This window comes from Scardovia wiggsiae, assembly GCF_051045985.1.
Lineage (GTDB): Bacteria > Actinomycetota > Actinomycetes > Actinomycetales > Bifidobacteriaceae > Scardovia > Scardovia wiggsiae.
Genome location: NZ_CP157350.1, coordinates 575613 through 633283, shown reverse-complemented (window position 1 = coordinate 633283; position 57671 = coordinate 575613). Strand labels below are relative to the sequence as shown.

Annotated in this window: 43 protein-coding genes and 3 tRNA genes (1 of these 46 only partly in view); 18 read left to right on the top strand and 28 right to left on the bottom strand. The window is 53.9% G+C overall.

The annotated features are described in order from the left end of the window. Positions 1 to 377: 377 nt before the first annotated feature. Positions 378 to 2627: a glycogen debranching protein GlgX gene (gene glgX, locus ABKA16_RS02660; RefSeq protein WP_380999064.1), complete on the top strand. Its 2250-nt coding sequence runs from the start codon at positions 378 to 380 to the stop codon at positions 2625 to 2627. Positions 2628 to 2641: 14 nt separating this feature from the next. Here glgX and ABKA16_RS02655 read toward each other — a convergent pair whose 3' ends face one another. Then, positions 2642 to 3904, bottom strand: a complete 1263-nt coding sequence (locus ABKA16_RS02655; RefSeq protein ID WP_380999066.1) for an ABC transporter permease — start codon at positions 3902 to 3904, stop codon at positions 2642 to 2644. Positions 3905 to 4053: 149 nt separating this feature from the next. On the opposite strand from ABKA16_RS02655, the gene ABKA16_RS02650 reads away from it, so the two are divergent. Then, positions 4054 to 4127: transfer RNA gene (locus ABKA16_RS02650), tRNA-Pro, on the top strand. An 85-nt stretch (positions 4128 to 4212) separates the two neighbouring features. Here ABKA16_RS02650 and ABKA16_RS02645 read toward each other — a convergent pair. The 4 genes from ABKA16_RS02645 to ABKA16_RS02630 all read right to left on the bottom strand — a co-directional run bounded on the left by ABKA16_RS02645 (position 4213) and on the right by ABKA16_RS02630 (position 9343). Beyond that, the gene (locus ABKA16_RS02645) at positions 4213 to 5136 is read right to left on the bottom strand and encodes a Nif3-like dinuclear metal center hexameric protein (protein WP_380999068.1); all 924 of its coding nucleotides are present in this window, start codon (positions 5134 to 5136) and stop codon (positions 4213 to 4215) included. A 66-nt stretch (positions 5137 to 5202) separates the two neighbouring features. Further along, positions 5203 to 8319 carry a DNA polymerase I gene (gene polA / locus ABKA16_RS02640; protein ID WP_380999069.1) on the bottom strand — a complete coding sequence of 1039 codons (3117 nt, stop codon included), beginning with the start codon at positions 8317 to 8319 and terminating at the stop codon, positions 5203 to 5205. 141 nt (positions 8320 to 8460) lie between these two features. Continuing rightward, complete coding sequence (locus ABKA16_RS02635) at positions 8461 to 9165, bottom strand: ANTAR domain-containing response regulator (RefSeq protein WP_380999072.1); 705 nt, start codon at positions 9163 to 9165, stop codon at positions 8461 to 8463. Between the two features lie 104 nt (positions 9166 to 9269). Then, positions 9270 to 9343 (bottom strand) — tRNA-Leu (locus tag ABKA16_RS02630). A 178-nt stretch (positions 9344 to 9521) separates the two neighbouring features. On the opposite strand from ABKA16_RS02630, the gene ABKA16_RS02625 reads away from it, so the two are divergent. Then, positions 9522 to 10118 carry an NUDIX domain-containing protein gene (locus tag ABKA16_RS02625; protein WP_380999074.1) on the top strand — a complete coding sequence of 199 codons (597 nt, stop codon included), beginning with the start codon at positions 9522 to 9524 and terminating at the stop codon, positions 10116 to 10118. Between the two features lie 176 nt (positions 10119 to 10294). After that, positions 10295 to 11764 (top strand): L,D-transpeptidase, encoded by a 1470-nt coding sequence (locus ABKA16_RS02620; RefSeq protein ID WP_380999076.1) that lies wholly within the window; start codon positions 10295 to 10297, stop codon positions 11762 to 11764. Between the two features lie 83 nt (positions 11765 to 11847). On the opposite strand, the gene pyk is transcribed toward ABKA16_RS02620, so the two are convergent. The 6 genes from pyk to ABKA16_RS02590 all read right to left on the bottom strand — a co-directional run bounded on the left by pyk (position 11848) and on the right by ABKA16_RS02590 (position 20066). Further along, on the bottom strand, positions 11848 to 13290 hold the full coding sequence (gene pyk / locus ABKA16_RS02615) for a pyruvate kinase (RefSeq protein WP_380999078.1): 1443 nt from the start codon (positions 13288 to 13290) through the stop codon (positions 11848 to 11850). Between the two features lie 168 nt (positions 13291 to 13458). Further along, positions 13459 to 14445 carry a TerC family protein gene (locus ABKA16_RS02610; protein ID WP_380999081.1) on the bottom strand — a complete coding sequence of 329 codons (987 nt, stop codon included), beginning with the start codon at positions 14443 to 14445 and terminating at the stop codon, positions 13459 to 13461. Positions 14446 to 14485: 40 nt separating this feature from the next. Next, the gene (gene uvrB / locus ABKA16_RS02605; RefSeq protein ID WP_380999083.1) at positions 14486 to 16618 is read right to left on the bottom strand and encodes an excinuclease ABC subunit UvrB; all 2133 of its coding nucleotides are present in this window, start codon (positions 16616 to 16618) and stop codon (positions 14486 to 14488) included. Between the two features lie 78 nt (positions 16619 to 16696). Continuing rightward, positions 16697 to 17329, bottom strand: coding sequence for a dephospho-CoA kinase (coaE, locus tag ABKA16_RS02600; RefSeq protein WP_380999086.1), 633 nt, complete (start codon positions 17327 to 17329; stop codon positions 16697 to 16699). Positions 17330 to 17465: 136 nt separating this feature from the next. After that, the gene (gene rpsA, locus ABKA16_RS02595; RefSeq protein WP_007147381.1) at positions 17466 to 18947 is read right to left on the bottom strand and encodes a 30S ribosomal protein S1; all 1482 of its coding nucleotides are present in this window, start codon (positions 18945 to 18947) and stop codon (positions 17466 to 17468) included. A 234-nt stretch (positions 18948 to 19181) separates the two neighbouring features. Next, positions 19182 to 20066 (bottom strand): bifunctional methylenetetrahydrofolate dehydrogenase/methenyltetrahydrofolate cyclohydrolase, encoded by an 885-nt coding sequence (locus ABKA16_RS02590; protein WP_380999089.1) that lies wholly within the window; start codon positions 20064 to 20066, stop codon positions 19182 to 19184. 184 nt (positions 20067 to 20250) lie between these two features. Here ABKA16_RS02590 and ABKA16_RS02585 point away from each other — a divergent pair, with 184 nt between their 5' ends. The 3 genes from ABKA16_RS02585 to ABKA16_RS02575 all read left to right on the top strand — a co-directional run bounded on the left by ABKA16_RS02585 (position 20251) and on the right by ABKA16_RS02575 (position 23098). Then, a complete protein-coding gene (locus ABKA16_RS02585) occupies positions 20251 to 21261 on the top strand; it encodes a metal ABC transporter solute-binding protein, Zn/Mn family (RefSeq protein ID WP_380999091.1) in 1011 nt (336 codons plus the stop codon). A gap of 72 nt (positions 21262 to 21333) precedes the next feature. Further along, complete coding sequence (locus tag ABKA16_RS02580) at positions 21334 to 22263, top strand: metal ABC transporter ATP-binding protein (RefSeq protein WP_380999093.1); 930 nt, start codon at positions 21334 to 21336, stop codon at positions 22261 to 22263. Next, complete coding sequence (locus ABKA16_RS02575) at positions 22256 to 23098, top strand: metal ABC transporter permease (RefSeq protein WP_380999095.1); 843 nt, start codon at positions 22256 to 22258, stop codon at positions 23096 to 23098. Before ABKA16_RS02580 ends, ABKA16_RS02575 begins: the two co-directional genes overlap by 8 nt. 18 nt (positions 23099 to 23116) lie before the next feature. On the opposite strand, the gene ABKA16_RS02570 is transcribed toward ABKA16_RS02575, so the two are convergent. Next, positions 23117 to 23833: a CarD family transcriptional regulator gene (locus ABKA16_RS02570; RefSeq protein WP_380999097.1), complete on the bottom strand. Its 717-nt coding sequence runs from the start codon at positions 23831 to 23833 to the stop codon at positions 23117 to 23119. 204 nt (positions 23834 to 24037) lie between these two features. On the opposite strand from ABKA16_RS02570, the gene glgB reads away from it, so the two are divergent. The 5 genes from glgB (at position 24038) to ABKA16_RS02545 (ending at position 30260) form a co-directional block, all read left to right on the top strand. Continuing rightward, a complete protein-coding gene (gene glgB, locus ABKA16_RS02565; protein ID WP_380999099.1) occupies positions 24038 to 26284 on the top strand; it encodes a 1,4-alpha-glucan branching protein GlgB in 2247 nt (748 codons plus the stop codon). A gap of 118 nt (positions 26285 to 26402) precedes the next feature. Next, on the top strand, positions 26403 to 27137 hold the full coding sequence (locus tag ABKA16_RS02560) for a response regulator transcription factor (RefSeq protein ID WP_380999102.1): 735 nt from the start codon (positions 26403 to 26405) through the stop codon (positions 27135 to 27137). A 2-nt stretch (positions 27138 to 27139) separates the two neighbouring features. Beyond that, entirely contained in the window at positions 27140 to 28378 is a 1239-nt protein-coding gene (locus ABKA16_RS02555) for a sensor histidine kinase (protein WP_380999104.1), read from the top strand. Positions 28379 to 28480: 102 nt separating this feature from the next. Beyond that, positions 28481 to 28954, top strand: a complete 474-nt coding sequence (locus tag ABKA16_RS02550; protein WP_380999107.1) for a LexA family protein — start codon at positions 28481 to 28483, stop codon at positions 28952 to 28954. Next, positions 28935 to 30260: a Y-family DNA polymerase gene (locus ABKA16_RS02545; RefSeq protein WP_380999110.1), complete on the top strand. Its 1326-nt coding sequence runs from the start codon at positions 28935 to 28937 to the stop codon at positions 30258 to 30260. The genes ABKA16_RS02550 and ABKA16_RS02545 overlap by 20 nt, the downstream gene beginning before the upstream one ends. Here the strand turns inward: ABKA16_RS02545 and ABKA16_RS02540 are convergent. Together ABKA16_RS02540 and ABKA16_RS02535 are read right to left on the bottom strand one after the other, a co-directional pair. After that, positions 30257 to 31102, bottom strand: a complete 846-nt coding sequence (locus ABKA16_RS02540) for a ComF family protein (protein ID WP_380999112.1) — start codon at positions 31100 to 31102, stop codon at positions 30257 to 30259. The genes ABKA16_RS02545 and ABKA16_RS02540 overlap by 4 nt on opposite strands. 227 nt (positions 31103 to 31329) lie before the next feature. Beyond that, on the bottom strand, positions 31330 to 32166 hold the full coding sequence (locus tag ABKA16_RS02535) for an HAD-IIB family hydrolase (RefSeq protein ID WP_380999114.1): 837 nt from the start codon (positions 32164 to 32166) through the stop codon (positions 31330 to 31332). 109 nt (positions 32167 to 32275) lie between these two features. Here ABKA16_RS02535 and ABKA16_RS02530 point away from each other — a divergent pair, with 109 nt between their 5' ends. Beyond that, complete coding sequence (locus ABKA16_RS02530) at positions 32276 to 32761, top strand: metallopeptidase family protein (RefSeq protein WP_380999116.1); 486 nt, start codon at positions 32276 to 32278, stop codon at positions 32759 to 32761. Positions 32762 to 32815: 54 nt separating this feature from the next. Here the strand turns inward: ABKA16_RS02530 and ABKA16_RS02525 are convergent, their stop codons facing one another. Next, positions 32816 to 34516 carry a DUF5719 family protein gene (locus ABKA16_RS02525; RefSeq protein ID WP_380999118.1) on the bottom strand — a complete coding sequence of 567 codons (1701 nt, stop codon included), beginning with the start codon at positions 34514 to 34516 and terminating at the stop codon, positions 32816 to 32818. Beyond that, complete coding sequence (locus ABKA16_RS02520; RefSeq protein WP_380999121.1) at positions 34516 to 37713, bottom strand: beta-carotene 15,15'-monooxygenase; 3198 nt, start codon at positions 37711 to 37713, stop codon at positions 34516 to 34518. Before ABKA16_RS02520 ends, ABKA16_RS02525 begins: the two co-directional genes overlap by 1 nt. 237 nt (positions 37714 to 37950) lie before the next feature. Here ABKA16_RS02520 and ABKA16_RS02515 point away from each other — a divergent pair, with 237 nt between their 5' ends. From ABKA16_RS02515 to ABKA16_RS02500, 4 genes are all read left to right on the top strand, one after another. After that, the gene (locus ABKA16_RS02515) at positions 37951 to 39384 is read left to right on the top strand and encodes an LCP family protein (protein WP_380999123.1); all 1434 of its coding nucleotides are present in this window, start codon (positions 37951 to 37953) and stop codon (positions 39382 to 39384) included. 26 nt (positions 39385 to 39410) lie between these two features. Next, positions 39411 to 40832, top strand: coding sequence for an LCP family protein (locus ABKA16_RS02510; RefSeq protein WP_380999126.1), 1422 nt, complete (start codon positions 39411 to 39413; stop codon positions 40830 to 40832). A 106-nt stretch (positions 40833 to 40938) separates the two neighbouring features. Then, entirely contained in the window at positions 40939 to 43095 is a 2157-nt protein-coding gene (locus ABKA16_RS02505; RefSeq protein ID WP_380999129.1) for an FtsK/SpoIIIE domain-containing protein, read from the top strand. A gap of 89 nt (positions 43096 to 43184) precedes the next feature. Continuing rightward, positions 43185 to 43454 (top strand): WhiB family transcriptional regulator, encoded by a 270-nt coding sequence (locus ABKA16_RS02500; RefSeq protein WP_380999131.1) that lies wholly within the window; start codon positions 43185 to 43187, stop codon positions 43452 to 43454. Between the two features lie 42 nt (positions 43455 to 43496). Here ABKA16_RS02500 and ABKA16_RS02495 read toward each other — a convergent pair whose 3' ends face one another. Continuing rightward, positions 43497 to 44996: a sensor histidine kinase gene (locus ABKA16_RS02495; protein WP_380999134.1), complete on the bottom strand. Its 1500-nt coding sequence runs from the start codon at positions 44994 to 44996 to the stop codon at positions 43497 to 43499. Positions 44997 to 45107: 111 nt separating this feature from the next. Here ABKA16_RS02495 and trhA point away from each other — a divergent pair, with 111 nt between their 5' ends. After that, a complete protein-coding gene (trhA, locus tag ABKA16_RS02490) occupies positions 45108 to 46046 on the top strand; it encodes a PAQR family membrane homeostasis protein TrhA (protein ID WP_380999137.1) in 939 nt (312 codons plus the stop codon). Between the two features lie 54 nt (positions 46047 to 46100). Here the strand turns inward: trhA and ABKA16_RS02485 are convergent, their stop codons facing one another. The 11 genes from ABKA16_RS02485 to ABKA16_RS02435 form a co-directional block, all read right to left on the bottom strand. Beyond that, positions 46101 to 46586, bottom strand: a complete 486-nt coding sequence (locus tag ABKA16_RS02485; RefSeq protein WP_380999140.1) for a GreA/GreB family elongation factor — start codon at positions 46584 to 46586, stop codon at positions 46101 to 46103. A gap of 134 nt (positions 46587 to 46720) precedes the next feature. Next, a complete protein-coding gene (locus ABKA16_RS02480) occupies positions 46721 to 47134 on the bottom strand; it encodes an FKBP-type peptidyl-prolyl cis-trans isomerase (protein ID WP_380999142.1) in 414 nt (137 codons plus the stop codon). Positions 47135 to 47280: 146 nt separating this feature from the next. Then, positions 47281 to 47367, bottom strand: a tRNA-Leu gene (locus tag ABKA16_RS02475). 54 nt (positions 47368 to 47421) lie between these two features. Next, positions 47422 to 48417 carry a Ppx/GppA phosphatase family protein gene (locus ABKA16_RS02470; RefSeq protein ID WP_380999145.1) on the bottom strand — a complete coding sequence of 332 codons (996 nt, stop codon included), beginning with the start codon at positions 48415 to 48417 and terminating at the stop codon, positions 47422 to 47424. 94 nt (positions 48418 to 48511) lie between these two features. After that, positions 48512 to 49258 (bottom strand): DUF501 domain-containing protein, encoded by a 747-nt coding sequence (locus tag ABKA16_RS02465; protein WP_380999148.1) that lies wholly within the window; start codon positions 49256 to 49258, stop codon positions 48512 to 48514. A gap of 87 nt (positions 49259 to 49345) precedes the next feature. Next, the gene (locus ABKA16_RS02460; RefSeq protein ID WP_380999151.1) at positions 49346 to 50128 is read right to left on the bottom strand and encodes an FtsB family cell division protein; all 783 of its coding nucleotides are present in this window, start codon (positions 50126 to 50128) and stop codon (positions 49346 to 49348) included. A 111-nt stretch (positions 50129 to 50239) separates the two neighbouring features. After that, positions 50240 to 51535 (bottom strand): phosphopyruvate hydratase, encoded by a 1296-nt coding sequence (gene eno / locus ABKA16_RS02455; protein WP_007147408.1) that lies wholly within the window; start codon positions 51533 to 51535, stop codon positions 50240 to 50242. Positions 51536 to 51606: 71 nt separating this feature from the next. Next, positions 51607 to 55296 carry a transcription-repair coupling factor gene (mfd, locus tag ABKA16_RS02450; RefSeq protein WP_380999154.1) on the bottom strand — a complete coding sequence of 1230 codons (3690 nt, stop codon included), beginning with the start codon at positions 55294 to 55296 and terminating at the stop codon, positions 51607 to 51609. Next, positions 55283 to 55885, bottom strand: coding sequence for an aminoacyl-tRNA hydrolase (gene pth / locus ABKA16_RS02445; protein ID WP_380999157.1), 603 nt, complete (start codon positions 55883 to 55885; stop codon positions 55283 to 55285). Before pth ends, mfd begins: the two co-directional genes overlap by 14 nt. A gap of 385 nt (positions 55886 to 56270) precedes the next feature. Further along, entirely contained in the window at positions 56271 to 57356 is a 1086-nt protein-coding gene (ychF, locus tag ABKA16_RS02440; RefSeq protein WP_380999159.1) for a redox-regulated ATPase YchF, read from the bottom strand. 97 nt (positions 57357 to 57453) lie between these two features. After that, positions 57454 to 57671 carry the 3' end of an alpha/beta fold hydrolase gene (locus tag ABKA16_RS02435; RefSeq protein WP_380999161.1) on the bottom strand. The gene runs 1174 nt beyond the window's last position, so only the last 218 of its 1392 coding nucleotides appear in the window; its start codon lies off the right edge, out of view; it ends in the stop codon at positions 57454 to 57456.

Here is a 57671-nt window from a genome sequence, read left to right as displayed (position 1 = left end):
ACCCACTCTGCTGACTCTGGTGGTAAAACACGCAGATATAAAAACGAAAAATGTGGAAAACCGCCGAAACAGATTTTATATCTGCGTGTTTTACCACCAGCAGCTGCATAACTGCGACTGCATATCTGCCCAAATCGCATATATCCCCTGACATACCTGGCGAGCTACTCCCCCCCCCCCCTCCTCCCCCATAAGCGCGTAAAGCCGGGAGAACATTTTATTATTAACATCACTGGACTATATTAATGCTTTACTGACGGGTACGCCCCATGCACAGGGTATTCTGTCAAAATCATTGATAAATATGGTATCCGCGACTATCCGGTTTTCCACACGCTGATATACAAAATCTATGTATTATATGAGAGAATAGTAATATGCAAATCAGACCTGGTTCTATGTATCCGCTGGGCTCAACTTTTGATGGCGCAGGCGTTAATTTTGCTCTTTATTCTTCCGCGGCTACGCGCGTGGAATTATGCTTGTTTGACGACAACAACCGTGAAACACGTATAGAAATTACCGAGTGCAATACTTTTGTATGGCACGTTTACATAGTAGGGATACAGCCCGGGCAGCGCTACGGCTACAGGGTGTATGGGGCTTACGATCCCGACAGCGGGCTGCGGTGTGCCCCCTCAAAGCTCCTCCTTGACCCTTATGCCAAGGCGATAGAAGGGATGATAGACTCAGACGCCAGCCTGTTTTCCTATGATATTACGAAACCTGACGACCCTGATGCCCGAAATACTGAGGATTCCGCCGCACATACAATGAAATCAGTGGTCATCAATCCGTTCTTTGACTGGGGCAATGACAGGCATCCGCAGATCGCTTACCATGACAGCGTCATCTACGAAGCCCATGTACGCGGTATGACTAACCTCAATGAGGAGGTCCCCCCTGAGATCCGCGGCACATATGCAGGCCTTGCCCACCCCAGTGTGGTGAAGTATCTGAAAGACCTGGGGATCACCGCCCTTGAGCTGATGCCCGTCCACCAGTTCATCAACGATTCTTTCCTGCAGACAAAAGGCCTGAGCAATTACTGGGGATATAACACGATCGGCTTTTTTGCCCCGCATAATGCATATTCAAGCTCCGGACAGCGCGGCGAGCAGGTCAATGAATTCAAGTCCATGGTGCGAGCATACCATGACGCAGGTATTGAGATCATCCTTGACGTGGTCTATAACCACACGGCAGAAGGCAATAATATGGGCCCTACGCTGAGCTTCAAGGGGATCGACAACCGGTCGTATTACCGTCTCGTTGACGGCAATGAACGCCACTATTTCGACACTACGGGGACGGGGAATTCCCTGCTTATGCGCTCCCCCCATACCCTTCAGCTGATCATGGATTCGCTGCGGTACTGGGTCTCCGAAATGCATGTTGATGGGTTCCGGTTCGACCTGGCCGCCACGCTTGCCCGCCAGTTCTCTGAAGTTGACAAGCTCTCTGCCTTCTTCGATATTATCCAGCAGGATCCGGTCATTTCCCACGTCAAGCTTATTGCCGAGCCTTGGGATATCGGTTCCGAAGGATACCAGGTAGGCGGGTTCCCCCCGCTGTGGAGCGAGTGGAACGGCATGTACCGCGATACCGTGCGCGATTTCTGGAGATCCCAGCCCTCCAAACTCCCTGAGTTTGCAAGCCGCATTATGGGCAGCTCCGACCTGTACCGTGCAGACGGGCGCCGCCCCGTTGCATCCATCAACTTTATTACAGCCCACGACGGCTTTACTATGAACGACCTGGTCAGCTATAACGATAAGCATAATGAGGCCAACGGTGAAGACAACCGCGACGGCGATAATAATAACCGTTCATGGAACTGCGGTGTGGAAGGCCCTACAGATGTGACTGACGTCAATGAGCTCAGGGCCCAGCAGATGAGGAATTTCATTTCAACTATGATGGTCAGCCAGGGCATCCCCATGCTTGACGGCGGCGATGAGATCATGCGCACGCAGCAGGGCAACAACAATGCCTATTGCCAGGACAACCCCATATCATGGACACATTGGGATCTCGATGAGAGACGCCAGCAGCTTCATGATTTTACGCAGAAAATGATCCATCTGCGGCTGAGGCATCCTGTACTCCACCGCCGCAAGTTCTTTGACGCAGAAGCGGAAGGCAATAATGCGCCGCAGGTAGAATGGTTTGACCATACGGGTTCTGTTATGGACCAGGAGGATTGGGACAATACCAATGCCCTGACGCTGATGGTCTTCCTCAACGGCCATGCCATACCTGAAGCCGATGTCAACGGGAACCAGATCAAAGATAACGATTTCATCCTTATCTTCAACGCCTATTATGAGCCTATGATGTTCAGGCTCCCCGGAGAAAAATACGGCAGGAAATGGCGCCTGCTGGTAGATACCCATGACCAGTTCTCCCCGGAGCTTGCTTTCGAGGCGAACTTCGGCATCATGGCCCAGGCCCGCAGCTTTATGCTTCTGGTAAGTGATGAGGGCGATATCTCCGGTACAACGCATCAGGTCCAGGAAATCAAAGTCATTGAGAAGCCTCAGGATAACCAGGATAACAGCCCTTCAGAAGATACCGGCGCGGAAGCATCCAGCCCTGCAGAACAGGCTGAGGGTAGTGAGAAGTAGTACAGGGCCTTTTGCTACGTTGCCGGGCTGAGACGGGAAGCTATCTCCTGTGAACCGTTAGCATACATGCTTGAATACATAAGCATTTCTGACTGCAGCCTGTCGGCTTCCATCGCAGCGATCTGGCGCGAGAAGATGACGAACCACGCCATGAAAAGGAATACTGCCAGAGCTTCAACATTAGTGAATGTAGTGCCTCCGCGCACCCAGTCGATCGCAGAAGCCGATATAACAATAATTATCAGATCGGAAACAACATAGATCGTTTTGGAAAGCTGCGGGGCAAGCCACGGCAGGAAAACCATCAGCGCAGTCAGAGGGAATGCAAGCCCCCGGGCACCTACATTATGCAGGATCGGATGGGGCGTATACCGGAAAAGCCCGACGCTCATGAAGCACAGCGCGGTAAGGATAAGAAGCATTCCTATAATGATGATGCGGGCCATAAAATGCCTGATAGGAAGCTCTACCCGGCGGGGTTCTGCAAGCCTGCCCAGTGACATCTTCAGCTTTGCCCCCCGGGAAGGGCTGCCGCCACTGCCGGTACTATCATCACCTGCGCTTTCTTTACCCTGTACATCCTCAGCCGGTTTGCCGGCCATCAGCTGGGGATGCGCCAGCGAAAGCCTGTAATTGGTAATCAGCTCTGACAGGGAGAAGTAGCTGATGATGATAATGCATATCCCGGCCATAACGATCGTATAGTTGAAAAGCGTGGCCGCAAAAGTAGTCCTGTCGCCCAGTTGGGAGAAATTATTGCGCCACCAGACCGGGTCGTCTGACGTCATCCCTGCGGTCGTCACCCCGGACACAACGAAGAACGGGAGAAGCGATGCGACTGTTTTCGCACTCAGCTGGCTTCCCTGGACAAAAACAATATACCCGCTGACGGCAGCCAGCCCGCCTACAAGCCAAACCAGATACTGCCCGAACTCAGCGCCGAAAATATTGCTGATAGTTGTCAGAGCAGCAAGGACGATGAAGAAGATCGTCGTAGCATAGACTACTGTCAATGAAACGATCTCCAGCAGACGGCGGACAGGCACCCACCATCCGCTCCTGAGGTCCCACGACCGGGAATGCCGCGCATACCCGACCACAAACGCAATACTGCTGAAAACCGCGACTATAGCAGAACCGACAAGCCGGCGGCGCCCTGCAACAAGCCAGACCGCGGGAGCATTGTCTAAAAATATCGACATGAGAAGCGCCGACAGCAGCATGGAGAAAAGCCCCGCAATAAGGCCCGCTGTTTCAGACCGCTGATTCTGTCCCATTTATATTATCTCTGCAATTCTTATCTTAAGGTATTCTTCGATTGTTAATTCCATTGTACTGATGCGGGGGTATGTAGGAATCCCGGGATCCAGCATGTTGTTCGCGGGCGTGCGCTATAGTGTAAGGGTTGTTTGCATATGTAAACATTCGGGCTGTAGCGCAGCTTGGTAGCGCGTCTGCTTTGGGAGCAGAATGTCGCAGGTTCAAATCCTGTCAGCCCGACTTTCAGACTTTGCCTTTTACGCAGGCAATGCCTTTATTTTTACGCCCCGATCCCGTATTTCTGCATGTATATCCTGTACGTCTGTCAGATCCTTAAACTCCACGGATCAGTATTGATATCTGACAGTATCATTTCAGGGCGATACTGCTCACCGAATTTATCAGCTATCGCCTCAGGGATGTCATAGATCCCGTATGTTGACATCCACAATTTTTCAATAGCGGAGTGCGGAGTATTAATAAAAGCAGGCCTGGGATGCAGATCCCCACAGCCCGAAGCGCCCTCACGCAGGCGTGCTTCATGCCTGGCCTGTTCAAGGGCATCTGTGACAGGATGATGCCGCAGGTCGCTGGTGATATAGACATCAACACCGCTGACAGCAGCGTCAGTAATCATGGAATCCCCTGATCCCGGGAGGACTGCTGCCCTGCTCACCGGCATATCGAGATCCCCCGCAACAGTGATGCCAAGACTGGTTTCAGGAAGGATGCGGGCTACTGCGCGGGCAAAGCTTTCCAGATCCTGCGGCGCCTCCAGCTCCCCGATACGCCCGAGCCCTACAGGACCGCGGGCAGACGCATCTTCTACCGGCAGCAGGGGGCCGAGGTCTTTGAGATGGAGCTGCTCGATGAAAGCCTGTGCCTGGCCGCGGTACGCACTGTCAGCATTCGTATGCCCGACCCATAGACCGCAACGGTGCCCAATAAGCTCAGAGACTATCTCCCCCCGGAAGCCCTGTCCCCCGACAGTATGCGTAGCACGAAAGAACAGCGGGTGATGGGTGATCAGCAGATCCGCATGATGCCTGATTGCATCCTGTACCACTTCATATGTAGGGTCTACAGCACAATAGACAGTGCGGACCGGCCAGCCCAGGCTGCCGACGATAAGCCCCGGTTCATCCCAGTCTTCCGCATACCGCAGAGGATACAGGTCTTCCAGAACCGAAACTGTGTCCTTAAGGGACAGCACCGCGCCGCCTGATTCAGATGCAGATGTATCCGTCATACAGCCTTTCCTTTCTAACTATCGATTACCAATATCTGTAATCTGTACGGATCCTCAAAAACGGCTTTAATGGGCTGCAAGCTGCCAGTCTGTGCCGGTCCCGGTAGAAACATCCAGAGGGACGGCAAGATCAACTGCGTGTTCCATCGCCTCCCTGACGATCCCGGTGACTTCCTCTTCCTCCCCCGCTGCAAGTTCCACTACCAGTTCATCGTGGATCTGAAGGATGATGCGGCTTTTTACCCGCGCCTCGCATAGTTGCGTATATGCTTTCTCCATAGCGATCTTCATGATATCGGCAGCAGACCCCTGGATCGGCGCATTAAGCGCTGCACGCTCAGCGGCATCCCTGAGCTGGCGGCGCGGAGACCGCAGCTGCGGGAAATAGCGCCTGCGCCCGAACATCGTTTCCGTATAGCCTCTCGATTTTGCCTGGGAGACAAGGGATTCAAGATAGTCATGGACCTTGCCGAAAGTAGCAAAATACTTGGCTTTCAACACATCGCTCTGTGCAGGGGATATCCCCAGCTGCTGGGCAAGCCCATATGTACTCAGCCCATAAGCAAGGCCGTAGCTCATCGCTTTGATATGGGACCTCTGGTCAGCTGTGATCCGGTCAATAGGGATGTCATACACCAGTGAAGCAACGTATTTATGGAAGTCAGCACCTGACCTGAACGCTTCGATCAGTGCCTCATCCTGTGATAAATGCGCCATAAGCCTCAGCTCCACCTGCGAATAATCGCAGCTCAGCAGGGATACATAGTCCTGCGAAGGCACAAACGCCGCACGGATCTCCCGCCCCTCAACATTCCTGTTAGGGATGTTCTGCAGGTTCGGGTCTGTAGAGCTTAACCGGCCTGTAGCCGCAACGGTCTGCTCAAATGTCGTATGGATACGGCCGTCATGGGTATCTACTGAATCCATAAGGGTCTGGACTATCTGCTTAAGCTTGTTGACTTCACGATGCCGCAGGAGGGCCCCCAGGAAAGTATTCGCCCGTTCATTATGGACAGACCTGATATATAATTCCTGCAGAGCCGCAGCATTTGTCGTATAGTTTCCGCTTTTTGTCTTCTTTGTGACGGCCAGGCCCATATCATCGAACAGTACAGACTGCAGCTGTTTGGGGCTTTGCAGGTTGATCTCTTTCCCGGCCTGGTCCCACGCTATCTGCTGGGCTTGCTGTGCCTGGGATGTAAAGGAATCCCTCATATCCAGCAGACGCTGCTGGTCAACGCCCGAACCGGCTATTTCCATATGTGCCAGGACACGCGATACCGGCAGTTCAATATCCTTTAACAGGCTTATCTGGGAACGCGCTGCGATAACAGGGGAAAACAGCTCATGCATTGCCAGGACATATGCGCACTCGCGGACATCGCGTACAGCCTGCCGCTTCCCCGCTTCTGCAGAGTCAGCAGTATCTGCCGGGGCAACATCTGCCCCGCCGTCAAAATCAAAAGCCCCCTGCTCAGCAGCAGGCTCAGCAGCTTCGTCCGTATCGATATGCAAAAAGTATCCGGCATACTGGCTGGCACTCTGGATCCTTGCAGTAGCGTCGGGCTGGACCAGATACCCTTCAAGTTTTGTATCGCTTAACGGCACGGGGATATCTTCGCCGTTTTCAGCTGTAGCCCCTAACGAGCCTAACAGGTGTATATGCTTCTTGAAATCATGGATAACAAGGCTTCCCGAGCAGTCACGGCACACCGTCCTGAGCATATCCTTCAGCTGCCTGTCCCTGCGGATATTTTCGGCAGCAATAACACAGGCTGAGCCTTCGCTGGTCATGAAAGAGACTGACTGCGCGCTGCTGGCACCCTTCTCGACTGTGCCCCGGATATTCATCACCCATACACGGCCGGGCTCCCCGGAAGGCTGCGCGCCGGGAAGCGAAGTATCTGAAGTACTGGAAACTGATGTACCGGAAAAGGTATCCTGGATATTTTCCTCAAGCCAGCGGACAGCAGGCTGAAGTCCGCCGGACCCATCAGGCAGGGACGCGGACGGAGATTCTGCCGCTTCTGAAGATGCTGCAGATACCGGGATATACAGCGGATCGGGCTCAATAACAGTAATACGGGAAGGGTTGATATCATCGGCGCTGTCTTCAAACCCATTCCCGGCCCCTCTCCTGCTGCCGGCCTGCGCTGATAAAGGCCCGGAACCGGGCTGAAGCCTGCCTGTCGGGGAACCTTCCTGGTGCGCCTGCCGGCTGCTCTGCACAGATGCTGCTGCACTTTGTTCATCGCGCCCTTCGGCTATGGCCATAGCCTCAAGGATACGGTTCTGGATATTACGTCCGAACTGGAGGGAAGCAAAAACGGCATCCACATCAGTGATATGCGGTTCATGGAGTTTGAAATCATCAATATCCACACCGAGGTCTGCATCACACACCAGCGCATTCACTTTACGGTTAAGAAGGACCTGGTCGATGCTGCTGCGCAGGGCTTCACCTTTTTTGCCCCCAATTTCAGATGCGTGCTCGATTATCCCCTGCAGCCCGCCAAACTCATTGATCCATTTTGCAGCGTACCCGTCGCCGACTCCCGGGACACCAGGGATATTATCGGCCTGTTCCCCTCTCATCGCAGCCAGGTCCGGGTACTGTGCAGGGGCTACCTTATATTTCTCGCGTACCGCTTCAGGGGTCATAGGTTTCAGGTCTTTGAAATGGTGTCCCGGATAAAGCACGGTTATAGAATCATCGACAAGCTGGAAGGCGTCCCTGTCCCCTGACAGGACGAAGGTTTCGTATCCTTCCTCCTCTCCCATGGTAGCCAGCGTAGCAATAATATCATCGCCCTCAAGGCCCTGTTTCTCCACATAGCTGATATCCAACGCCCTAAGAAGGTCCTGGATAAGCGGCAGCTGGGACAGGAGGTCTTCAGGGGCAGCATCGCGCGTACCTTTATATTCAGGCAGCAGCTGATTGCGGAAAGTCCCGCCTTTAACATCAAACGCTACTGCTACATGGCTGGGCTTCCTGTCCTTAAGCACATGGGCAAGCATGGTTGTAAAGCCGTAAACAGCATTCGTGGCCTGGCCGTCCGAAGTTGAAAAGCTCTCCGCCGGCAAAGCAAAGTATGCGCGGAAAGCCAGGGAATGCCCGTCAACTACAAGCAGGCGTTTGGCGCGGGGACCGTTTGTGCTTTTTGCAGGATCTGTTTCAGCCATACTCTTATTTTAAGGGCCTGCCTCTAGAAAGGCAGGACACTGATTTCGCGGAAGCCGGATACCCATGTTCGGCCAGGCCTGTGCATGCTGCCGGCTGTCCTCCGGCTCACACACTCAGGAGCCGATGCAATAGACGCGGCCTCAGCCTCTGCTCTCCTCGATCTGCTGGACGACCGCATCGGCGACTTCCATCATCGTCAGCCGGCGGTCCATGGATGTTTTCTGTATCCAGCGGAAAGCTTCCTGCTCGGTCAGGCCCATATGCTGCATAAGAAGGCCTTTTGCCTTATCCACATGCTTCCTGCTTTCCAGCCGGTTTTTAAGCTCATCGACCTGTTCACGGAGATCCTGGATCTCCTTATCAGCAGCGGCAAGGCTTTCTGACGCATCAGCAGAAGATGCGCCTGAATCAGGGATGCCGCTGATCCTGTCGCGCAGCGCCTTCATCTGTTTAAACCGCTCCTGCGCCACTGCCAGTGCCGGGAACAGGCGCTCGGGGACAAACGGCTTGACCACATATGCCATAACACCGGCATCAACAGCCTCTGCAACGAGGTCTTTCTGAGAGAATGCCGTAAGCATTACAACCGGGGCAAGGAAATCTTCGTTAAGCTCGCGCGCAGCCGTGATGCCGTCTTTTTCAGGCATCTTAACATCCATTACAACGATGTCAGGCTTAAGCTCGCGGACCTTGTCTACAGCTTCCTGCCCATTGGCAGCCTCCCCGATAACGTTATAGCCGTTCTCGTTGAGGGACTCAATAATATCGAGGCGGTTCAGCGCCTCATCTTCGGCTACGACGACGGTAGGCAGGCCTTCCGTATCAGTCTTTTCTTCAGCAACCATAATTGCCCTCCTCGTGGAAGGACGTCTGACAGGCCTCTCCACATTGAGCGAACTTCAATTGAATTATACTGTGTATAAGTATATATATTCATTATACACCGTTGTGCCTCGGGTGGGACTCGAACCCACACTGCACAGATTTTGAGGCTGTTTCCTCTACCAATTGGGATACCGAGGCATCGTACATAAAACCTTATATATAACAGGATTAAATGTACTACAGATCACAGACCAACACACCACATGATGTATATCTGCCGGCTCCGCGCGACACCAGGTGCACCCGTCTTTACTCATCGTTTTACCACAGCTAGAATAGGAATGATACTAAGCATCCTTACAAGGAAGTGAGTTATATGGCAGAAAAAACATACCGTGAATTCGACCCATGGCGGGTTTCCCCCATACGTGAAGAAAAACGCGAGGAAGTCCTTTCCACACACTATTTCGATATTGACCGTGTAAGCCTGAGCAGCACTGAGATAGGCCATTTTGAACGGTATATACTGCGCGAGAATGATGGGGATACCATATGCGTCCTACCTATTACCGATAACGAAGAAGTCATCCTGATTGAACAGTACCGTGTGCCTAACCATTCATGGACGCTTGAGCTCCCAGCCGGGCATGCCACTGAGCAGGGGCAGCATCCCGAAGATATTGCTGCCCTGAAGCTTGAGGAAGAGGCAGGATACCGGGCACAGGATTATGCCCAGGTTGTCCGGTTTGTGAATACCCCGAGCTTCTCAACACAGCATACGATCATCTACAGGGCTACCGGCCTGGCCGAAGTCCGGCGCGGTACTCTCGGGCCGGAATCCCCCTCCTCCGCAACACGGGCGATCCCTCTGGATAAGGCATATGAGCTGGCTCTTAACGGTACTATCGTTGATGCGAAGTCAATAATCGGGATACTGAACGAATACACACGGCGCCACAATACCGCCGCCTGAGACCCAGCACCAGGATGTTCTGGCTGCTTGTGAAATAAATCACATACAGGAAATCTTGCTCGCTTGTAGCCATGATAAGCGTCCCTTCCCTGCACTGGGGAAACCGACACAAAACCTGCACCCCGGATTGTCCCTGCCGCCTTATTTTGTAAGGTTTAAGGTGTATCCTGCTAAGTATGGCCAGCTCTCAGAATAACACTAAAAAGCCTGGTCCGAAGAAAGGAAAAAAGCTCAGGGCTATATCCATAGCGGTAATTGCAGCTCTTCTTCTCGCACTCTTCGGCGGCGGCTATGCGGCTTTTGTATACTATCGGAACCGCGTTGCCCCGGGAGTAACCCTTGGGACACGGGATATCTCAGGCCAGACAAGGGAGCAGGTCGCCGAAACCATACAGGACATGGCCGGCAGAACAACGCTGACGGTAACTGCAGACGGGGCTGTTGCGAAGAAGCTGTCCCTGGAGGATATAGGTGTTAAAGTCGATATCGCTAAAACAGTAGATGCCGTTTTCAGCGCAAAGGACGGATCATCTTTCTCCCGGCTCAACCCTTTCACCCAAAAGAATATATCGCTTGTTGCCCGCAGCGATGATGCTGCTGTCCAAAACCATCTTGCTGACGCTCTTGCCAATAACGACGGAGCCCAGGAGCCGAGGGTGGAATATGACAGCTCGGCAGGGAAATTCGTATCGTTCGGCGGCAGAAGCGGGAAAACCGTCCCTCTGGATGAAGTACAGGTCGCCCTGTCAAAGATGCTGGCCCATCCCGGCGAAAATACGCATGCCCATATACAGCTTGACCCCGCCAAGCCGCTGGTCCCCGATGAAGCTGCCCGCACTGCAGCGCAGCAGGCAAATACACGTATCTTCTCAAGAATCAGTATTTCCAACGGATCGAAAAAAATATACACTATCCCCTCAGCAACACTGGCATCCTGGATATCCTTCAGCCTCAACCGGACACATAAAACCATAGACCTCGCCTATGATGAAGGGGCTGCCCGCCAGTTTCTGAAAACAGCTCTCCCCAAAGCCCTCAACCAGGCAAAAGTTGACCAGACCCAGAATGTCAACAGCACAGGAGGTGTGATATCAGTCGTTACCCATGGCACTGACGGTGTTGCTGTTACCGATACCGATAAAACATCTGCCGAGGTCATCACCAGCCTGCGTGAAGGGCGCGGTGCGACCCTCACAGTATCTGCAGAGGTAACGAAATTCGCCGTCAGGAACCGGGTATTGCGGTACGATGCCGCAGATGGGGACCCCTGGGCACTGGTAGACCTCAGCCGTCAGCAGATGTATGCATATAAAGGCACTACACTCGTCCAGACTTTCAATGTTTCTACAGGCAAACCAAATACCCCTACACATGCAGGGACATATTTCGTAGCTTCAAAGCTGCCCCTGCAGACGATGCGCGGCGACGACTATGTTACACCGGACGTCCAGTGGATAAGCTATTTCCACGGCGGAGAAGGCTTCCATTCGGCCCCATGGAATATAAACGGGATTGCCCGGGGTGTGCCCAAATCCCACGGCTGCGTCAATATGAACCCCGCAGAAGCCAAATGGCTTTATGATTTTCTCCCCCGCGGAGCAATGGTCAAGGTCATCGGCTCGACCCCTTCAGGCCCGGTCAGATAACACTCTGCCTATATAAAAGCTATACGAAAGGCGGGGCAGCCCATCAGCTGCCCCGCCTTTGCTGAAATCAATCCAAGTCAGGATCAATCCTCATGGCCAATTACATGGACATACACGGAATCAGTAGATCCTGCCTCAGTAGCAGCCGGTGAGCAAGAAACAACAACGATGGTATCGCCATCTTTGACCTTGCCGGTATCCTTAACAGCCTCATCTGCAAGCTGCATCAGTTCAGCACGGGTAAGCCCATGGTAATCCCTGCCAAGCTGGATACCCTGGGTACCCCAGCTCAGGTTCAGGAAGGACTTCGTATGGACATCAGTAGTCAGGCCGAAAATCGGGGCCTGAGGGCGCTCTGCAGAAATACGGTGTACAGTGGCGCCGGTACGGGTGAATGCCACAATAGCATCCACATCAAGCTTGGAAGCAAGCTCTACAGCGGAATGCGCTACAGCGGACGAAACCGTATAATGCTCATCCCTGATGCCCGGGATACGGTCATACCCGTGCTCAGTGGCATAGGAAGAAATACGGCTCATCGTGTCAACAGTAACAACAGGATAGTCGCCTACAGCCGTTTCATTCGATGTCATAGTTGCATCTGCACCGTCGAGCACCGCATTAGCGCAGTCGGATGCCTCAGCACGTGTCGGTACCGGGCTGTGGACCATGGAACCGAGGACTTCAGTAGCGACGATAACCGGCTTGCCGTAGTTGCGGGAAAGCTCAATGCAGCGCTTCGTGATCAGCGGTACCTGTTCAAAAGGCATCTCCACAGCCATATCGCCGCGGGCAACCATGATACCGTCGAATGCCTTGACGATCTCTTCTAGGTTCTCAACGGCCTGGGGCTTCTCGATCTTCGCAATCACCGGGACGCGGCGGCCTTCTTCATCCATGATGGCATGGGCGCGGTCGATATCGGATGCAAAACGTACAAATGACATGGCGATAAGGTCTGCACCGGTCCGGATACCCCAACGCAGGTCTTCCTCGTCTTTTTCTGTAAGCGCCGGGATAGAAACCGCAACGCCGGGAAGGTTGATCCCCTTGTGCGAGGACACAGGACCGGCAACGATAACCTTAGTATGGACATCATTGCCTTCTACCCGGGTCACTTCAAGGCGTACTTTCCCGTCATCGATAAGGATAGGGTCCCCGGGGTTGCAGTCAGCGGGAAGGCCTTTGAAAGTAGTGGAAACACGGTCTTTGTTCCCCGTTATATCATCTGTAGTAATAACGAATTCCTGGCCTTCGGCAAGCTGGACCTTATCTTCGCCTTCAGCATCCTTTTCAATCCAGCCGCAGCGGATCTTCGGCCCTTGAAGGTCCACGAGTACAGCTACATCCTTACCTGCTGCGCGGCCAGCTTCACGGATATTGTTATAAATAGCCACATGCTCATCAAAAGTCCCGTGGGAACGGTTGATGCGCGCTACATCCATCCCCGCTTTAACGAGTTCGGTCAATGTCTCCAGTGACGAAGTAGCTGGTCCGATAGTATCAACAATCTTTGCTTTTCGCATGAATGCCTGCCTATTTCTTGTAATTGTAATTAAATATGGACGGGAAGTTCCCGTATTCACAACATCTCTTATTTTATAGGTAAGTTGCGACGCTTTGGGGGTCCCGGAAACGCCATGCGGGCAGCCTCCCGTATCCGCTGTCCCACACAGACGGCGTACACGAGCTGCTTACCCTTCTTTCCCAGTCCCGGGCACACGTGCCTTCATAAGGCTGGCCGCTGCAGCAGTTCCCAGGGAAACGATGATAACAGCCAGAGAAGCCCATGTAGGGATATCCGGTATGGACGATATCCCCTTCCCCCCGTTGATAAACGGCAATGTGTTGCCGCGAAGGGCTTCCATGATCAGTTTGATGCCGATAAACCCTAAAACTACAGACAGCCCTATGGGCAGGTAGACCAGCCTGTCCAGAAGCGACCCCAGGAGGAAATACAGCTGCTGCAGTCCCAGGAGAGCAAAAACATTGGTTGTGAAAACGATAAAAGGGTCCTTCGTCAAACCGAAAATCGCAGGGATAGAATCAAACGCAAACATGACATCTGTTGTCCCGATAGCAATAAACACAGTAAGCATAGGGGTAAAATACCGTACTCCGCCCTTTACCGTACGGAGCCTGCGTCCATCATACTCATCAGTGAGCTTCATAACTTTGCGCAGAAACCTGATAAGCCTGTTCTCCTTATACTCATCGTCGCCACTGTCACCGTGAAGAAGCGAGACAGCTGTATAGATCAGGAATACCCCGAAAAAGAGGAATACCCAGGTGAACCGTGTAACTATTGCCGCGCCAAGAAGGATAAAAATACCGCGCAGCACCAGTGCCAGCGTGATACCAACTCCCAGGACATATTTCTGCATCTGCCTGGGAACTGCAAAATTCGACATGATGATCACGAAAATAAACAGGTTATCGACACTCAGGGAATATTCGGTAAGCCAGCCTGAATAAAACTCCACTGCGGGTTTAGGCCCTGCGCATATCCATATCAGGCCGCCGAAGATAAGGGCAGCTGCAATGAAAAACCCTATATGCAGAAGGCATTCCTTCGTACTTGGGACATGCGGCTTCCGGCCTGTTACTATCAGATCTGCAGCAAAGAAAACCGCCAGGGCTGCAAGGGTGATAATCATAAAGGGGACTGGCGTTTCACGCATGCTTTCAGCATACGTGCATGCGATGACGGCTACAGGGGGATCAGCCCTGCACCATCTGGCGGAGCTCTTTCTTAAGGTCCTGTATCTCATCGCGGAGGCGGGCAGCCAGCTCAAACTGGAGCTGCTCAGCTGCCGTATGCATCTGGTCGCTCAGCTGCCGTATAAGATCAGCCAGGTCCTGTGCAGGAAGCCCGGCATCGATAAGCTGGCGGCATGCAGAAGATGCCTCGCCGCTGTCCAGCGAGGGCACCCCAAGATGGGAGTTGCCCGCCTTCCCTGAGTTGCGGTATCCGCTGTCAAGCAGTGTCTGGGTATCTATATCCTCTTTAGCAAGCATGTCATTGACATCGCTGATCTTTTTGATAAGCGGTGCCGGGTCGATACCATGCCTGGCATTATACGCCATCTGCACTTCACGGCGGCGGTCTGTCTCCTCAATAGCCTTGGACATTGCCTCGGTCTGATTGTCTGCGTACATGATCACGGTGCCGGATACGTTACGGGCAGCACGCCCGATAGTCTGGATCAGCGAACGATAGGATCTCAGGAACCCCTCTTTATCGGCGTCAAGTATGGCAACCAGGGAAACTTCGGGAAGGTCCAGGCCTTCACGCAGGAGGTTGATCCCCACGATAACGTCGATCTTCCCTTCGCGCAGCTGGCGCAGCAGCTCCACCCGGCGTAAAGTATCGACATCTGAATGCAGGTATTCGACCTTGATATCACGGTCCAGGAAGTAGTCTGTAAGGTCTTCGGCCATTTTTTTGGTCAGTGTTGTGACTAGTACGCGCTCATGCCGGCTGATCCGTTCTTTTATCTCATAAAGGAGGTCGTCGATCTGACCTTCTACGGGACGTACCTCTACTTTGGGATCAAGCAACCCTGTAGGGCGGATGATCTGTTCCACTACCCCATCGGAAAGGTTAAGCTCATAATCGCCTGGCGTTGCGGAAAGGTACACAGTCTGGCCTATATGGGTCAGGAATTCATCCCATTTCAGAGGGCGGTTATCCATAGCGCTGGGCAGCCGGAACCCATATTCGACAAGGGTGCGTTTACGGCTTGCATCGCCTTCATACATCGCCCCGATCTGCGGGACCGTCTGATGTGATTCATCAATAACAAGCAGGAAATCTTCCGGGAAAAAATCAAGCAGCGTATGGGGAGGCGTGCCGGGATCCCTGCCATCAAAATGCCTTGAATAATTCTCAACCCCGGCACAGGTCCCTACCTGGGAAAGCATTTCCAGATCATACGTAGTACGCATCTCCAGACGCTGTGCTTCCAATAGCTTCCCCTGCTTCCTGAACTCGGCAACGCGCCCGTCAAGTTCTTCCCTGATAGTCCTGATAGCGCGGTTGAGCCTGTCCGTTCCGGCAACATAATGGGTCGCAGGGAAAATATGCACACTTGCAGCGTGCCCGATAAGGTCTCCGGTAAGGGGATGCAGGGTAGATATCCGGTCTATTTCATCGCCAAAAAATTCAATGCGGATAGCAAGCTCTTCATATACAGGGATGATTTCAACGGTATCCCCCCGGACACGGAATGTGCCCCGGGTGAAGGCAATATCATTACGCTTGTACTGCATGCTGACAAAGGTCCTGAGGAGCTCATCACGGTTGACAGTATCGCCTTCATGCAGGAGGAGCATCTGGGATGCATACTCTTCAGGGGTACCCAGGCCGTAGATGCAGGAAACTGTTGATACGACTACACAGTCGCGCCTTGTAAGCAGGTTCGCTGTAGCTGCATGGCGGAGCCGTTCTACATTATCGTTGATCGAGGAATCTTTTTCAATGAAGGTATCGGTCTGCGGGACGTATGCCTCAGGCTGGTAGTAGTCATAGTACGATACAAAATAGCTGACAGCATTATCCGGCATCAGCTCGCGGAATTCTGCGCACAGCTGCGCTGCCAGCGTCTTATTAGGTTCCAGGATCAGCGTCGGCCTCTGCAGCTTTTCAATAAGCCATGCTGTTGTGGCGGTTTTACCGGTACCTGTAGCGCCCAGAAGGACGACATCGCTTTCCCCATCATTGAGCCGCTGCGCAAGCTCATTAATAGCTTCGGGCTGGTCGCCGGAAGGCTTATAGGGGGACTTGACCACAAAAGGCCTGTCCTCGCGCTGGATAAGTGAATCCAAAGTCCGTATCTGTGTATCTTCCGCCATATTCTTTTACGTATCCTCCGTGAAATCCGCTGCAGTTTTTCTATAACACCAGTAGCTAGTGTAGCTCCATGCGCAGCATCACCGCACAGGTTTTTCTGTAAGCGCTGTGATTATGGACTGTGCCTGGGCGCACATCCGGTCTATGGGCTGGTCAGCAGAAATAATGTAATCGGCGTACCGTTCACGTTCCTGACGCGATGCCTGGGCACGGATACGGTCCTGCGCCTGGGCCTGCGTCATGCCGCGGGTACGGGCCATCCTCCGGATCCTTGTTTCGTCGGATGCCTCTACGGTTATGATCACGTCCGGTACTATACGGTACTGCACCATATCCGGCAAAGATTCTATAAGCAGGGGCACATCATGGACAACAGCCGCGGCGCCCTGTCCCCTGGCTTTATCATCAAGCCTGCGGGCTTCCCTGAACACCAGCGGATGGATAATACTATTGAGCTTCCTGCGGTTCCCGGCGGCATTTTCAGAAGCACCGAATACCTGCCCGGCAAGCCATCTGCGGTTGAGTGACCCGTCAGGCAGACATGCTTCATCGCCGAATTCTTCGCAGATACGGACCAGGCCTTTACTGCCCGGCGCAGCTGCATTATATGACAGCCGGTCATAGTCGATCACCGGGATGCCCTGCCGGCCCAGATACGTACTGATCGTAGATTTCCCTGCGGCTATGCCGCCTGTGAGGCCAATGCGGATCATATCATCATATTATAGCGATTGTAAAGAAAGCATTATAAGGGGGCCTGCCATACAGACAGGCCCCCTTATTCATGTATGCCGTTACCCGTTATGCTCCCCGGCATCAAGGCCACACCAAGGAACCGCTAAAACGGGTTTATTTGTCTTCGCTGAGCAGCTGCTCACGCAGTGCAGCAAGCTGGTCATCAGCAGCAAGCGTCCCTTCGGACTCATCTGCGGAAGAATATGTGGTGGCTTCTTCCTGCCCCTTAGGCTCAGGTTCTGCCTGCCCGTCTTCAGCTGCAGATGCGGCTGCCGTTTCAAGTTCCCTGGCGGCGAAGACCTTATGCTCTTCCCACAGGTCATGGGCTGCAGCGTACTGGGACTCCCATTCTTCACGCTGCTTCTCATACCCTTCGAGCCACTCATTAGTCTCAGGGTCGAAACCTTCAGGATACTTGTAGTTGCCGTTTTCATCATACTCTGCCGGCATGCCGTACAGTGCAGGATCGAAGTCCTCCGAAGCCGGATCAACAGAATCGTTGGCCTGTTTGAGGGACAGGGAAATACGGCGGCGGTCAAGGTCAACATCAATAACCTTGACAAACACGGTCTCTCCCGGCTTAACAACAGTTTCCGGATTCTCAACATGGCGGTTGGCGAGTTCGGAAATATGGATAAGGCCTTCAATACCGTCATCCACGGAAACGAATACACCAAACTGCACGATCTTGGTGATCTTGCCTTTGACGATCTGCCCGGGGACATGTGTACGGGCAAAATGCTGCCACGGGTCTTCCTGGGTGGACTTCAGGGACAGGGAAATACGCTCACGGTCCAGATCCACATCAAGGACTTCAACCGTTACCTTATCGCCGACTTTAACAACTTCAGACGGATGGTCGATATGCTTCCATGACAGTTCAGAAACATGGATGAGGCCATCTACACCGCCAAGGTCAACGAATGCGCCGAAGTTGACAAGGGAGCTGATAGTCCCCTCACGGACCTGCCCCTTCTTAAGCTGCGACAGGAATGTTTCACGCACTTCAGACTGGGTCTCTTCAAGGTACTCACGGCGGGACAGGACAACATTATTGCGGTTCTTGTCAAGCTCAAGTATTTTAGCCTGGATCTTCTGCCCGATATAAGGCGCCAGGTCACGTACACGGCGCATCTCAACGAGGGATGCGGGAAGGAAGCCGCGAAGGCCAATATCAACGATGAGGCCACCCTTAACAGCTTCAATAACGGTACCTTCAACAACACCGTCAGCTTCCTTGATTTTCTCTACATCGCCCCATGCACGCTCATACTGTGCACGCTTCTTGGAAAGGATAAGGCGTCCGTCCTTATCTTCCTTGGTAACGACCAGGGCTTCGATAGTATCGCCGACTTCGACAACGTCTTCAGGGGCGATATCTTTTTTGATGGAGAGTTCTTTTGAAGGGATAACACCTTCAGTCTTGTAGCCGATATCAAGGAGGACTTCGTCGTGATCAATCTTTACAACGGTCCCCTCAACGAGATCACCATCATCAAAGTTCTTGATAGTGGAATCGACTGCTTTGATGAAGTCGTCAACAGTACCAATATCGTTAATTGCTACCTGTTCGACTTCTGTTTTATTATCTGTCATTGAATAAATTTCTTGTAGTCAGTGGATAAAATCGATATTCGGTTATGCCATGGGAAGCATCGGGAAAGGCATCCGCCTGCATAAAGCCGGCTGCGCTGTCTGCAAAACCTTCCATGACTGCATGCATACACTTATACACACGCCAGAGAGCAATACTACAGGAAGCTCTGGTCATTCACCGGTTCCCGGATACCTTCTGCCGCCCTGGCGCAGCCAGTGACAGCCAGAGTAGATTCAGGTTGCCCGCATAATACGTTCAGCCATATCAACAACATTGCTCAGCAGCATGGCCCGTGTCATGGGGCCTACTCCCCCGGGATTAGGGGTATAAGCGCTGGATATCGGATAGCATTCAGGGTCGATATCCCCCTGGATACGCCATTTGCCGGCAGCGTCATCCCAAACGCGCGATACGCCGACATCTATAAGGACCGCACCAGGCCTGACCATCTGCGGTTTGACGAAATGGGCCTGTCCTGTAGCGGAAATAATGATATCTGCCTGGCGCAGCTTCGCCCCGATCCCCTGCGTCATGGAATGGCATAGCTGCACAGTAGCATCCACACCGCGCGTGGTCAGCAGCATCCCCATAGTACGGCCGATCGTGATCCCCCGTCCAAGCACGCAGACATCCTTGCCGCGCACATCAATATGGTACGTATCCAGCAGCTCCAGGATGCCCCGGGGAGTACACGGCATCGGTATATCTCTGATGCCGTTCGTATGCAGCATGAGCCGTCCAAGGTTGTAGGGGTGCATGCCGTCAGCATCCTTAAGGGGATCAACATGCTCGATAACGGTATCTGCATCCATTGAATTAGGCAGGGGAAGCTGCACTATGAAACCCGTACAGCTGCTGCTGGCGTTCAAACGGCTGATTGCGTCGATCACTTCGCCGGGCGATGCCGTTTCCGGCAGATCGATACGCAGGGATTCTATCCCGATCTCTGTGCAGTCACGATGCTTGCCTGCAACATACTTTATCGACCCCGGATCCTCCCCCACGAGCAGCGTCCCCAGGCCGGGGGTATACCCTCTGTCTTTCAAAGCCTGCACACGGGCTGACAGCTTGTCTTTGATCCGGGCGGCAGCAGCTTTCCCATCGAGTACTAGAGGCATGTCATATCCTTTTGTTTCCCATTTCCTAAACTCTACTTAGACAGCATAGCCTACTTTGCGGAACACCCGCTGCTGCGCCGTTTATCGTTACTGTACGCGACAATAGGGTAAAGTAGTAACCAGAAATCAGGCAGTATAATATAAGAACAGTATACTCATACTAAATATAAATGTGAGGCTAAGCATGGTACGCAGAGAAGCACAGTCGTCGGCAGGGATAGTATCAGCCCTGAAGTATATTATCGCCCTGTTCACTATGGCGTCACTACTGATGTCAGGCGCCTGCGGGGCATCGGGAAACAAAGGCCCGCTGCCGTCCGCTTCGAAAACATCAGGCACAGCAGCACTCAAAAAAGGCCCTATCCGCGTTGTTGCGTCAGTCAACCAGTGGGGCCTGCTGGCACAACAGCTTGGAGGGACACAGGTGCAGGTGACCTCTATCCTGAGGAATACTAATGTCGATGCCCACGACTTTTCCCCAACGAGCTCGGACATTTCAACGGTCACTAATGCGCAGGTACTAGTAGTCAACGGTGCCGGATACGATTCCTGGGCTACGAAACCGTCAACCAAAGCCCTGTCAACGGTTAACGCTGCTTCTACTATCGGCGCTGAAGCCGGGGACAACCCGCACCTGTGGTTTTCCTCCGATGTCCGCGCAAAAGTGGCACAGTCAATAAGGGATGCTTATATTTCTGCCCTCCCCTCACAGAAGGATTATTTCACGAAGCTATACGACCAGTGGAAAGCCAAAGAGGAGTCCCTGAAAAAAGTGATTGCCCGGTTCGCAAAAAAATACAGCGGCAAACCTTATGCTGCCACCGAATCTGTAGCATATTACCTTATGGCAGACCTTGGCCTCAAAGATATGACGCCTAAAGGGTATTCCACAGCTATGCAGAACGAAAGCGAACCGTCTGCGGCTGACCTGCAGTCGTTCCAGACCCTTATTGAACAGCATCGGGTAAGGCTTGTTATAAGCAATCCTCAGGAGGGGTCCGATGCCGTCAATATGGTCCTGGGGACGGCAGGACGTGCTGATGTACCTGTTGTTGAAGTCACAGAACAGGTCCCCGATAAATATAAGACCCTTGATGAATGGATCACAGCTTTGACCGGCGATTTTACGAAAGCAATGGAGAGCTCCGAAAATAATGAAGTGCCGGATACAGCCGCTTCCGGGAATAATGCATGATCTGCAGCGCAGTTTCCAAAAACCCGGGAACTGTCAGAAAACCAGATCAGGACTATCAGGATTAGAGGCCTTATGCCAGTAACAGAACATCCGCCCATGACGCCTGCCGCATCTCCGGCGCCGGAAGACTGCATTATCTTCCAGGATGCGGGGATAGTACGCGGGAAAAAACTCATCTGGTCCCAGGGCAGTTTCTCCATACCGCGCGGTTCCGTGACCGCTATCGTCGGAACAAACGGCACCGGGAAAACCACTATGATCTCTGTGGAACTGGGGCTGCTCCCCCTGACCCGAGGATCGGTAAAAGTACTGGGGCTGCCTGCCGGAGCTGCTAACAGGTATATCGGATATGTCCCGCAGAATTATGATTCTGCAGGCGATATGAATATCACTGTCCGTGATTCCGTGCTGCTGGGGCTCACGGGAACAGTCTTTGGATGGCACCGTACCACAAAAGCTGAGAAGGACAAAGCATTTGAGGCAATTGATTATGTAGGGCTCAGCACTTATACAGGCCAGCGCCTTTCACAGCTGTCCGGCGGGCAGCGCCAGCGCGTCGCCATAGCACAGGCACTTGTAGGCGATCCGCAGCTGCTTCTGCTGGATGAGCCTCTTGCAAACCTTGATATCTCAAGCCAAAGTTCCCTGATAGAATTGCTGGCGAAGCTTAACCGGGAACAGCATATTACCATCCAGGTAGTATCCCATGATCTTAATATGCTGCTGCCTATCCTTACAGGGGCGGTCTATCTGCTTGACGGGCATCCCCATTATTCCCCTCTTGACGGGATACTGAACTCCGATCTGCTTACACACCTTTACGGCACTAAAGTGGAAGTTATCGCAACACCGCAGGGCGATATGTTCGTTACCCACAACAGTTCCCTTGAACCGCCCAGCCGTACCCGCCATGACCTGCATACCAGCAGTGATGCCGCCCGCTTCCATACCGGGAAGCCGTGCAGCGGCGAAAAGACTGAAAAGGATGGGACGCATGACTGATACCATACTTTCCGCATATGCCGCAAACTGGATAGAGACCCTGCAGTCCCCGATGATGGTGAATGCCTTCCTGGCCGGTATCCTTATTGCACTGGCATCAGGGGTTATGGGGTATTTCACCATTTCCCGCCAGTCCACTTTTGCCGCCCATGCTCTGGCACATATCGGACTGCCCGGTGCAACCCTGGCAGCACTGATAGGCTGGCCTGTCCCCCTGGGGATGGGGCTTTTTGCAGTTGGCGGCGGGCTTGCTATCGGGTCACTGGGCAAAAAAGCAAACCAGAGGGAAATAGCTACAGGGACTGTACTGGCTTTTGCCACCGGGCTCGGACTGTTTTTCACACATTACTCGTCCAAGGCAACACAGCAGATGCAGAGCATACTGTTCGGATCTATCCTGACCATTACAAGCAGCGAACTCGTTGGGTTTGCACTGTTCGATGCGGTGCTCCTTATTGTTGTCAGCATCATATTCAGGCCTCTGCTGTTCAGCTCCGTTGACGAGCAGGTTGCACGGGCCAAGGGGGTCCCCATCGCCCTCCTGAACATAGTATTCATGGCCCTTATGGCGGGGGTCATCACAGTTGCCGTACCCGCAGTAGGCACGCTTCTGGTATTTGCCCTTGTTATTACTCCGGCAGCAGCAGCCAGCATACTGACAAAATCCGCTTTTAAGGCTATCGCTGCTGCCACCTTTATCTGCCTTGCCTGCATATGGCTGGGGCTGCTGGTATCGACGATTCTTGATACCCCGCCAAGCTTCATCATCGTAACGTTTAGCACACTCACCTGGCTGACAGCACAGGCTGTAGCAGGGATACGGTCAGACAGCTGAACAGAAAGTCAGGGAATATCAGATTTCAGGCAGGGAGCCGTTGCTGCTGTCAGGGCTGCTATCCGTATCGCTGCTGCTGTCTTCCCCACTCTTCTTAGTTTCAGCAGCAGCCTCACGCGCAGCCCTTGCAGCCTGTTTCGCAGCAATTTTTGCAGCGCGCTCCTCTTCTTCCAACCTGTACAAAGTCTGGAATGCCGGCTCTTCAGGGGCTTCAGCATGATGCTTTTCATCCCCCGGTTCCGGATCCTGGTATCCCAAATTGACGTCCAGCAGACGCTGGGCTTCACTATCATCTATACCCTCGCTGAGAGCGATTTCAGAGGTCAGGACCCCCCTGGCCCGCGCAAGCATCCGTTTTTCGCCTGCAGACAATCCGTGGTCTTCATCGTCGCGCTGGGAAAGGTCCCTTACTACCTCAGCAATTTTATTGACGTCGCCTGTTGCAATTTTTTCAACATTAAGCTTATACCGGCGCGACCAGTTTGTTTTTTCCTCGACCACCGGGGTACGGAGTATCTCAAAGACCCGGGCTACTGCAACGCCGTTGACGACTTCCCGGACACCGACTTTTTCTACAGCATCAGCAGGGACACTGATCTCCAGTCCATCCGATGAGAGTACGGCTAAACGGAGATACTGGCGCGTGACCCCGCGAAGCGTGCGCTCCGTGATCCCTTCGATCCGCGCCGCCCCGTGACGGGGGTAAACAACCGTATCGCCAATTTTATACTCCATCAAAAATGCCTCTCACGATAAAAGTCAACTGACTTATTATGCTCCCAGGCATGGACGTGCGGAAGCGCTGCAAAAGCAAGGGAAACAGAGCTATTTCCCTGCATCGGGGATCCCATAGAAACACACGGGTGGTCGTTTTCATAAATATCGCTTAGAATTGTAGGGTACCTCATATCATTATGAAACTTAAGGTTAGGAGCAAAGATGCCAGTACCTGTACCGCACACAGTGCTAGATGAAGTCAGCAATGGTGTTTATTACGACCCGCACGAAGTCCTGGGAGCCCATCTGGATAATGACGGTATGGGACCGGAAAGCCCTGCGGCGAGTACCCGGCCCTCAGCGACTGTACGGGTACTCCGCCCGCTTGCCAAAACGGTAGAGATACTCACTCAGGACGGCACATATAAAGCCGAGCATGAATGGAACGGCATATTCACTGCCGAAATACCCGCTGTAAAAGACGGGGAACGGTGGATGGTCCCGGATTACCGGATCCACACTGTTTATGATCATGGGGAAGATAATATCCAGGATGACCCTTACCGGTATCTGCCTACAGTGGGGGAACTGGATACCTACCTTATTAACGAAGGCCGGCATGAACGCCTGTGGGATGTGCTTGGCGCCCATGTACGGACGTATCTTGACCCTATGGGCGAGCCTGACGGTTCATCAGACGGTTCCGTGACGGGGACGTCTTTCGCGGTCTGGGCGCCTAATGCGCGGACCGTGCGCGTTGTCGGGGATTTCAATGGATGGGGGGGCCGCCAGCATGCCATGCGCGAACTCGGGTCCAGCGGTGTATGGGAACTGTTCATCCCCGGGGTCAAAGCAGGGGAACGCTATAAATATGAAATACTGAATGCCAATAATGAGTGGAAGCAGAAAGCTGACCCTATGGAGCGCTTCCACCAGGTGCCTCCGGAAACAGCTTCCATTGTTGTTGATTCCCGTTATGAGTGGAATGATGAAAACTGGATGCGGGAGCGCGCCGCGAAGAACCCGCATCTGGGTCCTGTAAGCATTTATGAAGTGCATGCCGGCAGCTGGAAGAAAGGCGAAGGCTACCGTGAGCTTGCTGAGGATCTGGTAGGCTATGTCAAAGATATGGGATTCACCCATGTAGAGTTTATGCCGCTGGCAGAGCACCCCTTTGCAGGTTCATGGGGGTATCAGGTCACCGGGTACTATGCCCCGGATTCCCGGCACGGAAGCCCGGATGACCTTAAATACCTTATTGACCGTTTCCACCAGGAAGGCATTGGCGTCATTATGGACTGGGTACCCGCCCATTTCCCCAAGGATGATTTCGCGCTGGGACGTTTCGACGGCACACCGCTGTATGAAGACCCTGATCCGCTTCGCGGCGAACACCCCGACTGGGGGACGTACATATTCAACTTCGGACGCAACGAAGTGCGCAATTTCCTTGTAGCCAATGCGTGCTACTGGATAAACGAGTTCCACGTAGACGGGCTGCGGGTCGACGCCGTGTCCTCCATGCTCTATCTGGACTACAGCCGCGAAGGCGGCCAGTGGCGCCCTAACAAATATGGCGGCAATGAAAACCTGGAGGCTATCGATTTCCTCAAAGAGGCTACGGCTACGGCCTACCGCAACGGTCCCGGCATTATGATGATCGCTGAGGAATCTACCGCATGGCAGGGAGTCACTGCCCCCACAAGCAGCGGCGGGCTGGGGTTCGGCCTTAAGTGGAATATGGGGTGGATGCATGACACGCTTGATTATCTTAGCCACCATCCGCTTGACCGCAAATGGCATCACAGCGAGATCACTTTCTCTATGGTATATGCCTATTCCGAGCATTATATCCTCCCGATCTCACATGATGAAGTCGTCCATGGGAAGGGGTCGCTTATAGGGCGTATGCCCGGTGATGACTGGCAGCGGTTTGCAGGCGTACGCGCCATTTTTGCATACCAGTGGACGCATCCCGGCAAGAACCTGACTTTCATGGGCAACGAACTGGCACAGTTCGGCGAGTGGAATGAAAACTGGAGTATTGACTGGGACAGCCTGAACTGGGAGGACCATCGCGGGATCCAGAGTCTTGTGCGCGACCTTAACCGGCTGTATAAAGATAACCGCGAACTGTGGGAGCTGGATTTTGAACAGCAGGGGTTCCAGTGGCTGACCAGTGACGACGGCGACCACAATACCCTCAGCTATATGCGCCTGGATAAGGACGGGAACCCTCTTGTTGTCGTTGTCAATTTCTCAGGCACAGCATGGGACAACTATCAGGTGCCCCTGCCGAGCGGCGGGAAGTGGGCTGAGATCCTCACCACAGACGACGCCAAATATGGGGGCTCGGATATCCATAATACGGATATCCATGCTGTTGAAGGAGAGTTCCATAGCCGCGGCTGGTCAGCCTATCTGACGGTCCCTGCTATGGGGGTGATTATCCTGAAGCCTGAAAATTAAACACTTTAAGAATATCTGATAACGGCAATACTGCTATGCTGCAGCTGTAAGCCCGAATTGTGAAGGGCTGGCTGTAATATATACAGTATTGCCGTTATTCATAGGATCGAAAGTTATTATGATTAGCACTACAACTGATAAATCAAAACGCACCGGGCAGTACTCCATCCTCGTTGTTGAAGATGAGCCTACCCTCGCAACTGCTATCGGGCAGCGCCTGGCCTCTGAAGGATGGAATACCCGTATTGCCGGCGATGGCGCAACTGCCGTTGATCTGGCTGCGGCCTATAAGCCTGACCTCATTATTATGGATATCATGCTTCCCGTTATGGACGGCCTCGAAGCTACCAAACGCATTACGACAACACGCCCTGTCCCCGTCCTTATGCTTACTGCACGTGATGATGAGACCGATAAAGTTATCGGCCTGGGCTCCGGCGCTGACGATTATATGACCAAGCCCTTCTCCATGCGTGAACTCGTTGCACGGTGCAAAGCGCTGCTTCGCAGGGTAGAGCGTGCAAAAGTTATCGCCAAGAATTCAGAAAATGAAAAAGTCCTTGAATTCCCAGACCTGGTAATTGACCCCGCGCAGAGGCTCGTCGTATTCCGTGGAGAACAGATCCACCTGACCCCTACAGAGTTCGACCTTCTGGCCACTTTGGGGCGTAAACCCAAGCAGGTACTGACACGCGAGAAACTCCTTGAAGAAGTATGGGACTGGGTAGATGCATCAGGGACCCGTACGGTCGATTCCCACGTCAAGGCACTCAGGCACAAGCTCGGCCCGGAAATGATCAGGACCGTCCACGGCGTTGGATATGCCTTTGAGCCTCCGCTGGGCAACGACTGAAAATGCCTGACCGAAAGGGTGACACAACTCCCCGGACATCGTCTTCCGCGCCTCATCACACTTCCCCCCGCGGGCTGTACAGCAAATCTGCATACGACACATACCGTATGCAGCAGGAACAGGCCAGAAAGGCAGGGAGAGGGACATCGCCGAGGAAGAAGCGCCCTTCTGGGGCCAGGCCGCGCAAAAAGCCTTCCGCCGTCCGCCCTATAGGGGTTTTCACTTCCCTTAAAGCTGAGTTGAGTATCCTTATTATCATTTCAACAGCTATCACTTTCCTTATGTCGTGGTTCCTGCTGCAGTACGGCGTCAGCGGATGGATAGCAATGCCCCTGACCCTTGCCGCCGCACTCGGGGTCACATATATATTCTCCCATGGCCTGACCTCCCCGCTCGGTGAAATACGCGATGCGGCAGAACAGATGCAGGAGGGGAATTATGAGATCCGCGTTACTTCTGCAGTATCCAGCCGCGACGAAGTGGGCCAGCTTGCACGGTCTTTCAATGCCATGGCAGAAGAACTGGAACATGCTGACCAGATGCGGCGCGACCTTATCGCAAACGTCAGCCACGAACTGCGTACCCCTGTTTCAGCACTGCAGGCCCAGGTAGAGAATATGGCTGACGGCGTTATAGAACCAACGCCTGCAAACCTGGACGGGCTGCTTAGCCAGACTATGCGCCTCACAGACCTTATTGCTTTCCTTCTTGATATGTCCCGTGTAGAGGCTGGGGCAGCAAGCCTGGAAATTACCGAATTCAACGTCAAGGATTTTATTGATGATGTGGTAAAGCCCCTGGAAATAGCTGACGGCGGGCATGGGCACATGATCAGCCTTGACGTCCCTCCCAATATCACGATGGAAGGCGACCAGGACCGTCTGCGCCAGCTCTATACGAATATCGTTTCAAATGCTATCAAGCATTCTGCTGACGGGACAGCCGTACTGGTGGAAGTCCATGAAGACAGGGTCCATGACACGATCGTTTCCAATATAATCAATTTTGGTTCCCAGATATCGCAGGAAGCGCGGTCTGACATTTTCCGCCGATACGTTAAGGGCCAGGGATCCCGGCCCGGTACCGGATCGGGAGGTACCGGACTGGGCCTTTCCATTGCACGGTGGGCAGCCCAGCTCCATTCCGGTACTGTACGGGTCGTTGATGATTCACGTGGGGCTAATTTTGAAATCACCCTCCCAAAGCATCACAATATCCCGCTTATTGATGAGCAGCTGTAGGCCAGCGGGAATACAGCTGTTTCCAGCGCGTGTCGCAAATACTGTTTCTGTCTTATTCACCTGAAATAATATTCGAACATATGTTCGAAAGAGGTGATGATAATGGCAGTCCCTATGGCACTTGAGGCTGTGCACGCAGGCTTCCCTTCAGTTGCACAGGATTATTTTGACGGGGATTTTTCCTTCGACGATAATGTAATCACACACCCTGACACGACATTCGTTATGGCGGTAGCAGGTGATTCCATGGAAGGTGCAGGTATCTTCGACGGGGATATCCTTGTCGTCGACCGTTCCCTCGCTGCCGAGGAAAACAGTATCGTTGTAGCGGCCATTAACGGAGAGCTGACGGTGAAACGTCTGATTATGGGTGCCGACAACAGGCCTCTGCTCCATCCTGAGAATCCGCAGTACCCTGATATACCGTTATATCTGGAGCAGGAAGTGGTTATTTGGGGTGTGGTGATTGGGAATTTCCACTGGCAGAATTCATACGCACGGCATTCGCGCCCTCTGGAGGCAGACGCTGCGGGAAAACCTGACCGGGAAGGTAGAAATGGCACGCAGCCGCTATAACAGTGTGATACTTGCTGACGCCAACAGCTTCTTTGCCTCCTGCGAGCGCGTCTTCGATCCGTCGCTTAACAGGAAGCCCATTGTTGTGCTTTCCAATAACGACGGATGTGTTGTAGCGCGCAGCAGCGAAGCAAGGGCCCTTGGGATCGGGATGTGCGCCCCATGGTTCGCCATCAAAGAGGATGCTGCCAGGAAAGGCGTTATAGCAAGAAGTTCCAACTATGAGCTTTATGCAAGCCTGTCGCACCGGATGATGTCTGTTATGAGATCCTTCTTCCCCGGACAGGAGGTATATTCCATTGACGAGTGTTTCCTTACAAACCCCTGCACCGATGATGCGGCATCTATCAGTACATGTATCCGTATGCGGAAGGCCATACTGCAGGGCATAGGCATACCGGTATCCATAGGGATGGCGCCTACAAAAACATTGGCTAAAATAGTGAACCATTGGGCAAAAAGCCATCCTGCCACACACGGGGTATTGTCATGGTCCCAAGTCAGCCCTGATATCCTGCAGCGCACCCCTGTTTCTGACGTGTGGGGCGTAGGCAGGCATCTGAGTTCAAAACTGATGAGCCATGATATCCTTACCGCTGCCGATTTGGGAAATTCCGACCCTGAAACCATAAGGCACCAATACTCTATTTCTGTTGAACGCACTGTCCTTGAGCTGCGCGGGATCCCCTGTATCCCGGAAGACAATACTGACGATACCGTTGAGGGGGCAAGAAAAGCCCAGATAATGTATTCCCGGATGTTCGGACAGCCCGTACGCGGATACAGCACACTATGCCAGGCTTTAAGCGTGTATGCACAGAAAGCAGCACACCGCCTGAAACGCCAGGGGAGCCTGTGCGGGGCAGTCAGTATCTTCTGCGCAACCGGACACCGCAGGCATAGCAGAAGTACAAGCTCCCATGCCTGGAATACATGTATATTAGACAGCCCTACCGATAACCCCATTACTATTTCACAGGCAGCATGCGAAACGGCCCGGACTGTGGTTGATCCGGATGCCTGTTATGCCCGGGCAGGGATCACCCTTCATAAACTGGTCAGCAAAAGCAGCTACAACCTTCTCGATGCCGATACCCCGCTGAAGGGCACGGAAAAGCTGGGAAATACCTTAGACCTGATAACCGGCCGGTTCGGCCCAATGTCTGCAGGTATAGGGTACGGAGGTATCCGCGGGGCAGGACGGTACAGTTCCGATACCGGCAGCCCATGGGTAATGAAACGCACCATGCTCTCCAAAAGATGTACAACGCGATGGAGCGAAATGGCAGTAGTCAAAGCCGATTAAGCGGTCCACTGCGGGTTACAGGCAGCCAAAGCTGGGCGCGGAAGCTGCAGGCCATCTGTATCCCCCGGGACCATAGACAGTGTCAGTGCCGCATATACATAGGCGCCGGCCTCGCGGAGCACCCGCTCACATGAGCGAAGCGTAGAGCCGGTCGTCATAATATCGTCAATAAGGATAACCGTATGCCCAGCCACACGATGGGGATGTGCGACAGACAACCTTCCGGACAGACGCCCCATCCTGGACCTTCTGTCATTATGGGACACAGATTTTTGCAGCCTGCCATGCATATGGAGAAGCGGAGTCACACGGGCATCAGCGCCATGGGCATTCAGCGCCCGTGCCGCAGCATAGCACAGCGGCAGCACCTGCAGCCGTCCACGCCTGTAAAACGACCCTCTGCCCGAAGGGGCAGGCATAACATATACGCATCCGCCTCTCATACTGCCGGGCGCCCCAGCAGCAGCCTGCCCGGATGGCAGCAGGGACAGTACCTTTGGATACAGGCTGTTCACCAGCTCCTCCATCGCACATGAAAAGGGTTTGTCAAGCTCCTCGTCGCCATGGTCTTTCCACGACAGTATTGCCTGCCGTATACACCCGTTATAGGCAGAACAGGAGTAAACCGTACAGGCCATATCAGGGTCCGTAAAATAATCATGGAGAGGCCTGGACAGCCTCCTGTGCAGCAGGGCTGAACAGGATCCGCACAAAATGCTGTCAGGCATACCGCACCCGGCACAGCATCTGGGGAACAGTACGTACCGCATATTCCTGCGCCACAGCCCCGCAGCACGTTTTATGCTGCCCGGCCGCCGAGGCGCTATATTGGCCATATCCATATCAGGACTATACATGGATACTTCTTCTTCCTGCAAAGGAGACCATCCGCTGTGTACGGATGGGCATGCTGTTTTAAGTTCTCCACAATACCCCACAATTTTTTTAGGCTGAGTGCCCCGCCATACAGCCGGATACAAAACGCCTGCCCCTGCCCCTTATCTGATTATCCGGCAGAAAACAAGAGGGAACCAGGAAACCCGGCAAATAACCCCTGCGCCCCCCCCTATCAGGCATGCATCGTGGAAACAGCGCCCGACTTTCTCCGCGCATCAATAAAACGGCTGATAAACTTTTCAGTGTCTTCCGGGCCCGTGACTTTAACGGCATAGGTCCCCGCGGCAGCAGCCGGATAATCGTTGCCCTCAGGAGACATACGGTCCCCTACAAAAACGATATCAGGGATATCACATTCCATGGCCTCAGCAAGTTTACGAACTGCGTAGGCCTTATCAATACCTTTCACAGAAACATCTATACTGGTAGAGCCTCCCGCACGTACAGTCAGCTCGGGAAGGTCAGAAGCAACAGCTTTAGCCAGGGCTTCACGCCTGGAGCCGTCAGGGTCCCATTTCTCTTTTTCATCAACAGGGGCCTGCTGCCCCAACGCCGAAAAAGTGATCTGCGATCCCCTGTCTTCAATACGGTCCGACCACACACGCGAATCGTCATACCACAGTCCCAGCTGCTGTGCGCGTGATTTCAGCGATTCCATCACTTTCTGCTTAAGATCCCCGTCAATAGTGATCTCATACCGGCATTCCCAGCCCTCCCCATTCCACGTATAGTAACGGGTCCCGGTTGTCGGCATAAGATGGAGGTTTAACAACCGTGCGGTACCGGACACCATGGAAAGGACCTGGCTGTCGATAAGGCCCCACTTCCCTCCCGAAATAACAGCAACAGGGCAGAGATGCGTCAGATCGCTGAAAAGCCTGGCAACAGGCGGTTTCATAGGCATTTTGGAGCGGGCAAGGGTACCGTCCAGGTCGAAGGCGACCACCCTGGCCTTCTGCGCAAGGTACTCATAATCTATACTGTCCCATGTTGGGAAAATATTACCCATAGTACCTCCCAGTTGCTGCTGCCGACCTTACCCATTATGCCACATCGTTAACTGCATCCATTGGCCGTTTTCAGCTATGATACTACCGTGGATAGGGTACCATGGAAGAATGAACGGCACTCCACTGCCCCATCCAGGCCATACAGAAAACCCGTCACCAGATGCATCAGAACCCCGTCCGTGGGAGGCACGCAGATACAGGGATCCCCATGGGCGGGGGCCGCGGCAGCCGCAGTTTGGAAGGCATCTGCCGCATTACCGGACACGCGCGGGCCTGTTCGATTCTGTGGTTGCAGCCCAGTTAAAACGTCTGGCAGCTGGGTGGCCGGACCTTATTGCATCAACTGAATTCCTTGTTGAAGATGTGCCTGCAGCAAACCTGGTGCCATGGGAAGAGCCGGCTGTGCAGTTTTCAGTATCTTATGCTGCCGGGCATGATGAACCGGCCAGGATAATCCTATACCGCCTGCCGATCCAGTCCGCCACACGGAACCGTATAGAACTTGAATACATAGTCCATGACGAGATCGTGCGCCAACTGGCAGGGCTGTCGGGCAAAAGCCCCGAAGATATTGACCCTGATCCCTTGTTCTGAAGCCTGCACGGGGATGAGGACCCTGCTCCCCTGGGATACAGGCCGTCCCCTACCCTATCTGACCACGATCCCGTTGCGTACGGCAACATTCTGGGATGGGGGATCAAGGCTCGCAGCATTCAATGCAGAAATACCGTTTACAGAAGCATCTGATACATCTTTGACTGTAACTGCCAAAGACATAGTTATTGCTGCCCTCCGCTGCGATGCCCTGCTGGCAGTGCCGGCAGAGCTGTCTGCCGCGCTTTTCCCGGTATCCACCGTAAGGACTGCTGCATTTTCAGCAATATCTGACGGGGCAAAAACCTGCGATGTACCGGCCTTGACAGTAATATTTTTTGATCCCGCATATGATCCCGCCGGGCCATACCCTGAAACCGTAACTTCCGCATCGTCCTGTCCGGTATTGGTCACGGTGAGGGTCCCGCCGGCCTTATCAGGTATCGCCACAACAGAATGGGAGGCAGGGGCCTGGGAGGGAATGAACGCGAAATCGCCCTGTTCCGGGGTGCCTGTACTGCTCACTGCAGCCGCCGAAATCCCTGTATCCGATTCCGCCTGAAGGGCTTTGGCATTATCAGGGATATCCCCCAGGGATACAACAGTGACCTTCCCCCCCTCAACGCTGGCTGTCCTGGCATTTTCAACACCGTCAGAAGTGATCCACGATATCCGCACATTACCTGATTCCGCACTGTAGACGATCACAGAAGCAGACCTGCCGCCGCCCAGCGTACCTATAACCTGCCTGTTCGAAGCCGCAGGAAGCGGGGTAATATAATCCGATCCCTGCGGATTAAGCCCATCCATATGTGTTGCAGTGATGACCCCTGCTAACGGGGCTGCAGAACTCCTGACCGTAACATACAGCCCGTCCTGCCCTGAAGCTGCAGCTGACAGGTCAACAACAGCCTGTGACCTTGCCCCCACAGTAACCGTACTATTTGATGATAATGCGAGCGCAGATGCCCCTGAAGTCCCATGGACGGAAACAGTGGCAACTGTCGCTTTTGATGATGCGTTCATAAGCACAAGTTTCTGAGCCCATCCGGTACGGGTAGGCAGTGAGAGGAAACTCTGGACAAGCTGGGGCTGCACACATGAAGCCGAAGATATCCCCCGCAGGTCGCCCTGCGTTGCCCATGACACTACCGACCCTGCAGAACCCGTGCCTGCGTCAGCCTTAAGGAAAGTGGTATCCATAACGGCAGGACCGCTGTTGGCATCCCTGTTGAGGGTATACAGTGAGCCTGGGGTATGGGAGGGAGCCCCCTGGGGATTGGAAAGCGTATTGGCAGATGGAGTATCTGATGTATCGGAGGGGCTTGAGGAGGAAGGATACGCCTGCGATCCGGAAGATGGCCCGGAATGCGTAAGCGCAGCCGTATCCTGCCCGTTAAGCGCAGACACTGTGGATCCGGCTACCGAACCGACTGCTGCTGCCCGGAGCGAAGACTCGATATTCCCTGCATTTGTGCGGAAGCTTTCATCGCCGTATGCTCCAGGATCTGCCAGAGACATCCGTGCAGGGCAGATACGGCCTGCCTCAAGCTGAGCCACCCGATATTCCCCTTTCACCGCAGCTGCCTGCGGATCATTGAGGCCGGCAAGGGGGGTAAAAAGGATAAGATAGGCGAAAAGCCCGACGAGGATACACAGCGAAACCAGTGCGCCGGCAGCTTTACCTGCGCGCCGCGCAAGCCGTATTCCCTGCGCACTTGATGCGGGACGAGCTGTATTTCTGCTGTCTGCCATTATGCCTGCTCCTGACTATAGCGGTTTCTGCGCGGGAAAGCGACAATACAATATATGATAAGGGTGACGGCCATAACTGCGATCCATGCATACCGCCATGGTGATCTGGAATACATGGTTTCCCGGCTGAGGCTGATTCCATGCGTATTCGTATCATCCACAGAAAAACGGATATAGGTCCCCTGCGCGGTACTTACAACACTTTCAGTACCATTGCTGGCAATAAGGTGCGAAATAAGCTGTGCCGAACCGTCCTCAGCAGTATGCACAACATATATCCCCCCAAATCCCAGGGAACTCAGCTGATCGACAGCGGAAGAGCTGGCGCCTGCAATAAGCAGGGAAAGTGCGGATGATATTTTCCTGCCGGTATCCTCGGCTGCCTGCACTGAAGGAGAAACTTTCTGTCCCAATCTGTAGGAGACTGACTGCGCCTGTATGCTGGGATTGATATCAAGGATATCACCGCGGGAAGTGGCCATGGAATGATAAGTAAGATCCTGTGCAACAGAAGCATCAACTGCAAGTACGCGCCGCGCAGGATTTGATGCCAGATAGTCCTGGACAACGGCGGGAAGCTGGTCCCGCGAGGCAGTAATCCTGCCGGGAGCCGCAGGAGCGGCAAACCCTGACCATGCCCAGGCTGCGGAGCATAGCGCAAGGATAACCGCTATAACCCCTCTTCCCGCTAAAACTGCGGGATTCAGCACGGCAGCAGATTCTACCGTACCTTCGCTGGTGATCCTGCGCGAAAAGGCGGTGAATGTTTTTACACCTGTACCGGCTGTCATACATGCGCAGGCCAGCATCCCAAGCAGGATAACCATCAGCCCCGGCATTACCGACCCCTTCGAATACCCCCCGGCATCCACGGCTATGGTGACCCGGGAAGACAGTACTGCCGCCAAAGCCCCTCCAAGCATCAGGGACCACATCATACGGGAGGCGCGCAGGACGATAGGGAGGAAAAGCGATACCACGCTCAGTACCGCGATCACTGCAAAGCCTATAGCGGCTGCCCACAGTACTGCTGCCGACACTGCGCCGCCTCCTGTAAAATTCCCGGGGCTGAAAACAGCGCGCATCTGGCCGAGAAGGGATGTAGCGCTGCTTCCTGCAGCTGCAGGGCTGGCCGTATTCACATCTATAAATATCTGGCGCCAGGCTCCTTTATCCCAATAGCGGATAACATCAATAACCGTAGGGAGCAGTGCGGCGAGGGCAGGTATCGGGATAAGGAGGAGATAAGATTTATGCGACCTTGCAAAAAGCGCGAATGCGGCACAGGAAACAGCCCAAACGATCATCAGCTGAGGTTCGCATAAAGCTGCAGCCATAAAGCACAGTGCCGCACACGCCCCGTTCTGCGCAGAAGGGGCAGGCCTTTCGGGCTCCTCAGTGCGGTACATCCCCAATGCTTTAAGGGTAAATGCAACTGATGCAGGAAGGAAAACGGAAGATACCAGCAGGGGAAGGTTCCCCAATGAATAAAAGCCCATAAACATCCCGCCTGCGGCCCACGCACAGCCCGCCGTTATACGGACGGCATTGGATCGGGTCACTGTCCCCGCCAGCGCCCAGAAACTAAGGGCGGCACAGGGCGCAGCCAGAAGGATGATTACAGTCGGCGCATACTCGACATGCCCTAATATTACCAGTGACATAATCAGAAGGACCAGGGAAAAAGGGGCTGGGGCAGCATGTGCCCCTAAACCTGACGCATATGACCAGTATGAAGTCGCTGAGCGGACAAGCTGCCCAAGTGTGGCACCTGAAGGGGTAAGGGATACTGATGATAAAACGCTGCCGGTAAAGGCGGCCCGCAAAATCCCGAAATTTACAGCCAGCCCGACGGCCAGCATCACAGCTGCCATTATTGCTGCCCATGTATACCGTATGCGTTTGCGGGCGCGCAGATGGGCTTTAGCCAGCGGATCAAGGACAATATTGCTGCCTTCATCTGAAAAAGCACGTACACGGTCATCCCACGATTTGACACGGTCGCGGGAAACACTGAGCAGGGAAAGATCCCGTGCTGAGACTCTGCTGTGCGATGCTACCCTCATGCGTGCAGATATCATTGTAAAAATATTCCCAAGATCCCTCCAGGGGGCGCACAACTCAACGCATGCCTGATACACCTGCTTGCGTCCGAGGAGTTTTGCGAACAGGATAAAAGAGCTCAGCCATTTCCAAAACCATGAAAGAGGCCAGCGGATAACGGAAATATCAGAATAATAGTATGTATCACGCGCCTTCGCCTGCGCGCCGTAGCTCGGTACCGGAGCCCCGCTCCCATGGCCGGCCGGCTGCCCTTTCTGGGTACGCATGCCTTCGAAGCGGGCCCGGAGGTGTGCCGTTTTCACCTGTGGGGCAATAATAGCGCGGCCGCCGCCGAGGCACACACGCCGGCAGAAATCACGGGACTGCCCGAACGTGCCGAACGGATAGTTCCCGTCAGAAGCATGAAGCCACACATCCATATCCACAAGTGCACCGGAAAGCGAAACGGCAAAAACATCACTGCGCGAATCGTACTGTTCCTGGTCCTGTTCCCCATCAACAACAAGGCTGTTGACTCTGTGGCCTGGTGCGGCGTAATATCCTGCATTATGCAGGGTTTCACCGTCCCAGCCCATCTGCTTCGTACCAATAACAGAAGCACTGGGGTTATTACGCTGCGCCTCTGTAAGGGACTCAATATACTGCTCCCCCACAGGCCGTGAATCATCATGCAACAGCAGAAGCTGCCTGACACGGTTGGAAATTATCCCATTATCACGCGCATAATTGAGCGCACCGTCAACGGCAGCAATAAAAGAGCCTGCCTTAACGGGAATCACTCTGATCTTCACCGTACCGCCGTGCGCCGGAACCATGATATTACGGCAGCTGCCGGAAGCAATATGGGAAATATGCACCTGGCCGCAGTATGCAAGGAATATCTCAGAAGGCAGTACTGTCTGTCTCAGGAGGGATACCAGCGTCTCCGGGAAATACCGGAGGTCATCTTCAAGTGTAACCACCGCCGCAAGCGAAGTGCTGACGGTAGCAGCCCTGGTGCTGTTTTCTGATTGGGCAACAGCCTCAGCCACGGTATCAGCAAGTGAGGCTTTACCTACTTCGCTGCCGGAATCCCGCATCCCGCGCACTGCCTCCTGAGGCCCGCCGTTTCCGCCAGCCATTGAACCATCCATACCGCACACCTTGCACTATCTGAGTATTATCTGTACTCAACTTTATTAAAAATTCCCGGAGATACTACTGAAATCCCCAAATCAGGACGTTTTCTTTACCTTTAGGACTTTTAATCACTGGCGCCGCTTTAAATGTAATGTTTAAGTGAGATTTCAACAAAGCAGTATTATATAGGCAGTCAACAGTTTAGAATATGAAACTGTATTTCTGTATCGTTTATCAAAAAGGATCCACGCATGGCCTCATCTTATGATCACCAGCGCCGTCATACATTGCTGCAGATCAACTCATATGACCCTCCCCTCCATGCAGTAAATTTCCTTACAGGAAAGCGCCTGGCCCGCTTTATCAGCATGTTCCTTATAGGCGTACTCGCTTTTATTATTGTAGCTGCCGGCGCACTGTATCTTGACCTGAGCAATGCTGTGACCAAAGCCTCAACAACGGTGATCGATTCCCATGGCCATGTAGTCAAAACAGCCGTTGATCCCAACAAGGGGAAGCCCCTTGATATCTTGGTCATAGGGCAGGATGCACGGGAAGGCAATAATGGTTCCCTCATTGGTGATAACAATCCGGCTGATGCCCAGAACCACCAGGCTGACACGACAATGGTCATGCATATATCCGCTGACAGGAAATTCGTTGACCTTGTCTCCATCCCCCGTGATTCGCTGGTCAGCATACCGTCCTGTGCTACGTCAAAAGGTACCCTCCCCGCTCGGAACAACGTTATGTTCAATTCAATTTTTGCAAATGCTTATGCCAAGGGCGGTGACATCTCCTCGGCTGCCAGCTGCACGATGAATGCTGTGAACCATCTCACCGGGCTCAAGATCAAACAGTTCATTGTCGTTGACTTTTCAGGCCTGAGCACCATGATCAATGCCCTGCATGGTGTAGATATCTGTGTGACCCAGGATTTCAGGGACTCCTATACTAACCTTTCCCTTACGAAAGGCCTGCACCATCTTAACGGTGTCCAGGCAACCCAATATGCGCGCATACGCCACGGCCTGGGAGACGGATCGGATGTTATGCGCACTATACGTCAGCAGTACCTTGTAAAAATGCTTTTACGGGAAGCAACACGGAAGAACCTGTTCACACAGACAGACCAGCTGTATCAGATGGCGAAATCTGCTCTTGAATCCCTGAATATGAGCAGCGGGCTCGCAGATATCAACGTTCTTATGGGGCTGGCAGGCAGCATGTCCGGCCTGAAAACTTCCGGCATATACACACAGACTATACCTGTAGAGACCTCGCCGGTTAACCCGAACCGCGTGCAGTGGACAGCAGAGGCTCCTGCTGTATGGAAGAAGATTGCCCAGGACCGCCCTCTGACCGATCCATCCCCTTCCGGCCAGACAGGCTCTTCATCGTCCGGCTCTTCGCAAGCAAGCCCAGAGGGCTCTTCAGGAAGCCCATCTTCCCAGCAGTCGTCTTCCAGCCCTTCCGCAAACCAGCCTTCTTCATCCCCATCAGCCGGATCTTCCGTTGATCCCGATACAGGGCTGGTCACGCAGCAGGACGGGACGCTTATTGATCCGAAAACAGGCGGGATCGTTGACAAAAAGTCAGGCGCTATCCGTGACCCGCGTACGGGCTGGTATATAGGCATGGCTGAGAAGTATGTAAACCACTCTATCTGCAAGATCAGCAACTGATCCGTACGGCTTAAGGAGGACCGGCTATGACAGATTCTGAAGACCGTAATACCGTTGATCCGCCAAGCTTCCATCCTTCCCCGAAAAAAATCGGTGAGGGGAGCTCTGCACAGGCTGACAGCGGTCTTCCCGCAGGAAACTCAGCTGATGGGGCGGATGGAAGCGGGCAGCCGGCGGTTTCCGAGCCTGCCCCTCCATCGTTTGCACCCAGCAGCAGCCCTTCCAGACGTATATCCCGCCCCTCTGCTGACGGCATACAGGCTGATGGCATACAGCCGCACTCTTTTGCACCGGACAGGCAGCCCCGGAGCCAACGCAGCGCTTCATCCGGCAGCAATGTTGTACCTCCAGCGATCCCGCCGGCATCTCCTTCCCCTTATAGGCAGCCGCCGGACAGCAGTTACCTAGGTACGCCCGGGGCCCAGGGGGCAGGCGCCGGCTCCGGTTCCGGATCGGGTTTCAACGGAACGCCTGCATCAGGATCCGCGCCACGGAAACCCCGCAGGATCGGAAAAATAATCTTCCGCGTTATTATTGCGCTTCTCGTTATCCTCCTTGTATATGCCGGATGGGCATGGTTCTACGTCAATTCCCAGCTTAACCATAAGGACTATCTGTCTTCTGCTGCGGATACAAAAGGCAGTACCTGGCTTATTCTGGGGTCTGATGCACGTGACGGGACTACCGGCGGGACAGCCGATCAGGTCCCGGGCTTCAGGACAGACACTGTTATGGTCCTCACGAAACCGGATTCCGGCCCCGCTTCACTGATCTCCATACCCAGGGATTCATACGTGGAAGTTGACGGCAAAGGGGCAAAGATCAATTCTGTGGCAGAACTGTATGGATATCCCAAGCTTGTAACTGCAATTGAAGGTATAACCGGACAGAAAATAGACCATGTCGTATCAGTCGGTTTTGGAGGCCTCCAGACGATAGTTGACGCGCTTGGAGGGGTAGAGCTCTGTTATGACCGCACTGTCAACGATGAAAAATCAGGCCTGAACTGGACAGCAGGATGCCACACGGCTTCGGGGACCACGGCTCTGGCAATGTCCCGCATGAGGTATTCGGATCCTGAAGGTGATTTCGGACGCACAAAACGCCAGCGCATGGTCATTTCTGCAATCATAAAGAAAGCTGCCTCCCCCGCAGTGGCTGCGAACCCGTTCACGCTGCAGAAAGTCCTGAAATCCGGGCTTTCTTCGCTTACAGTGGATCAGAAAACATCGACTCTGACAATGGTCCGGATGGCCCTGGCATTCAGGAGTGCAACGCGGGAGGGCGGCGTGACCGGTACCGTCTATTATTCCAGTCAGAATTACAGGCCGTCTTACCGTCTCGGATCCTGTGTCCGGCTTGCGGAACAGTCCAACCATACGCTGTTTTCCAAACTGGCAAACGGTACCCAGCCTGCCGGGACTGTTGGCGGGTATGCTGCATCCTGAAAGTTATCCACAACCTATACTGGCTGGTATTCAAGGCGTTTCTTCAGTCTGACCACAATCCGGAAAATATCTGGCGTTCGCCCGGACTGCCGGCCATACTGGATATATGGCGCGCACGTTAAGCCCGCAGCAAATAGCACAGAAGAATGACCGTCTGGAAATACTGTCAGCAGTTGTCCCGGGGATCTCAGCATTCTTCGGCCAGATCGTCATGCTTATTGTTATGGTCTTCAATAAGCAGTACCTCTATCTTGTTTTCCTCATACCGGGGATCATCTCGGCTTTCGCGATATCCGTTATCATGTTTCTGCGGTGGCGCATGCGGAAATCCCTTCCCGCTGCCATACCGGAAACAGATCACGGCAGTACCGGCAGTCCGTGCAGCAGCGGGACCGTTTCCTTGGACCCTGTGCTCAGTATCCCGCCAAAAAACGTGGGAAAGCTTTTGCCGGCAAGGAACCTTTCTCAGCTGTACGGTACTGCTTTAACAGACTGGCGGAATATCCTGCGGCTATGGCTCGGCCATTCGGGAACAGGCAGCCCTGCCTCCTGCCCCGCCCGCGGCAGCAGCACAGAAGCCCCTGTTGGCACTGCCCTTTTCCCCGCAGCCGAAAAGCCTGCAGACAGCATGGCAGGCAGCGCTGGCAGGCGGGATATCCCACCGCAGGAGGCTCTCTGCCAGCTGGATCTTATACGCCAGGGGCCGCATGCACTTATTGCCGGGACTACCGGCTCGGGAAAATCGGTCTTCCTGGAAACCTGGTGCCTGTCGCTTGCCTGTTCATATCCTCCTGATCAGCTCAACCTTGTTTTCCTTGATTTCAAGGGCGGCGCCACTTTCCAGAGGCTGAAGCATCTCCCGCATACTGTGGGCAACGTAAGCGACCTTAATATCCCGCATGCGATGCGTGCCCTGCGCGCACTGGAATACGAACTTAAAAGGCGCGAACAGATCGTGCAGGGCAGCGGCGGGAACAGCATCCTGCACCTTAAGGATGCCCCTGCCCACCTTATTATCGTTATTGACGAATTCCATGCTCTGCGCGATGCCCTCCCTGATTACATCCCCAGGCTTATATCACTTGCAGCATTAGGCAGGTCTTTAGGGATACATGTTATCGCATGCACACAGAACCCTATGAGCCAGATCAGCAACGATATGAAAGCCAACCTGTCCCTCCATATATGCCTGAGGGTGCGCGACACCATGCAGTCGCTGGAACTCCTGGACATCCCCCATGCAGCAGCCCTTGACCCCCGGTCTCCCGGGGCAGGATATATCCACGACGGTGTCCAGTGCGTGCCTTTCCGCAGCGCGTACAGTGCTGATATTGCCGACATCGTGAAGGCAGCAGAAGATTCATACAGGTTTATGGTGTCTGCACGCAGCATCCATACCCGGGGCAATACCAGTTCTGATACCGGCAACCTCAGTACTGGCAGCAACAGTAATGGCAGTACAGGCACCAGGGAAGCCGGAAACCATCTGCCTCTGCTGTTCAGCGCACCGCTCCCCGCTTTTCTCCAGTCCGACCCGCAGCCTGCCGGGCCGGTATCCCCCTGCCTGCCCTCTTCGCCATGGATGCTGGATATGGGGCTGAAGGATAACGGCATAACTACCTCTCCATGGCGCATACCTCTCCAGGGCCAGAATATTGCAGTTATTGCCCCTCATGGTTTCGGGAAGACAGCTTTCCTGCGCATTATCAGGCGGTCATATATGCGCAGGCTCAATGCCATACAGCCTGCTAAATACCATGATGCCGGCATCCTGATACCACGCATCGCTGTATGTGATAATGCTGACCCCTATCTTGATCCGCTGACCTCTCCTGCCTTCCATGCTTTCAGCGGCAGTGATGGCGATACGCCAGCCATAGATACCCATACTGCCCGCACTGTAAATATCAAGGATCACAGTGCAGGGGATACAGATACTGCGGACAGGGACGTCGGAGAAACTGCCCGCTACCCTTTTGTCACCGAGATACGGTCTGCTGAAGGGTTTTATGCGTGTATGGGCAGTAAAGATATAACACTGTTCTACACAGTCAGTGATCCGCGCGCTGTGCATTACCCTCAGAACTGCGATGCCCGTATCGCCATCCCTACAGGTGAACGTTCAACTGATATCTTATGGGACCTGCCGGGAAGCCTGGCCAATGATGCCAGCTTTGCCGGCAAACGTATCCCCGGACGCGGCATTTACTGTGCCGACGAATCATATATCATCCAGACGTATACCGATATAACCGATATATAATACAAATTTTAATATTTTTTTAGCTGAACACTTGAAAAACGATACGATTCGTGGTTATCTCTTATATAGGTGATTTTTAGGAGGTATCTGTGAGCAGTTCACAAGATTGGCGCGCGAAAGCTGCATGCCGGGATAAAGACCCTGAGCTCTTCTTCCCAGTCGGTAATACAGGCCCTGCACTCCAGCAGATCGAAGAGGCAAAGGCGGTGTGCAGGACATGCGAAGTCGTAGACGAATGTCTGAAAACTGCATTGGACACCAACCAGGATTATGGGGTATGGGGCGGATACAGCGAGGATGAGCGCCGTGCACTCAAACGTAGGTATATGCGGGCACGCCGAAGTATGCATATGCAGTAAGTCTGTATAAAACTGCACATTCTGCACAGCCCGATTTCCTGGCTACTCTGCTGCACGCAGCTTCATGCTGATATCAACCCGTGTACCATGGGGATGGTTTGCACTCCAGCGGATAGTGCCGCCAAAGTCATTCGTTACAAAGGTATTGACGATTTGAGTGCCCAGTCCTGAACCTGATTCCCGCGGATTTTTACCTTTATCATCAACTTCAGTTTCAAGGCCGTTGCCGTCATCTTCCACAACAACATTAAGGCTTTTCCCGCTTCTGCCGACAGAAATACGGATATTCCCCTCTTTCCGGTTTTTAAAACCATGCTCGACGCAATTAGTCACCAGCTCCGTGAGTACAAGGGACAGCGGGGTCGCATCCTGTGCAGGCATCATGCCAAACTGCCCAAGGTACGATAACTTGATTTCCTGCTCATCGGTACTTGCCACTTCAACAGCCAGCCGCAGTATCTGTGAAATCACAGCGTCAAAATCAACTACCTCATCGGCAGTCTGGCTCAGCCCCTCATGGACAACAGCAATGGTTTCAAGCCTGCGCTGGGCTTCCTGAAGCTCTTTGCGTACTTCTTCATTTTTCGTCCTGCGCGACTGCAGCCTGAGGAGGGAGGACACCGCCTGCAGGTTGTTTTTGACCCTGTGATGCACTTCTGCTATGGTGGCTTCCTTCGTTTCCAGCTCCATCTCCCGGTGCCGCACCTCCGTAACATCACGGCACAGGATCACCGCTCCTGTGCGCTCCCCTTTCTTAAAAAGCGGGAAGCACCGCAGCGCAATAGAAGCAGTAGGGGTCGTTATTTCAGAATCAGCAAAGAATTTGCCCGCAAGCACGCCCGGAAGAGATTCGGGAACTTTATCATTTTCGCGGAACTGTTCAGTAATGAATTCGCTCAGATATCTGCCGATAACATTCGTTACAACGCCCAGCCGCCTGAAGCAGCTGACAGCGTTAGGGGCTGCATACTCGACAACCCCTTCTGCAGATAAAACAAGAAAACCGTCAGATACCCGCGGGTCATGCCGTTGCTTCGACATAAGATCATCGGTATAGGGGAAAGTCCCCTCGCCTATCATATCAAAAAGTTCCCGCCCCACATGGATGCTTTCCGACTCATAATGCCCATTTGCCAGGCGCATTATCATATTCGTCTCGCGTATGATCACGCCGAGGATCCTGTCCTGCCGCTTTACAGCAAGGAAGTCATCACACACGGTTGCAGTATCAACCATGCGGTAATGGTCGACATCCCCGTTGCCGACGCCGTTGAGCGCATCCATAACAGAAGGTACCAGGGCTGCAGGAAGATGCCTGCCTACCATATCGTCTACCTGCCGTGAAACAACGGTCGATGACCTGCACTGGGCCGCAATCACTAGCTGGGCTACATTATTTTCTTCGATCGGTATAACAAGCATAAGATCAGCAAAACTCAGGTCAGCAATAACCTGCCAGTCTTCGAGGATACGGCGGAGCCAGCCTTTATCTTCGTTAGTCAGCGAAGCGCTCCGCGCAAATACACTGGTAAAATCTGTCATACCCATTATTGTACAAACGCGGCGCTATCGGGCAACCCGATATAACTTCATTATGGCTGTGTACGTCATATCCCTGGTTACACTTGAAGAAGATATTAAGGAGCAACAGTTATGAAGAACACCGATGATGTCCGTACCGGGACCGGTAAAAGATCAGGGCAGTGCGGCAGCCGGGCTGGCACCCCGAAGGACGGAGACAGCCAGCAGAATATACCTGAAGTAAGCTCTGCTGCCGTCCAGCAAGTCCTGCTGGCCCGTATAGCCAAAGAACAGGCTAAGGCAGATGCCATCCGTGCACGGACTAAGGCAAAAGCTGCCCGGATACTTGCAAAAGGCGAATATAAAGCGAGCGTTATAGAGCAGAAAGCACAGGGGACGTATAAGAAAAAAGCACGCCTGGATGTCCACGGCCGGCCTAAACCCCTTATGCGCGGCTGGATACATCTTGCGGCAGCCCCTCTGGCGCTGGCAGCTGGGATCGTCCTTATCTGCCTGGCCCCCGGTGCAGGGCTCAAATGGGCATGCGCCGTGTTTATGGCAAGCTCTCTTACCCTTTTCGGCAATTCAGCGCTTTACCATATTGGGGACTGGCCGGAAAAAACTACCGATATCCTGCGCCGCATCGACCATGTCAATATCTTCCTTCTTATAGCAGGGACATACACCCCTGTGTCATTTGCGCTGTCACCGGGATGGAGGAATACCATCATACTGACCATGTGGATATTCACCGGTATCGCGCTGCTGATACATGTTGTATGGATCAATGCCCCGCGCTGGCTGTATACGGCTATCTACATTATTTTCGGTGTATCCGGAGTAGCATATCTGCGCCTTTTCTGGCTTTCTCCGCATGCCGGTCCGGCTGTAGTCTGGCTTGTTGTAGCGGGAGGGGCATGCTACATACTGGGAGCTATAGCCTATCTGCTGCGCAAGCCTGACCCATGGCCCATGGTTTTCGGTTTCCATGAGATATTCCATATCGGTACCGTTGCAGGGTTCGCATGCCACACCGTCGCTATATACTTCGTAGCAGTTTCAATGATGTAAGCGCGAAGCTGACGGGGCCGTACGGGACTGCCCCGCTCCAGCCTTATGCTATTGCTATTCAGATCCCAGCGGCCTGGAATCTTTTACAGTAACAGTGATCTCACGCCCGTTGGGGGCAGAATACGTTACCGTATCGCCTTTTTTCCGTCCGTTGACTGCAGCACCGATAGGTGATTCCGGGCTGATGATGTCATAATCTGTAGCAACAGACAGGTCATGCGATCCCAGGACATAAACCATCTCACGCCCGGCAATGTCAAGGGTGACAACCGATCCCGGGCCCACTTTACCCGCCCTGGGGGCTTTCAGTATTTCTGAATCACGGAGTTTAACTGTAAGCTCCTGTATACGCCCCTCGTTTTTGCCTTGTGCCTCCCTGGCAGCTTGGTATCCGCCGTTCTCACTGAGATCGCCTTCCGCGCGTGCTGCCGCAATTTTTTCTTTGATCTCTTCGCGAAGTTCGCCTTCACGGTAGGCAAGCTCTTCCTTCATCTTGTCGTATGCTTCCTGAGTCAGCATATAGACCTTATCCTGCGGCATAATAACCTCCTAAATCCAAACTTATCTATATAGCCATACTGCGGGCAAAAACTGCATCAGGCTCGCAGGCCTTTACTGCCAAATCCTGGGACCCGCCCCGCGGCCGCGGTATTGCGGTTGTCCCGGAGAGTACTTTACCGGGCCGTAGAAATGATATCAATAACGAACACGAGCGTATCGCCGCCCCCTATGCCGGCAGCCGGCATGCCGTTCCTGCCGTAGCCGTACTCGGGCGGGATGGAAACAATCAGCCGGGAGCCGACGTTATGCCCCGGAACGAGCTGGTCCCACCCGCGGATAACCTGTCCTATCCCAATGCCGAAAGAAGCCGGCTGATGGCGGGAGAAACTCGAATCAAAAGGAGTGTCTTTGCCCCAGACAACACCGTGATAATTCACAGTGACCCTGTCCCCTTTACGGACTACAGGGCCGTCCCCCTCGGTTATTTCCAGCCCGCGAAGCCCTGCAGGCGCTTCCGGGGACGGGAATGTGATCACAGGCATGCTGCCGAATTCAGCGTTCACCTGAGGCATATCTGATACATCCATAATACTCCTGCCTTTATATCTCAGCTTAACTTATTACTTTCCTGCAGTCCTGCGGTGCCGGGACTGCTTCTGCAGCTTTTCAGCTTTTACACAACAGAGGTGGCCGTACTGCGGGCCTTCCGGTCCGGCACAGCCACCTCTGCTCCTGGTGCCCCGGGCGGGACTTGAACCCGCAAGACTTTAAGGTCGGCGGATTTTAAGTCCGCTGCGTCTACCGATTCCGCCACCGGGGCATGCCGCATGGCCAAAGCCGCGAGGCACCCACCTATTATGCCACAAGGCCAGGCCTAGCCTTTCCCCGCAAGCAGTTTTATGCCCAGATCCCTGACAATGCCGTCAAGAAGCCCGTGCTCGCTGACCATAACAGTGCTGAGTTCCCTGCCCCGGCTTTGGACAGAAAGGGATACACGTTTAAGGACCTCGGTGAAAATCAAAGCACCGGCCCCAATAACATCAAGCCTTCCCGGATGGATAACGCCGAGGCTTCCCCGCTGAGCGCGGTCCATATGGAGGACAGCGCTGTCCGCTTCATATATCCTGCTGATATCCAGCAGTGCACCGTCTACGGCATCGCGGTCATATGTGCTGAGCCCCAGAGCGACTGAAGCCATAGTGGTCACTGTGCCTGAGACCCCGATGAATGTCCCGGTCCGGGAGATATCCACTGCCGCACACGCCGTATCAATAGCAGCGTTCACATCATCTGCAGCCCGGGCGATCTGCCCGTCATCAGGAGGGTCTGAGAGGAGATGCCTTTCACTTATACGCACCGACCCTGTATCCATGGAATACGCCTGGGAAACATCAGTGACCGGGATACTGCGCCCATCCCCGCCAAGCACAAGCTCAGTGGATCCGCCGCCAAGATCCATCACCAGGTACGGTGCCTGATGGGCAGATGTATCGACTACGGAAGTAGCGCCGAGGAAGCTCAGCCGTGCCTCTTCCTCGCCAGGTATGACATCGGGGCGTACGCCAAGCCTGCTGTATACGTAATCTTCAAATTCACTGCGGTTTGTGGCATCCCGCGTCGCGCTCGTAGCCACGAACCGAATACCGTCAAGGTCGTAGCCGTTAAGGATATGGGCAAATTCATCAATAGCCGCAAAAGTACGCTGCAGGGCATCCTGGCTGAACCGGCGGGTTTTATCCACACCCTGGCCGAGCCTTACTACCCGCATGATGCGGGGCACGAGGACGGTAACGCCCGTCTCATCCATGCGGGCGACCATCAGCCGGATCGAGTTAGTGCCGCAATCAATTCCGGCAACAGTTACAGCCATATTTTCCCCTGCTCAGATATGCTAAGTTACTTATTCTTGTTCTGCATTGTATGCTGTTTTACATATTGGCATACTGGTGCCATGCACCACAGCGTCACGATTCTATACTATGCCCGGAACACCTGCATACCGACGGATCGAATTCATCGGCAATAAGGTCCAGGACGATATCCCCGAAAGGGTTTACCCCCCTGCCCATAACAAGGCTCTGGGCTGCCAGCGCATGCAGGCATTTCACCCGTTCAGGCATCCCTCCTGCACTGATCCCGGAAATATGTCCTTCGCTGTCGCCAAGCTTTTGGGCCAGATGATGCCTGAAAATAAGATAGAGTTTATGGGCTTCACGATAGCTCTGCACTATCCCGGGACCTGGGTTTCCGGGATTTCCTGTATTGCCGGTGCCGCCGGGACGTAAGGAACCATCAGGTTTGCCATGGTCATCAGGCCTGCCAGTACTGCCGGAGCAGCCAAAGCTCCCCTCCCCCTGAAGGAGGGCAGTGAATTCAGCCATTTTCCCCGACGCCTCAACCCTGGAAATTGCCTTTGCTGCTGCGGGAAAGGTGAGATAAAACGTTGTTGGGAAAGGTATTTTCCCATCCAGCAATGGGCGGGTCACCGTAACAAGCGGACGGCCGCACACACACCTGGCACCAACTGCCACCATGCCTCGGGGATACCGTCCCAGCTGCCGTTCAACCTCATTGACATCACACTGCTCAAGCGATCCGGCAAGAAGGGAATCGCACAGTTTTTCAGCAGCCTTCGCCCTAAGGGCAAAAATACCGGCCTGCACCTCAGCAGCGGTACTGCCGCCTGTATCTGTTATGCCTGCTGTATCCACTGTATTCCCCGGTCCTGCCCTGCCATATTATTCCCACTACGCTTATTACTTATCCCGGTCCTGCCCTGCCGCAGCCGGGATCTGCCATCAATGCCGGGTACGCCTGTTCTGCCAGCGCTGCTGCTCTTCCTGGCTGGGAATACGGTCAGAGGGCCGCGAACCGTCATTATTCCCCTTAGTATCCGTTGTATCTGCTTTCTGCATGGAATACAGCATCTCTTTATACCAGGGAAGTTTCTGCCCGGATGAAGCTGCTGATGACGATGGTGCGTTGCTGCTGCCTGAAGCTGAAGGCCCTGTTTTATGCTTTGAATTTTCAAGGATGATAGACTGCTCGCCGGGATACACGAATCCCAGGCGCTCACGTGCCTGCGCCACCACATAAGCCTTATCGTTCCACCGCGATATCTCATTTTCCAGGCCTGCCTTCCTGGCGGCCAGGCTTGCTTCCTGTGCCTTGAGGGAACTTAGCTCAGACGTGCTTTTAACGTACAGCTGTACTGTCGTAAACAGCTGGATAAGGCAGAAAATCACGATTATCAGAGCCGCAAAAAACGAGATAGGGCCGTTCTGCTTTATTGAGTAAGCCGCCCTGGACATACGGGAACTGCCGGCGCCGCGGGAACCCTGCGATTCACGCATATTTTCCCTCCGTAAGGGGTCCCTGCGCGGGGAACGTCCGGGCTGTGTATCCGGCCCGGTACCCTTATCCCGCACGGCGCGGCCATCTTTCCCGGCACGCCTGTGCCGTCCAGCCAGCCTGCCCAAAATGCCGTGCCGGCGGCCTTTACGAGGTTTGTCGGACGGATCGGAAGAGCCGCCCCTGTCTCCCAAAAACCTGCTTTCCTGTGAAGGCATACGCAAAACCATATATACAAAATACCCGTCCAACTCGACGTGGAGAAGGGCGGGTATTACTTTTACGGGCTTCAGCCTTAAGAGCCTTCAGTTGGCAGCCTTAAGGCAGCCAAGCGGCAACCCTCAGCCGGCATACTTCCTGCAGGCTTTGAAAGCACTGTACCCTGCATACTGTGCTGTAGAACCGAGCTCCTCTTCAATCTCAAGGAGGCGGTTGTACTTTGCAATACGCTCACCGCGGGCAGGTGCACCGGTCTTGATCTGGCCGGTATTCTTGGCAACAGCGAGGTCAGAAATCGTTGTATCCGGGGTTTCGCCTGAACGGTGGGAAACCATGGAGGTGAAGCCGTTGCGGGTGGCAAGCTCAATAGCATCCAGGGTCTCAGTCACAGTACCGATCTGGTTGAGCTTGACAAGCAGGGAGTTGGCAGCGCCCATATCAATACCCTTCTGCAGGCGCTTCGGGTTGGTAACAAGCAGGTCATCGCCAACGAACTGGAGGCGGCCGCCAAGGCGCTGGGTTATAGCAGCCCAGTCTTCCCAGCCTTCTTCCTGGAACGGATCTTCAATTGATACGATTGGGTACTCATCAACAAGCTTCTCATAGAAATCAAGCATGTATGCGGAATCACGGTCTTCACCGTCAAAATGGTACTTGCCGGTTTCCTTGTTATAGAACTCGGAGGAGGCAACATCAAGGCAGATGCCGATCTGCCTGCCAGGCTCATACCCGGCAGCTTCAATAGCGTTGATGATATACTTGAGGGAATCCTCATTGGACTTCATCTTCGGAGCAAAGCCGCCCTCATCGCCAAGGCCTGTGGCAAGGCCATCCTTCTTCAGGACGCTTTTCAGCGTGTGATAGACTTCAACACCTGCGCGCAGGGCCTCATGATAGGAATCGAACCCGTACGGGGAGATCATATACTCCTGGATGTCGGTAGCGAAATCGGCATGGGCGCCGCCATTCATAATATTCATGTTCGGTACAGGGAGGATATGCCCGTTGGTGCCGCCAATGTAACGGTACAGAGGCAGGTCAGCAGACTCTGCCGACGCATACAGGGCAGCAAGGGATACGCCGAGGATAGCGTTTGCGCCAAGGCGGCCCTTATTCGGGGTACCGTCAAGCTCGATCATGGTTTCATCAAGCGCGCGCTGGTCAGTGGCGTCCATACCAATGACCTTAGGGGCGATCTCTTCATTTACAGCCTTAACAGCATCAAGCACACCCTTGCCCTGGTAACGGGACTTATCGCCGTCGCGGCGCTCCCATGCCTCAGCTTCACCGGTAGAAGCGCCTGAAGGGACAAGGCCATGCCCCAGTGCACCGTCGTCGGTTTCCAGAAGGACTTCTACAGTAGGATTACCACGGGAATCAAGGATCTCACGTGCATAAATACTTTCAATAATTGCCACAACTACTCCTTTTGTCTGGTTGTGTGAACAATCCTAAGATTACTCGATTTTCTGGACGTTTCGTAAACGTGTTACAGGGTATTTTTTACAGCCGGGGCATGCCATGACAGGTCATCAAGCAGCCGGCCTGTCCAGCTGATGACCTCCTGGGGATCCATGGGCGCTGAATCAAAGGTCTCCTGGAAAGGTGCGGGGATGATCACAGTATGTATGGAAGGCCTGTACTGGACAGTTTTATAAATACGCTTCAGCCTGAGCAACACGGAATCTTTCGGATCACAGCCAACAACCCTGATATTCTTCCCCTGGGCGATCATATCGGTTATCCCCATGGCTCTGGCGCGCATACGCAGCCGCGCAACATCAAACAGCAGGTCCAGGGACTTGGGAGGTGTACCGTAACGGTCAGTGAGCTCATCCCGTATATCGGCAAAATCATCCTGCGAATGTGCTGAAGCGATCTTGCGGTAGGCTTCCAGGCGCAGCTTATCTGAACCGATGTAATCTTCGGGGATGGACGCCTCGACCGGAAGGTCGATGGACGTTGATACAGCCTCTGTACGCTCAGGCTCCTTATAATCCTGCACAGCATCGGATACCATGCGGACGTAAAGGTCAAACCCGACTCCTTCGATATGCCCGGACTGCTCGCCTCCAAGCAGGTTGCCCGTCCCGCGGATCTCCAGGTCTTTCATGGCAACATCGTACCCGGCACCCAAAGCAGTGTTCTGCGCAATAGTTGACAGGCGGTCATGCGCCATCTGTGTCATAGCTTTTGCGGGATCATAAAGGAAATAAGCGTAAGCGCGTTCCCTGCCCCTGCCTACCCGGCCGCGCAGCTGATGGAGCTGGGACAGCCCGAAGCGGTCGGCACGGTCAACGATAAGGGTATTGGCATTGGAAATATCCAGCCCTGTTTCCACGATAGTTGTACATACAAGCACATCGATATCCCGATGCCAGAAATCCCGGATAACAGTATCCAGCTGCTTCTCCCCCATTTTCCCGTGGGCAGTGCCGATCCTGGCTTCGGGGACAAGCTCCCGGATATGCGAAGCGATCGCGGAAATATCCTGGACCCGGTTATGCACATAGAATACCTGTCCTCCGCGCAAAAGTTCACGCCGCACTGCTGCAGCCACCTGGGCATCCTCATACACGCCCACATAAGTAAGGACAGGCAGGCGGTCTTCCGGAGGGGTTGCCAGCGTAGACATTTCGCGGATCCCTGTGACCGCCATCTCCAGCGTGCGCGGGATAGGCGTTGCAGACAGGCTGAGGACATCTACATTGGTGCGCAGGGCTTTCAGGGTTTCTTTATGTTCTACGCCGAAACGCTGCTCTTCATCAATGATCACAAGCCCCAGGTCCTTGAACTTGATCTTAGGGTTGAGCAGCTTATGCGTGCCGATGACCAGGTCAACGCTGCCGTCTTCAAGGCCTTTGGCTGTTTCAGCGCTTTCTTTCGCCGTCTGGAACCGGCTGAGCATTTTTACTGTTACAGGGAAGCCTTCATAACGTTCTGTAAATGTTTCATAGTGCTGCTGCGCCAGGAGGGTAGTAGGCACAAGCACTGCAACCTGTTTTGAATCCTGGATGGCTTTGAAGGCCGCCCGCACAGCGATCTCGGTTTTGCCGAAGCCGACATCACCGCAGATAAGGCGGTCCATGGGGACGGGTTTCTCCATGTCAGCCTTGACCTCGTCAATCGTTGTCAGCTGGTCGGGCGTTTCCTGGTAGGGGAATGCTTCTTCAAGCTCATGCTGCCATGGGGTATCGGGGCTGAAAGCAAAGCCTGCCGTACGCTGGCGTGCAGCATACAGTTTGACAAGGTCTTGGGCTATCTCCTTGACTTTTTTGCGTGCCCTGGCTTTTGTGGCAGCCCAGTCGGACCCGCCCAACTTATTGAGTTTCGGGATCTCCGCACCAATATATTTGCTGATAAGGTCAAGCTGGTCTGTGGGGATATAGAGTTTGTCAGGCGCCGCACCCCGCTTGCCTGGGGCATATTCGATAACAAGGTATTCCCGGAACGCCTGGGACGGCTGGGATGGCTGAGACAGCTGAGACGGCCGGGATAGCGGCTGGGCGGGTATCCCCCGCCCGGACAGCCCCGCCGGGCGGACAGGGCGCCGGGCCATTTCCACAAAACGGCCTATGCCGTGCTGCTCATGGACAACATAATCGCCCTTTTTCAGTTCCATAATGTCAATGGCTTTGCGGCGGCGCGCGGGCGTGCGGATCTGGGAAGCTGCGCTGGAGTGCCCGGTTATATCCCGTTCCGTTAAAACGGCGGTTTTAGCCTCCTCGTCTATGAAGCCGTCAGACGCCATAGAGAGTGCGAAATCCAGTCCGGTGATACCCGCTGCAGCGGCAACACGTTTAAGGCGGCTGAGCGTGCCGCGGGCGGCGGCGGTCACAGTGACGGCTATGCCGCGCTCGCGCAGTGCTGCAATACCTCCCGCTGCCCTGGCTTCATCGCCGCGGTATTCTTCCGGCGGCACTGCCGCGAGCCGGGCGTGCCCGCCAGCCGAACTGTCTACACCTAAGCTCGACAAGTCCCAGCACGATTTATGGGTAAGCCGGAGGGCACTGTGCACTTCATCAAAATCCATGAAGCTGGACTTGTCGAAACTGATGGGCGCAGCCGCACCCTGGCCGCCCGCCGCCGCATGCCAGCCTGCTGCCATGAATTCACTGGCTGTTTTTGCCAGATCCTGCGCGGCACGCTTCAGCCTTTCCACATCGCTGAACATAATGACAGCATCCTTGGGGAACAGCGAATATACCGGCATCATGTCATCGATAAGCGCCGGGATCAGCGATTCCATCCCTTCTACGGGCACTCCCCGCGCAATAGATTCCAGCATGTCATCCGCATTAGGGATTGAACCGGCCAGCGCTTCCGCCCTGCGGCGCACACTCTCTGTCAGCTGCAGTTCCCGGCAGGCAGGCGCCCATATCTGGTGTATATTTTCACCAAATGTGCGCTGGTCTGAAGCGTGGAAAGCATGTATGCTGTCTATGTCATCGCCAAAGAAATCAATGCGCACGGGGTGCGCGGCTGTGGGCGGGAAAATGTCAAGGATGCCTCCGCGCACCGCGAATTCCCCGCGATCCATCACCAGGTCTGTGCGCGTATAGGCATTCTCCACAAGGCGGGCGGCCGCCCGGTCCAGGCCCATCTGCCCGCCTACCGTGAAAACCAGTGGTTCCACATCCTGTATGCCCCGCACCACGGGCTGGATAAGCGAGCGCACAGGCACTGCTATTACTTTCAGCGGACCGAACAATGATGACCCTTCTACCGGATGGGCCAGCCTGCGGAAAACTGACATGCGGCGGGCAACCGTATCCGCCCGCGGGGAAAGCCGCTCATGCGGCAGGGTCTCCCAATCCGCTATAGAGCCAATATCCCCAGGGTCACCGCCATACCATGACCGTACTGACTCAACCATATCCTGCGCTTCGCGGTTTGAAGGCACCACAATAACAACAGGCCTCCCGGATCCGCTATCGCTGCCTGTCTTACTGCCGCCGGCAGAATCGGCTCCAGGCGCAGGCATCCCTTCTGCTGCTGCAGCTGCAAGCGCAGGGCGTATCCCTGCAGGAGCCCCTACAAGGGAAAACCCCGATCCGTCTTCTGCCAGCTGGGCAAAAGCAGTGTCTCGGAAAAGGGCAGGGATAAGCGGTGCCAGAGTACCGTTAAGAACCGGGGCGCCTCCTGGGGCAGCACCGGCAGCATCTTTATCTTCTGCCATTGAACTGCTCCTGGGTCTTCTCAATACCCTTGAAAATTATCATTTCCGCAGCATCGGCAGCATCCGCTATAAAACTGTCAAGCTGCTGTTTCTGTGAAGCGTTAAAACCACCCAGGACCCAGCTGATGGCATTATCATGCGCATGCGATCCGCGCTGGGAATGCCCCACCCCCATGCGCACACGGTTATAATCAGCGGTACCGAGCGACCGGTCTATCGACTTGATCCCGTTGTGCCCGCCCGGGGAGCCGCCGTTCTTGGTTTTGATTCGGCCGAACTCCAGATCCATATCATCGTGGACCACCACTATCCGGTTTTCGGGGATACCGTAGTACGCACTTATCGAAGCAACCGCATTGCCGGAATCATTCATAAAAGTCAGCGGTTTCGCAAGGAAAAACTTCCGGGCCGCGCCGTCCAGCGACATCACCCCTTTGCCAAGCAGTGCAAGGCCTTTATGGTCGCTGAATGAAACGGACCACCGTTCCGCCAGAAGGTCGGCACACATAAAGCCCATGTTATGCCGTGTCCCTTCATATTTTTTGCCGGGATTCCCCAAACCTGCAATAAGCCAGAAATCAGATGCCATTCCTTTGCCTGCCATGCCCTATATCACAATCAATACCAATAATACGCCCATATATTCTATCAATCGGACGGACTGTTGACGGCCGGAACAACCAAAACCTTCAATGGCACCGTATATACCAGCTATTCAAGCATAGCCGCCGCGACAGCATATATTTTCAGCACAGTATGCATTCTCAGCCTATTTTCAGAAAAACGCCAAGAGAGTGTTAAGCTTGAAGGCCTTTAATAATGAATACCAGCAAAAACAGTAACCTCGCTGGCCAAGAGTTTCCTCTTGATAACTTAAACCTTTCTTCTCTCTCCTTCTCTCTAAACAGCCCGGCTAATCACCGGGCCTTTGTTTTTCCTGGGGCTGCCCGCCCCTATAACGTTTCTTACGTCCCTTATACGTTGAACTTGAACTCGACCACATCACCATCCTGCATGATGTAATCCTTGCCTTCAAGGCGCATCTTGCCTTCCTCGCGCACTTTCGGGTAGGAACCGGCGGCAACCAGGTCATCGTATGAAACTACTTCAGCCTTGATGAACCCGCGCTCAAAATCTGTATGGATAACACCGGCAGCTTTCGGCGCAGTCCATCCTTTGCGGATCGTCCATGCGCGTACCTCTTTCTCCCCCGCAGTCAGGAAGGTCTGGAGCCCAAGCGTATCAAACCCTGCACGGGCAAGCTGGTCCAGGCCGGATTCGTTCAGCCCTGCATCGGCAAGCATTTCACGCGCATCAGCTTCATCAAGTTCAGTAAGGTCGGATTCAAACTGCGCGTTGAGGAATATTGCCTGTGCAGGGGCAACCTCTGCCGTGAGCTTCTCCCTGAGTGCGCTGTCGGCAAGCTCATCATCATCCATATTGAACACATAAATAAACGGTTTTGCGGTCAGCAGCTGGAGGTCACGAATATCTTCCTTGCTGATTTTCCCCTCACGGGATGCATGGTCGATAGTCTCTCCTGCCTCAAGTATTCCCTTCGCCTCCTTAACGGCATCAACATATTCCGGTCTGACTTTTTTGCCGCGCAGGTCCTTTTCAAGCCTGGGGATGGCATTTTCAACAGTCTGCAGGTCAGCAAGGATCAGCTCGGTGTTGATCGTCCCGATATCTGACGCAGGGTCTACGGCCCCGTTAACGTGGATAACATCATCATCGGAAAAAACGCGGGTCACTTCACAGATCGCGTCAGCCTCGCGGATATTCGCCAGGAACTGGTTCCCCAGCCCTTCACCTTCGGATGCGCCTTTGACGATGCCCGCGATATCCACAAATGTCACTGTTGCAGGGACGGTCTTATTGGAACCCACCAGCTGCGCGAGGACAGGCAGCCGGGGATCCGGGAGCGGGACGATGCCCGTATTAGGCTCGATGGTGGCAAAAGGGTAGTTTTCTGCAAGCACATTATTGCGCGTCAAAGCGTTAAAAAGGGTCGATTTGCCTACATTGGGCAGGCCAACGATTCCAATGGTAAGAGACATGCTTTTCAGTTTAGGGTTGAGGGATGACGAAGGCTGAGGCGCAACGATAACAAAAGCGGTCCAGCAGCTATGCCTTCACCATCGTCTGCTGACGGCCTTACTGCCGCTGCCTGTCTAAATCACCGTGATCCATTGCTTCCTGATACAGGTGCGCAAAAACATCGGCCGAAGCCCTCGCGCCGTCATGCTCGTACCGGTTGGTTACCCACGCATACGAATTGCCTACGCGGCTCAGCGTATCAAGCTGCAGGGAACTGTCCACATACATGTCATCAAAATACACGGCGCACCGCAGCGGCACCTCGTTGGCCGCGA

What these genes read in the sequence shown, in the direction of transcription:
- glgX (WP_380999064.1), top strand. Translation starts at nt 378, where the DNA reads ATGCAAATCAGACCTGGTTCTATGTATCCGCTGGGCTCAACTTTTGAT.
- ABKA16_RS02655 (WP_380999066.1), bottom strand. Translation starts at nt 3,904, where the DNA reads ATGGGACAGAATCAGCGGTCTGAAACAGCGGGCCTTATTGCGGGGCTT.
- ABKA16_RS02645 (WP_380999068.1), bottom strand. Translation starts at nt 5,136, where the DNA reads ATGACGGATACATCTGCATCTGAATCAGGCGGCGCGGTGCTGTCCCTT.
- polA (WP_380999069.1), bottom strand. Translation starts at nt 8,319, where the DNA reads ATGGCTGAAACAGATCCTGCAAAAAGCACAAACGGTCCCCGCGCCAAA.
- ABKA16_RS02635 (WP_380999072.1), bottom strand. Translation starts at nt 9,165, where the DNA reads ATGGTTGCTGAAGAAAAGACTGATACGGAAGGCCTGCCTACCGTCGTC.
- ABKA16_RS02625 (WP_380999074.1), top strand. Translation starts at nt 9,522, where the DNA reads ATGGCAGAAAAAACATACCGTGAATTCGACCCATGGCGGGTTTCCCCC.
- ABKA16_RS02620 (WP_380999076.1), top strand. Translation starts at nt 10,295, where the DNA reads ATGGCCAGCTCTCAGAATAACACTAAAAAGCCTGGTCCGAAGAAAGGA.
- pyk (WP_380999078.1), bottom strand. Translation starts at nt 13,290, where the DNA reads ATGCGAAAAGCAAAGATTGTTGATACTATCGGACCAGCTACTTCGTCA.
- ABKA16_RS02610 (WP_380999081.1), bottom strand. Translation starts at nt 14,445, where the DNA reads ATGCGTGAAACGCCAGTCCCCTTTATGATTATCACCCTTGCAGCCCTG.
- uvrB (WP_380999083.1), bottom strand. Translation starts at nt 16,618, where the DNA reads ATGGCGGAAGATACACAGATACGGACTTTGGATTCACTTATCCAGCGC.
- coaE (WP_380999086.1), bottom strand. Translation starts at nt 17,329, where the DNA reads ATGATCCGCATTGGCCTCACAGGCGGCATAGCCGCAGGGAAATCTACG.
- rpsA (WP_007147381.1), bottom strand. Translation starts at nt 18,947, where the DNA reads ATGACAGATAATAAAACAGAAGTCGAACAGGTAGCAATTAACGATATT.
- ABKA16_RS02590 (WP_380999089.1), bottom strand. Translation starts at nt 20,066, where the DNA reads ATGCCTCTAGTACTCGATGGGAAAGCTGCTGCCGCCCGGATCAAAGAC.
- ABKA16_RS02585 (WP_380999091.1), top strand. Translation starts at nt 20,251, where the DNA reads ATGGTACGCAGAGAAGCACAGTCGTCGGCAGGGATAGTATCAGCCCTG.
- ABKA16_RS02580 (WP_380999093.1), top strand. Translation starts at nt 21,334, where the DNA reads ATGCCAGTAACAGAACATCCGCCCATGACGCCTGCCGCATCTCCGGCG.
- ABKA16_RS02575 (WP_380999095.1), top strand. Translation starts at nt 22,256, where the DNA reads ATGACTGATACCATACTTTCCGCATATGCCGCAAACTGGATAGAGACC.
- ABKA16_RS02570 (WP_380999097.1), bottom strand. Translation starts at nt 23,833, where the DNA reads ATGGAGTATAAAATTGGCGATACGGTTGTTTACCCCCGTCACGGGGCG.
- glgB (WP_380999099.1), top strand. Translation starts at nt 24,038, where the DNA reads ATGCCAGTACCTGTACCGCACACAGTGCTAGATGAAGTCAGCAATGGT.
- ABKA16_RS02560 (WP_380999102.1), top strand. Translation starts at nt 26,403, where the DNA reads ATGATTAGCACTACAACTGATAAATCAAAACGCACCGGGCAGTACTCC.
- ABKA16_RS02555 (WP_380999104.1), top strand. Translation starts at nt 27,140, where the DNA reads ATGCCTGACCGAAAGGGTGACACAACTCCCCGGACATCGTCTTCCGCG.
- ABKA16_RS02550 (WP_380999107.1), top strand. Translation starts at nt 28,481, where the DNA reads ATGGCAGTCCCTATGGCACTTGAGGCTGTGCACGCAGGCTTCCCTTCA.
- ABKA16_RS02545 (WP_380999110.1), top strand. Translation starts at nt 28,935, where the DNA reads ATGGCACGCAGCCGCTATAACAGTGTGATACTTGCTGACGCCAACAGC.
- ABKA16_RS02540 (WP_380999112.1), bottom strand. Translation starts at nt 31,102, where the DNA reads ATGGATATGGCCAATATAGCGCCTCGGCGGCCGGGCAGCATAAAACGT.
- ABKA16_RS02535 (WP_380999114.1), bottom strand. Translation starts at nt 32,166, where the DNA reads ATGGGTAATATTTTCCCAACATGGGACAGTATAGATTATGAGTACCTT.
- ABKA16_RS02530 (WP_380999116.1), top strand. Translation starts at nt 32,276, where the DNA reads ATGAACGGCACTCCACTGCCCCATCCAGGCCATACAGAAAACCCGTCA.
- ABKA16_RS02525 (WP_380999118.1), bottom strand. Translation starts at nt 34,516, where the DNA reads ATGGCAGACAGCAGAAATACAGCTCGTCCCGCATCAAGTGCGCAGGGA.
- ABKA16_RS02520 (WP_380999121.1), bottom strand. Translation starts at nt 37,713, where the DNA reads ATGGATGGTTCAATGGCTGGCGGAAACGGCGGGCCTCAGGAGGCAGTG.
- ABKA16_RS02515 (WP_380999123.1), top strand. Translation starts at nt 37,951, where the DNA reads ATGGCCTCATCTTATGATCACCAGCGCCGTCATACATTGCTGCAGATC.
- ABKA16_RS02510 (WP_380999126.1), top strand. Translation starts at nt 39,411, where the DNA reads ATGACAGATTCTGAAGACCGTAATACCGTTGATCCGCCAAGCTTCCAT.
- ABKA16_RS02505 (WP_380999129.1), top strand. Translation starts at nt 40,939, where the DNA reads ATGGCGCGCACGTTAAGCCCGCAGCAAATAGCACAGAAGAATGACCGT.
- ABKA16_RS02495 (WP_380999134.1), bottom strand. Translation starts at nt 44,996, where the DNA reads ATGACAGATTTTACCAGTGTATTTGCGCGGAGCGCTTCGCTGACTAAC.
- trhA (WP_380999137.1), top strand. Translation starts at nt 45,108, where the DNA reads ATGAAGAACACCGATGATGTCCGTACCGGGACCGGTAAAAGATCAGGG.
- ABKA16_RS02485 (WP_380999140.1), bottom strand. Translation starts at nt 46,586, where the DNA reads ATGCCGCAGGATAAGGTCTATATGCTGACTCAGGAAGCATACGACAAG.
- ABKA16_RS02480 (WP_380999142.1), bottom strand. Translation starts at nt 47,134, where the DNA reads ATGGATGTATCAGATATGCCTCAGGTGAACGCTGAATTCGGCAGCATG.
- ABKA16_RS02470 (WP_380999145.1), bottom strand. Translation starts at nt 48,417, where the DNA reads ATGGCTGTAACTGTTGCCGGAATTGATTGCGGCACTAACTCGATCCGG.
- ABKA16_RS02460 (WP_380999151.1), bottom strand. Translation starts at nt 50,128, where the DNA reads ATGGTTTTGCGTATGCCTTCACAGGAAAGCAGGTTTTTGGGAGACAGG.
- mfd (WP_380999154.1), bottom strand. Translation starts at nt 55,296, where the DNA reads ATGGCAGAAGATAAAGATGCTGCCGGTGCTGCCCCAGGAGGCGCCCCG.
- pth (WP_380999157.1), bottom strand. Translation starts at nt 55,885, where the DNA reads ATGGCATCTGATTTCTGGCTTATTGCAGGTTTGGGGAATCCCGGCAAA.
- ychF (WP_380999159.1), bottom strand. Translation starts at nt 57,356, where the DNA reads ATGTCTCTTACCATTGGAATCGTTGGCCTGCCCAATGTAGGCAAATCG.